Origin of the sequence: Klebsiella sp. ME-303 (genome assembly GCF_007910085.1) — a bacterium.
GTDB lineage: Bacteria > Pseudomonadota > Gammaproteobacteria > Enterobacterales > Enterobacteriaceae > Klebsiella > Klebsiella michiganensis.
The window spans coordinates 87,064-136,289 of the sequence record NZ_VOJB01000078.1 but is presented as its reverse complement, the minus strand read 5'-3'; the positions used below and the strand labels follow the sequence as shown (position 1 = coordinate 136,289).

Sequence of the window (49,226 nt, the reverse complement as noted above, 5' to 3'; positions counted from 1 at the left end):
GCACCTGTCCGGGCTACGTTTCCTCAGCTGTCTGCGATTCGGTAGCGCGGGCTACGCGTCCTCAGCAGCCTGCGATCCGGTAGCCCGGGCAGGCGCATCGCGCCGTCCCCGGGAGCAAGCGCACAGAAAGTGGCAGTACTTCCCCGAAGGCGCTGCTGCGTATCTGACCGGGCTATGCATCGTAAGTCGCCTGCGATCCCGCCACGCCGCCGGGAAGTAACCGGTTACTGGAGCCCGGTTTTCTGCTTCATCACCGTCATCACCCCAACCTTATCGCCCAGATACTGGCTCAGCCCGTTGGCGCGGAGGTTACAGGCGGCGCACTGCCCGCAGCCGTCGCCTTTAATACCGTTATAGCAGGTGAGGGTTTCATGGCGCACCAGGTCGAGCTGGCCCCAGTAATCGGCCAGGGCCCACGTTTCGGCTTTGTTAAGCCACATTAGCGGCGTCTCAAAGCGAATATCTTTCGCCATACCGAGGCTGACGGCATGGTGCAGCGCTTTCACGAACTCGTCGCGGCAGTCCGGGTAGCCCGAAAAGTCGGTCTCGCAAACGCCGGTGATAATGGCTTCCGCCTTCACCTGATACGCGTAAATGGCCGTCAGGGTTAAAAACAGAATGTTGCGCCCGGGTACGAAGGTATTCGGGATGCCGCTGGCGTCCGGTTCATAATCCGGAACCGGAATGCTATCGCGGGTCAGGCTGCTGACCGCCAGTTCGTTAAGCAGGGTGACATCAAGGACTTTATGGGCCACGGCCCCCAGCTTTAGCGCCAGTTCGCGAGCAACGTCAATCTCCGCGCGATGACGTTGGCCATAATCAAAAGTGACGCAATGCACTTCATCATACTGTTGCAGAGCCTGCACCAGGCAGGTCGTCGAATCTTGTCCTCCGCTGAAGACAACTACGGCGCGTTTCATGGTAATTCCTGACAATCGAAGTGAGGCGCATATGGTAGCGCCTGATGAACGTGACCACCAGCCCCGTCACGGCGCAGAGGCCGGTAGCCAGGCGCTGGCGAAATCAAACCAGCCGCGCGCGTTCAGCCGTAGTCCGTTGACCCCCGGCGGCGCGCTGATGCGATAATTATAATTGAACAGCGGCGTCATGATGGCATCGTCCATCAGACTGTTAAAGACGTTGCGCAACGCTTCGCTACGGCTGCGTTCGTCCGGTAAGGCCTGAACGGCATCCAGCGTCGCCTGGAGATGCGCATATTGCGCCCCGGTCAGCAAATTAGGCCACAGCACGTCGCAGCGTAGCCACTGCTCCAGCGCATAGACCGGCGCTTCGCCAATCAGGCGGTCGCCCATCATCAGGTCCGCCTGTGCAAACTGCTGGCAGCCATCCCAGTTTTTCGCATCATGGAAAATAATCGTCAGCTCACAGCCCAGCTCCGCCAGCCGTTGACGAAGCCGATCCGCCATGGCGTGTAGCTCTACGGGGAGGTGATAGAGCAGCGTAAGCCGTTCGGGCAGAGGGGTATCATGATTTTCAGGCCACTGCGGAATAGACCAGCCCGGCAATACTTCGTTGCTGGGCGCGATCAGATCCTCATCCAGCGGCAGGGTTTCTAACAGGGTGGAGCGATGAATCAGCGAGACCAGCCTTTGCGCCTGCGCTTTGTTAAGACGAGGGCTCTGGCGCAGCGTCAGATAGCAAAAGCCGAGGCTAATACTGTTGCTGACCTGACGTAGTCTGGTCAGTTCGTCAGGATCGCCAATGGTTATCTGTACCGGATGACGACAGCTGGTGCCCAGATCCTGCTCGAACAGCTGCGGCGTGATCCAGTATTCCACGGCCTGCAGCAGCGGGTGAGTGAGATGATAGCGCTGATGGTTTTCCAGCCGCACCAGGTCCGGAGTAAATCGCTTCAGGCGAAACGGTCCGCTGCCGATCGCCGGATCGTCAGGATGCGCCAGCACGCTGCAGTAGCTGGCAAGGCGGAACGGCAGCCAATAATCGGCGCGATGCAGGGTGATAGTCAGACACTGGGAGTGGGTGACGCTAATCTCGCTGATACTGGCGAACAGCGTGCGCAGCGCGGGCAGCTGCAGCAGCATCAGGAGCCGCTGCTGCAGCTGTGAGGTTTTAATCGGATCGCCGTTGTGCCAGAACAGGGTAGAACGAATATAAAAGTGCCAGCGCAGGCCGTCAGGCGACACCTCCCAGTGATGGGCTAAATCGCCTATCGGACAGGTACTCTGCGCATCAAATCGGGTCAGACCGGAAAATATCTCCCCGGCCAGGTGCTGCTCCGCGCGTCCCGGCATAAAACCCGGGCGCAGCGGCTCCAGCGGACGGTAGTAAGGAATACGCAGGGTCGGCGTATTGTTCTGCCATTGGCCGCCGAGAAAGGGGGAAAGCAGCGCTTTAAGCTCCACCGGCGCCAGCTGGGCCAGTTCGAGGGCATTTTGCTGCTGCCCTTTATTCAGCGCCTGCTCCATCATCTCATTGCGCAGCGCTTCCGGCGCTTTATAAAACTGGAGTAGCCCGCGCTTTCCGCGACCGGAGCTGGCCTGCCAGCTTAGCCAGCCGGACTCTTGCGCCTGGCGCAGCAGGGTTCGAATGTGGCGTTCGCTGCAAAAGCAGCGTTCGGCCAGCTCGCCGACGGTTACCTGCTGCGGCTCTCCGGCGGAGGGCTGCCAGAGTCGCTGGTACTGATGCAGACGGTTTAATAGCCTCATCGCTGTGTAATCCTGCGTAGATTGGGAAACCCGGAACAATAAAATTTATCTATTCACTATTACTTCCGTATATCTCAGGCAATACTGCAACACAAGCAAAATCCACCACGATTTGGGGAGCAGAAGATGGCAAGACTGGCTGCATTCGATATGGACGGTACGCTACTGATGCCGGACCATCGTCTGGGAGAAAAAACGCTTTCGACGCTCAAACGTCTGCGCGATCGCGACATCACCCTGACTTTCGCCACCGGTCGTCATGCTCTGGAAATGCGCCACGTTATCGGCGAGTTCTCTCTGGATGCGTTTTTAATCACCGGCAACGGGACGCGCATTCACTCTCTGGAAGGTGAGGAGCTGTATCGCCGCGATCTGGCTCCCGATGTGGCGGAAGAGGTGCTGCACAGCGCCTGGGAAACCACGGCAAGTATGCATTTCTTTAACGACGGCGGCTGGTACACCGGGCAGGCGATCCCGGAATTACTGAAAGCGCACGTCTTTAGCGGTTTTCGTTATCAGCTGTACGATCCAAAGCGGATGCCGGCGCATCAGGTCACTAAAATCTGCTTCTGCGGCGATCATGACGATTTGCGGCGGCTAAGGCTTCAACTGAGTGAAGCGCTGGGCGGCCGCGCGGATCTCTGTTTTTCGGCGATGGATTGCCTTGAAGTGTTGCCTGGCGGCTGTAACAAAGGCGCGGCGCTGGCGGTATTAAGCCAGCATCTGGGGCTGACGATGCAGGATTGCATGGCGTTCGGTGACGCCATGAACGACCTGGAAATGCTCGGCAGCGTCGGGCGCGGCGTGATTATGGGCAATGCGATGAATCAGCTGAAAGCGGAACTCCCACATCTACCGGTTATTGGCGACTGCCGTCATCAGGCCGTCTCCCACTTTTTGACTCATTGGCTGGATAATCCCGATCTTCCTTATTCCCCCGAATAAAGAGACCCTGCCAGCAAGCCAGATATCCTGTGATACCTGGCTTCTTTTATTTTGCCTGCAGCATGTCGGCGATTTGTGCCTGCCATGGGGAGATATCGCCAATATTGGCCGCTACCCACTGCGGGTTGTAGTAGGTTTCCAGATAACGTTCACCGCTGTCGCACAGCAGCGTGACGAGAGAGCCGGTGCGCCCCTCTTCGCGCATCCGCACGGCCAGCTGCAGTACGCCCCACATGTTGGTGCCGGTGGAGGCGCCGACCTTACGTCCGAGCAGCGTTTCCAGCCATAGCGCGGTGGCGACGCTGGCGGCATCCGGTACCCGCAGCATCTCATCGACCACGTCGGGAATAAACGACGGTTCGACGCGCGGGCGGCCGATGCCCTCAATTTTACTGCCGACCGGGCTGCGCAGGCTGGCGTCGCGGCTCTGCCAGTAGTCCATAAACACCGAGTTTTGTGGGTCAACCACCAGCAGCTGCGTATCGTAGCCCTGACAACGAATGTAGCGTCCGATGGTGGCAGAGGTGCCCCCGGTGCCCGCGCTCATCACGATATACGACGGCTGCGGATGCGGCTCGTGGTTCATCTGACGAAAGATACTGTCGGCGATATTATTGTTTCCCCGCCAGTCGGTCGCCCGTTCGGCATAGGTAAACTGATCCATATAATGGCCGTTCAGCTCGCGGGCCAGGGTTTCGGAGGCGGCATAGATTTCGCAGGCGCTATCGACGAAGTGGCAGCGGCCGCCGTAGAACTCAATTTGTTCAATTTTACGTTTTGCCGTACAGGAAGGCATCACGGCGATAAACTGCAGGCCCAAGAGACGGGCGAAGTAGGCTTCAGAGACGGCGGTCGAACCGGAAGAGGATTCGATAATCGTTGTCCCTTCTTTAATCCAGCCGTTGCACAGACCATAGAGAAACAGCGAGCGGGCCAGGCGGTGCTTCAGGCTACCGGTTGGATGGGTGCTTTCATCCTTCAGGTAGAGCTGGATCCCCGGGAACCCCGGAAGCGCCAGACGAATAAGGTGCGTGTCGGCGGAACGCTGATAATCGGCATTAATTTCACTAATCGCGTGTTTAACCCAGGCGCTGTTCATCTCAAATTCCTGTTTGTCATTTTGTGCCCAGCTTAGCGGAAATAGAAGGAAAAATTGTTGCCATTTAGCCTTTCAATTACAATGAATGGAGTAAATTTTTCTCCCAAGGTGCCCTATGTTAGATAAAATTGACCGTAAGCTGCTTTCTTTACTGCAAACCGACTGCACCCTCTCTTTGCAGGCGCTGGCCGATGCCGTTAATCTGACCACCACGCCCTGCTGGAAGCGCCTGAAGCGGCTGGAAGATGAAGGTATTCTGCGTGGGCGCGTCGCGCTGCTGGATGCGGAAAAGGTCGGGCTTGGGCTGACGGCGTTTGTGCTGATTAAGACTCAGCACCACAGTAGCGACTGGTATTGCCGCTTCGTCAGCGAAGTCACGCAGATGGCGGAGGTTCTTGGTTTCTGGCGTATGGCGGGGGAGTATGACTATCTGCTGCGGGTCCAGGTGGCGGATATGAAGAACTACGATGATTTTTATAAACGCCTGGTTAACAGCGTGCCGGGGCTCTCGGATGTGACTTCGAGTTTTGCCATGGAACAGATAAAATACACCACTGCCTTGCCGATTGATTAACGGCATCAGCCGCTACGAATTACACACTCAGGATTTAACTGCTTGCGATTATTTGCCCAACTTAGCTGGTATTTCCGCCGGGAGTGGCGTCGTTACCTCGGCGCTATTGCTCTGCTGATCGTCATTGCCATTCTGCAACTGGTGCCGCCAAAGGTGGTGGGTATCGTGGTTGACGGCGTAACAAAACAACATTACACCGCGGAAAAGGTGTGGATGTGGATCGGCCTGCTGGTCGTTATTGCAGTGATGGTCTATCTGCTGCGCTACGTCTGGCGCGTATTGCTTTTCGGCGCCTCTTATCAGCTGGCCGTCGAACTGCGCGAGGATTTCTATCGCCAGCTCAGCCGCCAGCATCCGGCCTTTTACCTGCGCCACCGTACCGGCGATCTGATCGCTCGCGCCACCAACGATGTGGATCGGGTGGTGTTCGCCGCCGGCGAGGGGGTATTAACCCTGGTTGACTCGCTGGTCATGGGCTGCGCGGTGCTGATTGTCATGTCGACGCAAATCAGCTGGCAGTTAACTCTGCTGGCGCTGCTGCCCATGCCGCTGATGGCGCTGGCGATTAAGCGTAACGGCGATGCGTTACACGAACGCTTTCGCGTCGCGCAGGCGGCCTTCTCCAGCCTCAACGACCGCACCCAGGAGAGCCTGACCAGCATCCGCATGATCAAAGCCTTTGGCCTCGAAGACCGACAGTCGGCGCTGTTTGCCGCCGACGCCGCGGATACCGGGGCGAAAAACATGCGCGTGGCGCGTATCGACGCCCGCTTTGACCCGACGATTTATATCGCTATCGGGACCGCTAACCTGCTGGCCATCGGCGGCGGCAGCTGGATGGTGATCCAGGGCAGCCTGACCCTGGGTCAGCTCACCAGCTTTGTGATGTACCTCGGCCTGATGATCTGGCCAATGCTGGCGCTGGCGTGGATGTTTAACATCGTTGAGCGCGGTAGCGCGGCCTATGCGCGCATTCGCACCATGCTGGAGGAAGCGCCGGTGGTGAACGACGGCAGCGAGCCGACGCCGGAAGGCCGCGGTGCGCTTAGCGTCGCCGTGCGCGAGTTTACCTACCCGCAGGCGAACAAGGTCTCGCTGGAAAAGGTCAACTTTACGCTCCAGCCCGGGCAGATGCTGGGGATTTGCGGGCCGACCGGCTCCGGCAAGAGCACCATTCTGGCGCTGATTCAGCGCCACTTTGACGTGACTGAAGGCGATATCCGCTTCCACGACGTTCCCCTGACCCGGCTACAGCTGGATAGCTGGCGCGCACGTCTGGCGGTGGTTAATCAGACACCGTTCCTGTTCTCCGATACCGTCGCCAGCAACATCGCCCTCGGTAAACCGGACGCCACGCAGGAGCAAATCGAGCACGTTGCGCGGCTTGCCAGCGTGCATGAGGATATCCTGCGCCTGCCGCAGGGGTATAACACCGAAGTCGGCGAGCGCGGCGTGATGCTTTCCGGCGGGCAAAAGCAGCGAATTTCCATCGCCCGCGCGCTGCTGCTGGAGGCGGAGATTCTGATCCTTGATGATGCGCTGTCGGCGGTGGACGGCAGAACGGAGCACCAGATTTTGCATAACCTGCGGCAGTGGGGAGAGGGGCGGACGGTGATCATTAGCGCCCATCGCCTGTCGGCGTTGACCGAGGCCAGCGAAATTCTGGTGATGCAGCACGGGCATATTGCCCAGCGCGGTCGCCATGAGGCGCTGGCGGCGCAGCCGGGCTGGTATCGGGATATGTACCGTTATCAGCAGCTGGAAGCGGCGCTGGATGATGTCCCGCAGGAAGATAAGGAGGTCGCCGGTGCGTAGTTTCACTGAACTCTGGCCGACGTTAAAGCGCCTGCTGGCCTACGGCTCCCCGTGGCGTAAACCGCTGATGATAGCGGTTGCCATTATGTGGGTTGCGGCGGTCGCGGAAGTCAGCGGCCCGCTGCTGATCAGCTATTTCATCGACAATATGGTGGCGAAGAACTCGCTGCCGTTGAAGCTGGTCTGCGGCCTCGCCGCGGCCTACATTGGCCTGCAACTCCTTGCCGCTGGCCTGCATTACTGCCAGGCGCTGCTGTTTAATCGCGCGGCGGTCGGCGTGGTGCAGCAGCTGCGCAGCGATGTGATGGACGCCGCGCTGCGTCAGCCGCTCAGCGAGTTTGATACGCAGCCGGTCGGGCAGCTCATCTCGCGGGTTACCAACGATACCGAAGTGATTCGCGATCTCTACGTGACCGTGGTGGCGACCGTGCTGCGTAGCGCCGCTTTGATTGGCGCGATGCTGGTGGCGATGTTCAGCCTTGACTGGCGGATGGCGCTGGTGGCTATCGCTATTTTCCCGGCGGTGCTGATCGTGATGATGATTTATCAGCGCTACAGCACGCCCATCGTCAGGCGGGTTCGCGCCTGGCTGGCGGACATCAACGACGGTTTTAATGAAGTGATTAACGGCATGGGCGTCATCCAGCAGTTCCGCCAGCAGGCGCGGTTCGGCGAGCGGATGCGCGAGGCCAGCTACGCCCACTATCTGGCGCGTATGCAAACCCTGCGTCTTGATGGCTTCCTGCTGCGCCCACTGCTGAGCCTCTTCTCTTCATTAATTCTCTGCGGCCTGCTGATGCTGTTTGGTTTCAGCAGCAGCGGAACGATCGAAGTCGGGGTGCTATACGCCTTTATTAGCTATCTTGGGCGACTGAACGAGCCGCTGATCGAGCTGACCACCCAGCAGTCAATGCTGCAGCAGGCGGTCGTGGCGGGCGAGCGCGTCTTCGAGCTCATGGACAAACCGCGTCAGGCGTGGGGTGAGGATAGCGAGCCGCTGCGCAGCGGGGCGATGAGTATCGATCACGTCTCTTTTGCCTACCGCGACGATAGCCTGGTGTTGCAGGATATTAATCTCGATATCCCGTCCCGCAGCTTTGTGGCTCTGGTTGGTCATACCGGGAGCGGTAAAAGCACCCTGGCCAGCCTGATGATGGGCTACTACCCGTTAACCCAGGGAGAGATTCGCATCGACGGTCGTCCGCTTTCTTCCTTAAGCCACAGCGCGCTGCGGCAGGGGATTGCGATGGTGCAGCAGGATCCGGTGGTGCTGGCTGACACCTTCTATGCCAACGTCACCCTCGGTCGCGACATCAGCGAAGAGCAGGTGTGGGAAGCGCTGGAAGCGGTACAGCTGGCGGCGCTGGCCCGTGAAATGGAAAACGGTATTTATACGCTGCTGGGCGAGCAGGGGAATAATCTCTCCGTTGGCCAGAAACAGCTGCTGGCGCTGGCGCGGGTGCTGGTCGATACGCCGCAGGTGCTGATTCTTGATGAGGCGACGGCCAATATCGATTCCGGTACCGAGCAGGCGATTCAGCAGGCTCTGGCTCGGGTGCGCGAGCACACCACGCTGGTGGTGATTGCGCACCGCTTATCGACCATCGTCGAGGCCGATACGATCCTGGTACTGCACCGCGGTCAGGCCGTTGAGCGCGGAAGCCACCAGCAGCTGCTGGCGGCCAGAGGCCGCTACTGGCAGATGTATCAGCTGCAGCTGGCTGGCGAAGAGCTGGCGGCCAGCGCGCAGGAAGAGTCGCTTATCGCCTGATGCACCATAAACAGGCAGCGGCGCCGCCGCGGCCTGAGGTGGTGCAAAATCGTCACAAGCTGCGCACTGAAATGGTGCAGTTTCAGGCAAAAGAGGCATTTTGCCGCTTCGTTTCCGCCGAATTATTCTCCTTCCTCCTCAAAAAGGGCCGCCTGGCGGTCCTTTTTCATTTCTGGCATAGCCCTTGCTTTATTAGAGACGTGTTAGCTGCGGCCATTACCGAATTCTGACTGGAGGGGACTTATGAAGCTGGTTACCGTGGTAATCAAACCATTCAAACTGGAAGACGTGCGTGAAGCATTATCTTCAATGGGTATTCAGGGCCTGACGGTCACTGAAGTTAAAGGGTTCGGCCGTCAGAAAGGCCACGCGGAGCTCTATCGCGGCGCGGAATATAGCGTCAATTTTCTGCCGAAAGTGAAGATTGACGTCGCGATTGCCGACGATCAGCTGGACGAAGTCGTCGATGTCATCAGTAAAGCGGCTTACACCGGAAAGATTGGCGACGGCAAAATCTTTGTCGCCGAGCTGCAGCGCGTGATTCGCATCCGTACCGGCGAATCAGACGAAGCGGCACTGTAACTTTCAGACCACACAGTGATGGGGAACGAAACAATGAAGATAGCAACAATGAAAACAGGTCTGGGAGCGTTGGCTCTCCTTCCGGGGCTGGCGATGGCCGCACCGGCGGTCGCGGACAAAGCCGACAACGCTTTTATGATGATTTGCACCGCGCTGGTGCTGTTTATGACGATTCCGGGCATCGCGCTGTTCTACGGCGGGCTGATCCGCGGTAAAAACGTTCTCTCCATGCTGACGCAGGTCATCGTGACGTTTGCGCTGGTCTGCGTACTGTGGGTGGTTTATGGCTACACGCTGGCCTTCGGCGCTGGCGGCAGCTTCTTCGGCAACTTCGACTGGGTACTGCTGAAAAATATTGAACTGAAAGCGCTGATGGGGAGCTTCTATCAGTACATCCACGTTGCTTTCCAGGGCTCCTTTGCCTGTATTACCGTTGGCCTGATCGTCGGTGCGCTGGCGGAACGTATTCGTTTCTCGGCGGTACTGATATTCGTTGTGGTATGGATGACGCTCTCTTATGTGCCGATTGCGCACATGGTATGGGGCGGCGGTCTGTTGGCTACGCACGGCGCGCTTGATTTCGCCGGCGGTACGGTTGTTCACATCAACGCCGCGGTCGCGGGGCTGGTGGGCGCCTACATGATGGGCAAACGCGTCGGCTTTGGTAAAGAAGCGTTCAAACCGCATAACCTGCCGATGGTTTTCACCGGCACCGCCATCCTCTACGTTGGCTGGTTCGGCTTTAACGCCGGTTCAGCAAGCGCGGCGAACGAAATTGCCGGTCTGGCGTTCGTTAACACCGTGGTTGCAACGGCGGCGGCTATCCTGGCATGGACCTTCGGCGAGTGGGCAACCCGCGGCAAGCCGTCACTGCTGGGCGCCTGTTCAGGGGCGATTGCCGGTCTGGTCGGCATCACTCCGGCCTGTGGCTACATCGGCGTTGGCGGCTCGCTGATTGTGGGTATCGCTGCGGGCCTTGCGGGTCTGTGGGGCGTCACCGTTCTGAAACGCTGGCTGCGCGTTGATGACCCGTGCGATGTGTTTGGCGTCCACGGCGTCTGCGGTATCGTAGGTTGCATCCTGACCGGTATCTTCGCCGCGACTTCTCTGGGCGGTGTGGGCTACGCGGAAGGCGTCACCATGGGCCATCAGGTTCTGGTACAGCTGGAAAGCATCGGTATCACCATCGTCTGGTCAGGCGTCGTCGCCTTTATCGGTTACAAGGTTGCCGATATGACCGTTGGCCTGCGCGTACCGGAAGATCAAGAGCGTGAAGGGCTGGACGTAAACAGCCACGGCGAAAACGCCTACAACGCCTGATAAAACGAGTTATCTCCTGAAGCTGCAGAGCCTCCCCTCGGGGAGGCTCTGCTTTTTTATGCGTTGCGATTACGCATGACGCCTTCCTGCACCGTGGAAGCCACCAGCGTACCGTCCTGAGTGTAGAACTCGCCGCGGACAAAACCGCGCGCGCTGGAGGCGGAGGTGCTCTCAACGCTGTACAGCAGCCAGTCGTTGATGTTGAACGGGCGGTGGAACCACATTGAGTGATCGATGGTGGCAACCTGCATGCCCGGCTCCAGAAAACCGACGCCGTGAGGCTGCAGGGCAACGGGCAGGAAGTTAAAATCCGAAGCGTAGCCCAGCAGAGACTGATGGGTGCGGAGATCTTCCGGCACTGCGCCGTTGGCGCGGATCCAGACCTGACGCGTTGGTTCTGCAACGTGTCCTTTCAGAGGGTTATGGAATTCGACCGGGCGAATCTCCAGCGGTTTATCGCAGAGAAATTTCTCTTTGACCTGCGGCGGCAGCAGGTGGGCCAGCTTGCGGGCAATATCCGTTTCGGAGGGAAGCGCGTCCGGAGCGGGTGCCGCTGGCATGGTTTTCTGATGTTCATAGCCGGGTTCTGGCGCCTGGAAAGAGGCGGTCATATAGAAAATGGGCTTCCCGTTTTGAATCGCCGCCACCCGGCGGGCGCTGAAGCTATTGCCATCGCGCAGGACTTCAACATCATAGATGATAGGTTTCAGGCTATCGCCGGGACGCAGGAAGTAGCTGTGAAACGAGTGAATCAGGCGTTCTGTGGGCACCGTCTCTTTTGCCGCATACAGCGCCTGACCCACTACCTGGCCGCCAAAGACCTGTCGCAATCCCAGATCTTCGCTCTGTCCGCGGAACAATCCCTCTTCAATTTTTTCCAGATTTAACAATGCCAGCAAATGGGTTAGTGCCTGACTCATAGTTATCCTCAATCAATGATGACTGCCTGGCGCAGCGCGTTATTGAGGCAAAGTATAACCTGGAATCGCAAGTGGTCCGATGGGTTCAATAATCTGAATATGGGCTCTTTTCCAGGAAGAGATCTGAGATCTGTGCCACACTTATTCACGATACTAATGTCCTGTCCCCGATTGTGGCTGGATGTACTCCTGTTAAAGAAGGGATGAAAAGGAGAAAAGAATGAAATTTGCCTATATGTTAAGTGCTTTAGCCGTAGCGGCTACGCTGTCTGCCTGTGCGAACAACCACAACAGCAATGCAGCGAACCAGGCGGCGCCCGATCCTTATGGCATTGCCTCACTAAGCTCCTCGCAGCAGCAGCCTAACGTATCCGGGACCATCAATATTCGACAGCGCGTGGCGTTACCGCCGGACGCGGTATTGACCGTAACCCTGTCGGATGCGTCTCTGGCCGATGCGCCAGCGCACGTGCTGTCGCAAAAAGCGGTAAGGACCGAAGGGAAGCAGGCGCCGTTTAACTTTGTCCTGCCCTATAACCAGGCGCAAATTCAGCCTAATGCCCGCATTCTTCTCAGCGCGGCGATTACCGTTAACGGTCAGCTGATGTTTATTACCGATACCGTGCAGACGGTGATTAACCAGGGCGGTAACCGGGCCGATCTGGTGCTGGTGCCGGTTCAGCAAACGGCGGTGCCGGTGGCGAACAACAGCGCTCCTGCTGCCCAGTAACTCCCCACCATGCCCCTTTACAGGGGCATTTTTTTTGCCTTCAATAAATCCAGCGGTAGTGCTGCAGATCAATATGTCCGCTGCCTGAAACCTGGACGCCTTCCGCCAGTAGCGCCTGGCGTTGGCGCTGCAGATCTGGTCCGGTAAGGGAGATGTCGCCGTGGCGGTTGACGACCCGATGCCAGGGGAGAGTCGATCCTTCCGGCAGGCGCTTTAATACTCCGCCCACCTGGCGAGCCGCTCGCGGTGAACCCGCCAGCTGAGCAATGTCGCCGTAGGTGGCAACGTATCCCTCTGGAATCGAGGCGACTATCTGCCAGACCCGCTGCGGAAAAGTATCGTGAGAATCCATAGTACGTCCTGTTGCCGGAAAAGGCTCAGGATAAGCGTTGTATGATGGGCTGTACAGATAGCGGGTCAGGCCGATTTAACGACGGTAAATTCCAGCGCCAGACCCAGCACCTGCATGCCATGAACATTTTCATTCGCCGTATTGCTCAGCAGTGTTTCAAGAAACTTCAGGCGTTTTGACTGGGCGTTAATCACCAGCTTTGCGCGCATTGCCGGAAGCTTAAGCGTTGATATCGGATACACCACGCGACCGCTGACGTCGATGGGGAGTTTCCGTAATTCAATGTGCTGAAGGACGCCGACAGTAGAGTAGAGCAGCGCGACCGGGGTGACGGCGAGCAGCTGATTATTGCTAATCGTCACAAAATCGAGGATGACCTCCGGACGCAGAAAGTTTAAACCGCGGAAGGAAACGGTCACTTCGGCGATGGCCGGCATCGCCAGGGTAGTGATTAAACGCGGTGATTCACTCATTCATATACCATTGAGACAGTGCGTTGATTAAAAAAGACGGTAGATAAGCCTCATTATGGCCGCTGGCGAGGATTTCCGCTGAGAGTGTGCTCGCAATCTCATCAGGGGATCGGGGCCATTTTACGCTGAGAAGCCGCTGTAGACGCGACTTTGCGCAATAAACCAGCACCCAATCGCCGGCGGCTTGCAATTCAGGGGTTCAGCAGGGATAATGCGCCAGCGCGTTAGGTAACTAGCGCTCTCAATGGGGGCTCTGTTGGTTCTCCCGCAACGCTACTCTGTTTACCAGGTCAGGTCCGGAAGGAAGCAGCCAGAGCAGACGACGTGTGTGCCGGGATGTAGCTGGCAGGGCCCCCACCCATTTCAGGGTGCCCTCTCGCTATTCGCATTCATTCCGTGGTTTCCCCCAGCCTTCATATTTAATATCCACAAATAGATTGTGAGTATTTTTCGTTTCTAAACCCTCTATTTTTTATGCCAAAAAATTCACTACGTCATAAATTTGAAATTTAACTGAAATATTATTGTCATCTTTATGTCATATATAACGTGCAGATTATTCATGGGAAAATGTTGTTTGATATAAGCTAAAAATATATCTCTGGATCAGCATGTTAACTTCGTGTATTAATTATATGATGATTTTATTTCACGGGAAGCGTGACTATGACCACTGTGGTTCTGAACGTAAAAATTGATGGCGAGTTAAAAGAAAAGCTGCGTCAGTATGCGGAAGAAAATAACGAAAATTTAGGAACAGCTACGGAGAAACTGCTGCTGCTGGCCTTTCAGGTAGCGGAATCAGCAGACGAGGCGGGGGTTTCGGAAGAAGATATCGATAGCCAGCATACCGAAGAGGAAGCGTCTCCATTAACCCCTAAAGAAATCAAAGCATTACGTAAAATTCTGAAGAAGAAAAAATGAAACAACAACTCTCTACAGCCAGCAACTATAGCGAAGCCTGCGATATGCTGCGTTCCGGATACGTTAAGCACGTACGCCTGAACTGGAATATCGGTAGCGATGAGTTCTTTCGCATTGCCTCCGACTGGTGTGACACAGGGGCAAAAATAAAAAAAGATGAAGACGGCTTTATTATTTCTCTGAAAGGGTTTCCGATCCCGCGTCAGCATTAATGAAACTATTGCAATTTTGTCATCGGGCTGACACGTCAGAAAGACAAAATTGAAGCGCAATTTTATAAAAACATCTCATATGCGTCATGGATGATGGTTTTTGACGGGCTGGCTCCAGCCCGTCGATATTTTCTTAAATGATTTTCCTCAGGCGGAAGCTCTCTTTCTGCTCAGTCAGGCTATGCCACAACGGCTGCAATGTCGTAAATGCGCTGCGCAGTTCGTCATCCGAAAGGGTAAAGGGCAAACGCAAATAGCGATCAAACGCGCCGGCCAGGCCAAAGCGAGTTCCCGTCCCGATGTGAATCCCCCGGCTTTCAGCGCGAACGGAAAAGAGCGTCGCCAGCATTCCCGGTAATTCCACCCAAAAAGAGAGTCCTCCCTCCGGCGGCGTAAAGCGCCAGTGGGGAAAATATTCCGCCATCAGCGCGCCGCACATATTCCGGCGAGTCGCCAGCATGGCGCGCCGTGACGGTAGCAGCCTGTGCTCATTCTCAAGCAACCAGCAGCAGGCCAGCTGTTCCAGCAGCGGGGAGCCGAGATCGAGAGAGTCGCGGGCCTGAACCAGCGAAGCAATGGTTCGCGAAGAGGCGCGGATCCAACCTATGCGCAGGCCGCCCCAGAAGCTTTTTCCCGCTGAACCGATGGTTATCACCGGGGCATCAGGATTAAATGCCGCTAAAGGCGGCGGCGGCGGGGCGTCATACCATAAATCCACCATCGTTTCGTCTGCCACCAGCGTGGTGCGGGTTTGTGCGGCGATGTCCGCTACCCGCTGGCGCGTTGCGCTATCCATACAGCGGCCGGTGGGATTATGAAAATCCGGCATCAGCCAGGCCAGACGCGGAGCCGTTTGGGCAATCGTTGCCGCCAGACCGTCGCAATCCCATCCCTGCTGCGGTAACGCCACGCTAACCGGACGACATGATGCGCCCTGTATCGCGCTAAGCGCCATGGGGTAAGTTGGCGCATCCACCACCACCCGATCGCCGGGCCCGGTGAATAAACGCAGTACCAGCGCAAAGCCGCTAAGCGCCCCGTTGACGATCATCACTTCATCGCTGCGGGTTGGCAGCCCGCGTTCGCTATAGCGGCGGGCGATGGCTTCGCGCAGAAGCGGGAGCCCTTGTTGATCGTAACCGGTGTTGGATAAATGTTCAGGCATGATCTTTAAGGCCTGGCTGTAGGCCTGATGGATCTCGGGGCCGGCGCTAAGGGCGGCAACGGCCAGATTCACCGATAGCGGGTCCGTTTGTTTGGCCGCCGCCTCTACCGGACGCTCCGGCAAGGCGATCCGCGAACCGCTTCCCTGACGGCTGTAGAGATAGCCTTCTTCCCGAAGCTGACCGAGCGCGCTGGCAACCGTGGTGCGGCTGATATTCAGGGCAGCCGCCAGTTCACGTTCGCCGGGCAGTCGCGTTTCCAGCGCCAGGCGGCCATCGAGAATGAGCAGGCGCAGCGCTTCTGCAAGCTGACGCCAGATAGGCGTGCGAGAAGTGGACTCCTGCCAGTGACCGAGCAGCCGTACCAGCGATTGTGCACCAAAGCGACGAGATAACATAGCAATCCACTTTTTAAAAACTGGCCATTAATTATCAATCCATTTTTACTGATGATAAAGGAAATCGCAATTGCCCTGAGGTGAAAAATGGTACGTCGCTTGTTGCAACTTTACATTGGTCTGGTCCTGTACGGCGTGTCGACCGCGTTATTTGTGCATGCCAATCTGGGGGCCGATCCGTGGGATGTTTTTCATCTGGGGATCGGTAAGCAGTTTAATCTGGATTTTGGTACGGTCATGATCCTGACGGGAGCGGCAGTGCTGCTGCTGTGGATCCCGCTACGGCAAATGCCGGGGCTGGGTACGGTGAGCAACGTGATTGTGCTGGGGCTGGCGGCAAACGCGACCTTAGCCGTGCTGCCGCCGTTGGATTCGCTGGTGGCGCGTAGCCTGCTGCTGGCGGGCGCTATCGTACTGAATGCGCTGGCGACGGGGATGTATATTGGCGCGGGCTTTGGTCCCGGGCCGCGCGATGGGCTGATGACCGGTCTGCATGCTCGTACGGGGTGGTCGCTGCGCGGTATCCGCACCGCGATTGAAGTTTCGGTCCTGCTGATTGGCTGGATGATGGGCGGCAAGTTTGGCGTGGGAACCGTACTCTATGCGTTAACTATCGGCCCGCTAATCCAGCTGTGTCTGCCGTGGTTTCATCAGCCAGCCGCGCGGAAGGCTCTGGCGAAACCCGGTGAGGCTATCTCCTGATTTTACGCTGCCATCAGACCTGGAGACTAAACTTATCAATTCAGATACGGCCGGATTCTCCGGCCGTACTGTTCACTTCGGAGAGCAGACTCATGAAGTACGTTGATGGTTTTGTCGTTGCCGTACCGGCGGAAAATAAGGAGGCATACCGCGAGATGGCAGCAAAGGCCGCGCCATTATTTAAAGAGTTTGGCGCACTCCGCGTGGTCGAGTGCTGGGCGGATGATGTCCCGGATGGCAAGCTGACCGATTTTCGCCTGGTGGTGAAAGCGGAGGAGAGTGAAGAGGTGGTGTTCAGCTGGATTGAGTATCCCTCTAAAGAGGTTCGCGATGCCGCGAATGCCAAAATGATGGCCGACCCGCGGATGAAAGAGTTTGGCGAATCGATGCCCTTTGATGGAAAACGAATGATATACGGCGGCTTTGCCCCGCTTCTGGATGAGTAATTCATCTTTGCCATCCCCATAGCTTTTGGGGATGGCTATAGATGCGCTACAGATGACTCCAGCCATGCAGCAGCATATAAAAACCCACCACCATAATCAGGGTGCCGGAAATCCACGGCGCTTTGCGCGAGAGATCGTTCAGCCCGGGCCAGCGGTTTGCCACGTGCTTCAGGCTGAGGGCGGCAATTGCCCCGGAAGCCACCAGGGTGATCGCCAGCCCAACGCTAAACCCCAGTACCAGGGTTGCCCCCAGCGAGAACTTTTTCAACTGCAGGCAAATGAGCAGTACGGTAATGGATGCCGGGCAGGGAATGAGTCCCCCGGTCAGTCCGAACAAGACGATCTGCCCGGTGGTGACCCGCTGGCCGTTAAAGCGGCGATTGATCGCTTGCGCATGCGCGCGCTGGTGGGCGTCCTGCCAGTCATCGGCGGCAACCCGCGAAGGTTGGTGAGCGTGAGGATGATGTTGATGCGCAAGGTGGCGATCGTGATGATGTTCATGTTCATGTTCATGTTCATGTTCATGTTCATGTTCATGTTCATGTTTATGGTCATGGTCATGGTCATGTTCGTGTCCATGGATATGTGAACGCGATTCGCGCCAGGTACGCGCCAGCATCCAGCAGGCAATCAGTACGATAAGGCCCCCTGAGATCAGCTGAAACCAGGGTTCCGACGTTTGTGCATTCCAGCCGCGGCCGAACCACAGGCCTGCCATGGCCACCAGCCAGACCACCGCCGTATGCGATACCGTCGCCGCCAGCCCCAGCAGCACCGCCTGCTTTAATGTTCCCCGCACCGCCACGATAAATGCCGCCATCATGGTTTTTGAGTGCCCGGGCTCAAGGCCGTGCAGCGCGCCCAGCAGAATCGCGCTGGGAATAAATAGCCAGGCGTTGCCCTGCTGCAAGAGTGAAGCGAAATCGTTCATAACGTGATCCCTAACTAAAAAGTGCTTGTATGCTACTCCCCCCCAGTACATAAATACTACCCCCCAGTAGAAAAATACTCCGGGGGAGTAGGGCATGTTATGCTGTTCTGATTGCATACAAGGGTCGTTAGTGGAAACGATCGATTAATCAAATAGTGGATCGCGAAATGTCACATACCGTTCGTCACAAGAAGATGTTATTGACCCGATTGAAGAAAATTCAGGGGCAAAGCGCCGCGCTGGAAAAAATGCTTAACCGCGAGCATGAATGCGCAGAGGTTCTACAGCAGCTGGCTGCCATTCGCGGTGCGGTAAACGGCATGATGATGCAGGTTATCCAGGGGCATTTAACGGATCATGTCGTGAAGGAGCCGGAAGAAGGTCAGCGTGAGGCTGACCTTGATGTGGTGATGCAGGTGATAAAATCCTATCTGAAATAGGCTCAGTCATCATGTGTTCCGGACGGCGATGAATACGCCTTAAGGTTATTCTCGGCCCACAGAATAAATTTCTCTTTTGGCAGCGCCTTACTATAAAGCCAGCCCTGTGCATACAGCACGCCATGCATGCGCAGCCAGTCGCGTTGGCTTTCGGTTTCGACGCCTTCTGCGACGGTCGCCAGATTGAGCGCTTTCGCCATTTCAATGATGTGCGGCGTCAGCGATTCACACTCCAGCGTATCGACAAATGCTTTATCGATTTTTAGGGTATCAACGTCCAGCTTTTGTAAATAGCTCAGGCTGGAATAGCCGGTGCCGAAGTCATCGATGGAGATACGGTGTCCGGCCTGACGGTAGCCGGCGATGACTGGCAGAGTGGTTTGCGGGTCGACAAAACCGCGCTCGGTGATTTCCAGAATGATCTGCTGAGCGCTGATGCCCCAGCGCTGAAGCTGCTCTTGTAACAGCATCGGCAGCTTTGGCGAACGCAAATCATCAACCGACAGGTTTATCGAGATGTGTATCTCCGGGCGCTGCCGCAGCCAGGTACCGAGATCGGTAAATATTTTCCGTACAATATCTTCGGTTAAGCGGGTAATCAGCCCGGTTTGTTCGGCAAGCGGAATAAAAATATCCGGTGATAAGAAACTGCCATCGGGCTGCCTCCAGCGAGCAAGCGCCTCTGCGCCGACGATCTTTCCACTCTGCAGCGAAATAATGGGCTGGTAATAAACCTGAATGGCATGAGAATTCAGCGCGTCCAGCATCCCATTACGCGGTGAGCGCAGCCTCCGCAGCAGGCGAAGCAGCAGAAATGAGGCCAGAAGGCTGGTGAACAGACCAATCGGCAGCCACAGCATCAGCTGCTGATGTAGCTTTTTCTGCAGCGGCACCGTCGAGGACCAGGTGGCAATGGCCAGCCCCAGCTCCGGGAGACGATGAAGACGATAAACGGTGCTATCGAGGGTTAGGGTCCTGGCATACTGATGCTTAATTTTCTCCCAGACGGCAGCGTTGAGTGGTTTACTGCTAATGATGATTTGATCGCGCTGCGTGCCGAATAAGAGCGTGTGAATCTTTTCATGGCCTAATGGAATGACATCGATAAACGACACGGGATCGATCATCACCACGTGATGCTCGCTGCCCATGGCCGTCATTTTATGTTTCAGACCCAGGTCGTTAACTGAGGTAAGCCAGGTACGGTAGCCATCGGCCGTGATATGGTCGGGAGCAGGAAAGGTAACCGAAACCTGATGCTCTTCGAGGGAAGAGCACTGCGGAATACCCTCATGTAACCACAGCACTTCCTGAACGTAGCGATGGGTATAGGCGATCCGTCGCATCGTGAGCAAATGCTGCGGACTGCAGGTGGTAGCCGCATGCGCATCAGCTTCCTTCAGCGCCTCTCTTGCCTGATCGGCAACCTGCTGAACGCGGGCCAGTACGCGGACGGAAAAGTTGTCCAGTTCGCTATAAAATTGCTCTTTGGCCTGCTGCATTGCCAGCCAGATGCTCAGCGCGACCGGCAGGATAATGGCGAGTATCAATACCCCTGTAACCAGACTCACCTGATGCCGGGTCGTCATGAGTATTTCCTTATTTTATTGAGGGGTTCGATGAGTATACGCGAAAGATAAAAGAGGATTCAGCACGGGGTAGAAAAAGGCCCGAACCGCAAGATAGCAACGAATTCGGGCTAACAGTGGATGAACCGCGACGCCCAAGGCCTGGAGCGTCGCGGAGAAAAACGAGGGCTGGTATGCTGGCAATAAGCGTTGTCAGCACAGATTCATATTCTAAAGCGCAATCATGACAGTCATATGTTGCGCTTAATGGGCGTCCGGGGCAGCGATGTCAGCGCTAATCCGCTGGTCGTTTTCGTCAAAGACCATGCAGTAGCGATCGTCAAACGCGACCCTTATCTTCTGCCATGGACGGAAATGAACGTCGCCGGGCAGCAGAATTTTGACATTATCGTGGCCGTAGCACTGGCCGAACAGATAGGTGTTGTTACCCAGTCTCTCCACGACTTCACATTGAAACTCAACTACGGTACCGATATTCACATCAGTTGAGAGATGTTCAGGGCGAATACCGAGGGTAACGGCAGCGCCGGGCTGCAGCGGCGATGTGGTGATATTAAGCGTCAGATTATGATCTTGCGCCATCTTCACGCTAAGCTGGCCCGGCTGCCATGCGGTGACCGTCGCGGGCAGGAAGTTCATTTTCGGCGAACCGATAAATCCCGCAACGAACTTATTGACCGGGTTGTAATACAGCGACATCGGCGAACCCATCTGCTCAACTTTGCCGTAGTTCATCACCACGATTTTATCGGCCAGCGTCATCGCTTCAACCTGATCGTGGGTGACATAAACCATGGTGGTTTTGAGTTCATGATGCAGTTTAGCAATATGCAGGCGCATCTCAACGCGCAGCTCGGCATCCAGGTTGGAGAGGGGTTCATCAAACATAAACACCCGTGGATTACGCACGATGGCGCGACCGATCGCCACGCGCTGGCGCTGGCCGCCGGAAAGCTGCTTAGGTTTGCGATCCAGCAGATGAGAGAGCTGCAGCGTTTTCGCCACCATTTCAACCTGGCGGCGAATTTCATCTTTTGGCACTTTATTCACCTTCAGGCCATAGCCCATATTTTCCGCTACCGTCATATGCGGGTAGAGCGCATAGGACTGGAATACCATGGCGACGCCGCGATGGGCAGGAACGACATCATTCATCACCTCATCGCCAATAAGCACTTCACCTTCGCTCACCTCTTCGAGACCGGCAATCATTCGCAGTAGCGTCGATTTGCCGCAGCCTGACGGACCGACGAAAACCGCAAACTCGCCATCTTCAATATCAAGATTTACCTGATGCAGCGTCACTGTACTGCCGAACCGTTTGGTGACATTCCTCAGTCGTATATTGGACATCAACATTCCCCGGGTTAGTAGCCGTTTTTGCCGTTGGGATTTGGGCTGTGACGCATTATTTGTATAACGTGTAACAATTCAGCCTGGCGATGCTCAACGACACTAAAATCATGCAGTGACTATAACTTCCAGAGTTTTAGCGCCCTATATCGATGTTTCATTTCTGCAATCACGATCACACAACTGGCAGCTTTCAGTAGTTTTGTCAGCATTCAAAGCGTACCGTATAACAAATCAGGAATAACGGCATATTTGTTTATGAATCACCGTTTATCAGTTAACTGAAAGATTCTCGGAAGTCACATCGCCCAATAAAAACCATTAAATTGTTATACCTTCACATGAGGTTGATAATGAAAAAGAACACTCTTGCTGCACTGATCCTTACTACTCTGGCTGCCGGGCAGCTGGTTAGCCTGCAGGCGCACGCGGCCGGACAGCTCAACGTCTGGGAAGACATCAAAAAATCCGACGGCATTAAGGCCGCGGTAAGCGATTTTGAAAAGCAGTTCAACGTTAAGGTGAACGTGCAGGAAATGCCGTACGCCCAGCAGCTTGAAAAGCTGCGCCTTGATGGCCCGGCGGGCATTGGCCCGGACGTGCTGGTGATCCCTAATGACCAGCTAGGCGGTGCGGTCGTCCAGGGACTGCTGTCTCCCCTGACGCTGGACCCGGCGAAGCAGGAGGCCTTTACGCCGGCATCAATCAACGCGTTCCATATGGATAACGTGCTTTACGGCGTACCGAAAGCGGTGGAAACCCTGGTGCTGATTTACAACAAAGACCTGATCGATAAGCCGCTGGATAGCCTGCAGGACTGGTTCGACTATTCGAAGAAGCAGCGCGAAGAGGGTAAGTACGGCCTGCTGGCGAAGTTTGACCAGATCTATTACAGCTGGGGCGCTATTGGCCCAATGGGCGGCTATATCTTTGGCAAAAACGACAAAGGCGGCTTAAACCCGCAGGATGTCGGCCTGAATAAGCCAGGCGCGGTGGAAGCGGTGACTTTCCTGAAAAAATTCTACACCGACAAGGTATTCCCGGCGGGGATCCTCGGCGATAACGGGCTGAACGCCATCGACTCGCTGTTCACCGAGAAGAAAGCGGCTGCGGTGATTAACGGCCCGTGGGCCTTCCAGCCGTATGAAGCGGCAGGCATTCATTATGGCGTCGCGCCTTTGCCGACGCTGCCGGATGGCAAACCGATGAGCTCCTTCCTCGGCGTGAAGGGCTATGTCGTCTCGACGTGGAGTAAAGATAAAGCGCTGGCGCAGCAGTTTATCGAGTTCATCAACCAGCCGCAGTACGTGAAAGCGCGCTATGTCGCCACCGGGGAAATCCCGCCGCTGAAGGCCATGATTGACGATCCGCTGATTAAGAATGACGAAAAGGCCAGCGCGGTGGCGGTGCAGTCAGCGCGGGCGACGGCGATGCCCGGGATCCCGGAAATGGGTGAGGTATGGGGCCCGGCGAACGCCGCGCTCGAGCTTAGCCTGACCGGTAAACAGGAGCCGAAGGCGGCGCTCGATAACGCTGAAAAGCAGATCAAGATGCAGATCGAAGCCATGCAGGCCAGCAATCAATAATTCGGTGATGTAACAGAACGGGAGGGCCGTCCTCCCGTTTTCAGAAGGAGTCGTGTGTGATTATCAATCCCAGCGAAAATATTGCCGAAGCGCGCGGCGCAGGACGCCATGCGTGGTGCGGCCTGTTGCTGGCTATCGTGCCGGGTTTTGGGCAGTTTTATCACCGCCAGTGGCTGAAGGGGATTGTCTTCCTGGTGCTGCTGAGCAGTTTTATGAGCATTTTCTATGACTTTCTCAGCGAAGGCCTGTGGGGGTTATATACCTTAGGCGAGGAAGTTCCGCGGGATAACTCTATTTTCCTGCTGGCGGAAGGGATAATCAGCGTACTGATTATCGCATTCGGTTTGTTGGTCTATTTCCTCTCGCTGCGCGATGCCTGGGTTAACGGCAAAAAGCGCGATGAAGGCATGGCGCTGAATAGCGTACGCAAGCAGTATCAGATGCTGCTCAGCGAGGGTTTCCCGTATCTGATGATCACGCCCGGCTTCATACTGCTGGTGTTTGTGGTCATCTTCCCGATCCTGTTTGGTTTTGCTATCGCCTTTACTAACTACAACCTTTATCACACGCCGCCGGCGAAGCTGGTGGATTGGGTGGGATTCAAAAACTTCATCAATATCTTCACATTATCCATCTGGCGCTCGACCTTCTTTGACGTACTGCAGTGGACGGTGGTGTGGACGCTGCTGGCGACGACCCTGCAATGTACCGTCGGCGTGCTGCTGGCGATTCTGGTCAACCAGAAAGATCTGCGCTTTAAGCCGATGATCCGCACAATTTTCATTCTGCCGTGGGCGGTGCCGGGCTTCGTGACGATTCTGGTTTTTGCCGGCATGTTCAATGATTCATTCGGGGTGATTAACAACGCCATTTTGTCCTTCTTTGGCATCACGCCGAAGGCCTGGCTGACCGACCCGTTCTGGACTAAAACGGCGCTGATCATGATGCAAACCTGGCTGGGCTTTCCGTTTGTTTTCGCCATGACCACCGGCGTCCTGCAGGCGATCCCGGACGATCTGTATGAAGCGGCCACCATGGACGGCGCCAGCGCGTTTACCCGCCTGCGGACCATTACTCTGCCGCTGGTGCTCTACTCCATTGCGCCGATCATCATCACTCAGTACACCTTCAATTTTAACAACTTCAATATCATCTACCTGTTCAATAACGGCGGACCGGCGGTAGCCGGGTCGAATGCCGGCGGTACGGATATTCTGGTGTCGTGGATCTACAAATTAACGATGTCGTCTTCGCAATACGCCATCGCGGCCACCATCACGATTCTGCTGTCGATTTTTGTCGTCGGCCTGGCGTTGTGGCAGTTCCGCGCCACGAAATCCTTCAAAAACGACGACATGGCGTAAGGGAAGCAACATGGCTAAATCACCGAGTATTAAACGCGAAAAGTGGATTCGCCTGTCTCTCACCTGGCTGGTGGTCCTCTTCGTATCGACGATCATTATATATCCGCTGGTCTGGACGGTAGGGGCGTCTCTGAACGCCGGGAACAGTCTGCTGAGTACGTCGATTATTCCTGAAAACCTGTCGTTCCAGCATTACGCGGATCTGTTTAACGGCAATGTGAATTATCTCACCTGGTACTGGAACTCGATGAAAATCAGCTTCATGACCATGGCGTTGACCTTAATCAGCGTGAGCTTCACGGCCTATGCGTTCTCCCGGTTTCGTTTCAAAGGGCGGCAGAACGGGCTGATGCTGTTTCTGCTGCTGCAGATGATCCCGCAGTTCTCGGCGCTGATTGCGATCTTTGTTCTCTCTCAGCTGCTGGGGTTGATCAACAGCCATCTGGCGCTGGTGCTGATCTACGTTGGCGGCATGATTCCGATGAATACCTGGCTCATGAAGGGGTATCTGGACGCGATCCCCAAAGATCTGGATGAATCCGCGCGGATGGATGGCGCCAGCAGCTTCCGCATCTTTATCGAAATCATTATGCCGCTGTCGAAGCCGATTCTGGCGGTGGTGGCGCTGTTTTCATTTACCGGCCCTCTGGGGGATTTCATCCTCTCCAGCACCATTTTGCGTACCCCGGATAAATACACGCTGCCGATTGGCCTGTATAACCTGGTGGCGCAGAAAATGGGCGCCAGCTACACCACCTACGCGGCGGGCGCGGTGCTGATTGCCGTCCCGGTGGCGATTCTCTATCTGGCGCTACAAAAATACTTTGTTTCCGGCCTCACCTCAGGCAGTACAAAAGGATAACCCCATGAAAAGATTAACACCCGCGTGGCTTGCTGTTTCTCTGGCATGCTGTTTTTCCGCCGGTACGCTGGCGGCAGATGCGCTGCAAACGAAGGCGTTTAGCAATATGCCCGCTGATTTTATTAAAGGCGCGGATATCTCTACGCTGCTGGATGCGGAAAAGCACGGCGCGAAGTTCTTTAACCACAACAATCAGCCGCAGGATCCGATCGCGATTCTGAAGGCCGACGGCGTGAACTATGTTCGCCTGCGCCTGTGGGTGGATCCAAAAGACGCCCAGGGTCAGCGTTACGGCGGCGGCGATAACGATCTGGCGGCGACGCTGGCGCTGGCGAAGCGCGCAAAAGCGCAGGGTATAAAGCTGCTGCTTGATTTTCACTACAGCGATTTCTGGACCGATCCGGGCAAGCAGTTCAAGCCGAAGGCCTGGGAGAAAATGGATTATCCGCAGCTGAAAACCACGATCCACGACTACACCCGCGACACGATTGCCCGCTTTAAGCAGGAGGGTGTGCTGCCGGATATGGTCCAGATCGGCAACGAGATCAACGGCGGTATGCTGTGGCCGGAGGGCAAAAGCTGGGGGCAGGGCGGCGGCGAGTTCGATCGCCTGGCGGGGCTGCTTAACGCCGCCATTGATGGCCTGAAGGAAAACCTCACCGGCGGCGAGCAGATTAAAATTATGCTTCATCTGGCCGAAGGCACGAAAAACGACACCTTCCGCTGGTGGTTTGATGAAATCAGCAAGCGCAACGTGCCTTACGACATCATTGGTCTGTCGATGTACACCTACTGGAATGGTCCGATTAGCGCGCTGAAAGCCAATATGGACGATATCAGCAAGCGCTATAACAAAGACGTGATAGTGGTGGAAGCCGCTTACGCCTATACCCTGGAAAACTGCGACAACGCCGAAAATAGTTTCCAGGCGAAAGAGGATAAGGATGGCGGTTATCCTGCCACCGTACAGGGGCAATATAATTATATTCACGACTTAATGCAGGCCGTTGCGGACGTACCGGACCACCGCGGTAAAGGTATTTTTTATTGGGAGCCGACGTGGATTGCCGTACCGGGAAATACCTGGGCGACGCCTGCCGGAATGAAATATATCCATGATGAATGGAAAGAGGGGAATGCCCGGGAAAATCAGGCGCTGTTTGATTGCCAGGGAAAAGCATTGCCGTCGATGAAGGTATTCAATTAATTATTCAGCTTTACACTTCAGGATGTTTATTATGAAAAAATTTGCGCCTTTGAGTCCGAAGGTCAATGCGCTATTGCATGGCGCCGACTATAACCCCGAGCAGTGGGAGAACTATCCCGATATTATCGATAAAGATATTGCCATGATGCAGCAGGCAAAATGTAATGTCATGTCGGTAGGGATATTTAGCTGGGCGAAACTTGAACCTCAGGAAGGCGTATTTGAGTTTGGCTGGTTGGACAGTATCCTGGATAAACTCTATGCCGCCGGCATTCATGTCTTTCTCGCGACCCCAAGCGGCGCGCGCCCGGCCTGGATGTCGCAGAAATATCCTCAGGTCCTGCGCGTCGGTCGCGATCGGGTGCCTGCGCTGCACGGTGGACGTCATAACCACTGTATGTCGTCGCCGGTCTACCGTGATAAAACCCTGAAAATAAATTCCCTGCTGGCGGAGCGCTACTCGCAGCATCCCGCGGTGCTGGGCTGGCATATCTCCAATGAATACGGAGGAGAGTGCCACTGTAGCCTGTGCCAGGAGCGTTTCCGCGACTGGCTGAAAGCGCGCTATGAAACGCTGGATAACCTCAATCACGCCTGGTGGAGCACCTTCTGGAGCCACACCTACAGCGACTGGTCGCAGATCGAATCTCCGGCCCCGCAGGGGGAAGTCTCCATTCATGGTCTGAACCTGGACTGGCATCGCTTCAATACCGCTCAGGTGACGGACTTCTGCCGCCACGAAATTGCGCCGCTGAAAGCGGCGAATGCTGCGCTGCCGGTAACAACCAACTTTATGGAGTATTTCTACGATTACGACTACTGGCAGCTGGCGCAGGTGCTGGACTTTATCTCATGGGACAGCTACCCCATGTGGCACCGTGATAAAGATGAAACCACGCTGGCCTGCTACACCGCCATGTATCATGACATGATGCGCAGCCTGAAGGGCGGCAAACCGTTTGTATTAATGGAATCCACCCCGAGCGCGACCAACTGGCAGCCGACCAGTAAGCTGAAGAAACCGGGAATGCATATTCTCTCTTCTCTGCAGGCGGTGGCGCACGGCGCGGATTCGGTGCAGTACTTCCAGTGGCGTAAGAGCCGCGGTTCGGTTGAGAAGTTTCATGGCGCGATTATCGATCATGTCGGTCATCTGGATACGCGCGTGGGTCGTGAAGTGACGGCGCTCGGCGAGATGCTAAGCCAGCTGCCGGGCGTCGTGGGCTGCCGGACGGATGCGAAAGTGGCGATTATCTTCGACCAGCAAAACCGCTGGGCGCTGGATGATGCACAGGGGCCGCGAAATCTCGGCATGGAGTATGAAAATACCGTCAACGAACATTATCGTCCGTTCTGGGAGCAGGGGATTGCGGTTGATGTTATCGATGCTGACGTTGACCTGAGTCCTTATCAACTGGTCATTGCGCCAATGCTGTATATGGTTCGTGAGGGATTTGCCGAACGCGCCGAAGCGTTTGTGGCTAACGGTGGCCATTTAGTTACAACATACTGGACGGGTATTGTTAACGAATCCGACCTTTGCCATCTCGGCGGTTTCCCGGGCCCGCTGCGTAAACTGCTGGGCATTTGGGCGGAAGAGATTGACTGCCTGAACGACGGCGAACGCAACCTGGTACAGGGGCTGGCGGGTAATGAAGGGGGCCTGCAGGGACCGTATCAGGTACGCCATCTGTGTGAACTGATTCATGCCGAAATGGCACAGCCGCTGGCGACCTACCGCGATGATTTTTACGCGGGACGACCGGCGGTTACCGTCAATCACGTGGGTAAAGGTAAGGCCTGGCACGTCGCTTCGCGCAACGATCTGGCTTTCCAGCGGGACTTCTTCACCGCCATAAGTAAAGAGCTGTCGCTGCCGCGTGCGGTGGCGGCCGATTTCCCGCCGGGCGTGGTGGCGACCGCACGGACGGACGGTGAAACCACCTACGTATTCCTGCAAAACTACAGCGCGCAGCAGCAGCAGGTGACCTTACCGCAGGGCTATCAGGACAGCCTCACCGGCACGGCACTGAACGCGCCGTTGACCTTAAAAGCGTGGGATTGCCGTATCCTCAGTCGTCACGCGTAATTTTTCTCTATCCACGCCTGCTCGCAAGAGCAGGCGTTTTTTTATCTGCTTATCAGGAGTCTATTATGGTGAGTTTAAAATCCTTTCTGAATTACTTCTCCCAGTCTCGTCCGGCGGTAACGTTAAGCCCGGCGGAACAACAACAGATTGAACGTTTAATTCAGGCTTTTGGCGGCGAGGCGAATATTATCAACGTTGACGCCTGTATCACCCGCTTACGCGTCACGGTGAATAATCTGTCGATTGTTGACTCTCAGGCACTACAGCAGCAGGGAGCGCTTGGCGTTATTATCCTTGGGCAGCAGGTGCATGCTATTTTCGGTAAACAGTCGGATGCTTTGCGTCAATTACTTGACGAACACTTTGCCAGCCGTAAATAAAATAAAACGGGATAACGCAATAATGAGTTATCCCGAAAAGAAAACAAAGCATTCAATGGCAATAATGATTACCGGAGGGTAATTAACGACCTTACAGCTGGAGATAAAACAGTTAAATGACGGCTACCACCAGGCCTCGACCTGTACACCAAAGTTCCACGTATTATTGGCAGTTTGATCTTCGAACGGTTTACCGTTTTCAGAGTCATTCAGATACGAAGCGAAAATGCGCAGTTCCGGGCGAGACATAAAGTCAGGGCCATCGGCCAGGCCCAGCGCGATGGTATATTTCTCACCGGCCTGCTTATAATCAGTATTGTTCTTGTAGCTATCTTTTTGGTAAAAGCCGCCCACTTCGCCAATCAGGCGCACGTATTCGGTGAACTGATACTGCCCACGAGCCACCAGCGACAGCATGCGCGTTTTATCCGTGTAATCGGTGATGTTGTCCGCGGAGCCCCAGGTGAGAACGTGGTTAATGGAGAACTTTTCGGTAATCGGAATTAAACCGGTATTAATCACGCGGTATCCGGTGGCGTCATTGACGTAGTTCCACATGTCGTACCAGCCGCCGCCCTGGGAAACCATGTTCTGCGCCAGCCCTTTGTTGGCGTACTGCAGAACCGTTTTGTTGTAACCACCCAGCATATCCTGGCTGATTTCACCGGTCAGCATGACGCCGTTTTCAGCATCGTATAGACCACCGTAGGAGTCCTGCTTTTTAGTGGTATTCGGCATCGCGTAGTCGATACCAAATTCGGTCCACGAACCGGCCCAAGGCTTCCAGCCTGCGTAGCGCAGGTCTAGGTAGTTAATGTTGACGTTGCTGTCGCCATCGACGCGGTAGTCGACGTCATTGGCATCGCCGCGGATCCAGGCAAATGAAACGGCCCCCGGGCCGAGCGTATAGTTTTCGATCCCGGCACCGGATCCGGAAATGTTCCAGTATTTGGTATCAATGATGTGGAGATCGTGGCGCTGGTAGTAGCGTTTACCGCCCCAAATGACCGCGTTCGGATCGCCGGGGACCAGCCCTTTGATTTGCAGGTTGAGCTGGCGCAGGCCGAATTGGGCATCATCATCGAGCGTGGTTTCGTTATCGTTAGAACCGTCAGAAACCATGCTGACCATGCTATCAAGATAGAAGCTAACGTCATTCTTCTTATAGACCTCTGATCCCAGCTCCAGCTCGCCGTAGGTATCGGACTCATTACCCAGACGGCCAATTTTGTTTTTTTGCCATTCGGCCTGACTACCGTCGCCGGAGACCCCAACCCCGGCGCGCATATAGCCATGAAAATCGATACCCGGAAGCGTGGCGGAAGCAGCAAACACGGATGGTGAAATCAGCGCAGCGGCCAACGCAGCGGAGAGTGTGCGCAGCGTAGTGTTCATGTCTATCCTCTTATTGTTTTGTATTACGTTCACATAACCGATGTCATAAAATGCCTAAACCAGAATTCAGGCAATTGAATGATCGCTATATTGTGATTAACTGCAAATAAATTGGCGGGTTTTGTTACGACTAGTGAGTCTATTCACAATTTGTTGTATTGTGAGCGTAATACTTTTTGTGATGATTGTGGTTCGGGGGACGCGGCGATGAGCGTTTTTTCACATTGCCCCTGTTACAATCCAGGGATAACAACATAAGGAACCGGACTATGAAGTCTAAAAGCGCGACCTTAGAAGACGTTGCTCGCCATGCGGGCGTCTCCTATCAGACCGTGTCCAGGGTACTCAACAAATCTGCTAATGTATCCAAAGCCACACGCAGCAAGGTGGAGAAATCCATCGAGGCGCTGCGCTATGTCCCAAACCGCCTGGCGCAGCAGCTGGTAGGAAAGCAAAGCCGCACCGTGGGCCTGGTCACCATCTCCCTCGCATTGCACGCGCCTTCTCAGGTGGCTGCTGCGGTAAAACGCTATGCGAATGTGGAAGGCTATCAGGTGCTCATCTCTATGATTGATGAGAGCGTCAACCAAAGTATTCAAGATTCCATTAATGAACTTAAGTCTCAGCTGGTAGATAAGGTCATCATCAACGTGCCGCTGGAGACTGAACTGGCTCAAAAAATTGCCGCTGATAACGATGATATCGTCTGTCTGTTTTTAGATGTTGACCCCTACAGCTCCGTGTTTAACGTTTCGTTTAACCCGGCTGACGGCACCCGGGCCAGCGTCAAATATCTCTATGAAATGGGGCATCGGGAGATCGCGCTGCTAGCTGGCCCGGAAAGCTCGGTATCGGCCAAACTGCGTCTGAAAAGCTGGATTGAGACCCTTGAGGGATATGGCCTGCAGCCGGTCACGGTGATTCGCGGTAACTGGGATGCGCAGAGCGGTTATGCCGGCGCGCTGCAAATGCTGCGGGAGACGCCAAACTTTACCGCCGTTCTGGTGGGTAACGATCAGATGGCGCTGGGCGTACTGAGCGCGTTTCACCAGCACCAGGTGCCGATTCCGGGGGAAAAATCGGTTATTGGTTATGATGACACCTATGAGAGTTCGTTCTTTTACCCGGCGCTCACCACCGTTTCGCTGGATCTTGATTTACAAGGAAAAGAGGCCGTCCGGCGCCTTCTCGATAGCGGCGATCACGAGACATCTCATACTTCCTCTATCCTTCCGGCTCGTCTGGTCGTGCGCCACTCTACCGGACCGAAAACGGAGCCGGGCAAAAACCTGCAGTCTATTGCCGAACAGCTCAGAGCGCTGGCGCATCAGCTTAATCCTTAATCCGCAACGGGCGGCCTGCGCCGCCCTTTAGCCCCTTCCATTCTCAGGGTTGATCTTTGTATTCACCCGGCGTACCATGATGTTATGTTATAACGTAATGATTGAGGTCGCTATGAAACCCAATATTCATCCGCATTATCGTACGGTGGTTTTTCACGATACCAGCGCCAACGAATACTTCAAAGTCGGATCAACGATCCGTACCGAGCGCGAAATTGAGCTGGAAGGCGAGACGTATCCCTACGTAACGCTCGATGTCTCCTCCAAATCGCATCCGTATTACACCGGCAAACAGAAGGCCTTCAACAATGAAGGCAGCACCGCGCGTTTCCGCCAGCGCTTCGGCGGTTTTATTGATGCGAAAAGGAGTAAATAATGCAGGTGCTCAACTCATTGCGTAGCGCGAAACAGCGCCACCCGGATTGCCAGATCGTCAAGCGTAAAGGACGGCTGTACGTTATCTGCAAAAGTAATCCTCGCTTTAAGGCCGTCCAGGGGCGCAAGAAGAGACGTTAACGGAAGCTCTCCAGCGTTCGTAACTGCCGGCCGTCGGCGCTAAAGTTGTCGGCGGCCAGCCACTGCTGCATTGCCTTGTCAATATGCGGCCACTCGGAATCGATAATCGAAAACCAGTCGGTATCGCGGTTGTGGCCCTTTATCACCAGCGCCTGACGAAAACGCCCCTCATACTGAAATCCCAGCCGCAGCGCCGCCCGGCGTGAAGGCTCGTTCAAACTGTTGCATTTCCACTCGTAGCGACGATAGCCGAGCGTTGCAAAAATATAATGCATCAGCAGCCATTGGGCCTCGGTGGCCATCGCCGTCCGGCTTAGTAAAGGCGAGAAGTGAACGTGGCCGACTTCAACAACGCCATTTTTAGCATCGATTCTCATCAGCGCCAGTGAGCCAACGGGCTGGTCTGTCCGTTGATCTATCACGGCAAAGTGGATGGGATCGGCCTGCCCGGAAACGTGCTCTATCCACGCGCGGTATTCCTCTACGCTGTTATCCGGCTCACGCAGCAGCCACGTCCAGCTTCGGGTGTCCGGGGCCAGCCGATGGGCGTCAAACAGCGCACCGGCATGCGTGGAGCGCAATGGCTCAAGGCGGCAAAGGCGACCTTGCAGATTCAACCTTTCAGGATGCGGACGGGGCTGCCAGTCGGGCAGGGCTGCGCCAACGGGTTGATCGAATTGATTAAGATGGCTCATGAGGTTTTCCTTTGGCAGGTGAATGCTGCGAGATTAGGCGCTTGTTGGTTCCATAAAAAGAGCCACAGGAGTATGTTTTTAGGGTGCCACGAGGAGCGATGATGAATATTCCGGATGATGCTTTTTTTGCTTTACTGGAGCAGGCCCTGCGCGGCAGGGGAGGTGGAACCCTGCAGCGTACGCTCTATCAGACACTACGCGAGGCGATTTTACAGGGGGCGCTGGCAGGTGATAGCCGTTTACCCGGCTCGCGCGCCATGGCCCAGCGTCTGGGGCTGTCGCGCAACACCGTCAACGGCGCGCTGGAGCAGCTGGCGATAGAGGGGTATTTATTACGTAGCCGCCAGGGGACGTCCGTCGCGCCTTTAGGAACTCAGGGAGAGGGGGACGTTGAGGCGCGCCATATTGTGCTCCCTGAATACTTACAGGGATTACCAGCGGCAATCCATCGTGATTCACCCACGCTGCTCTTTACGCCGGGAATGCCTGCGGTTAACTACTTTCCGCTTTCCATCTGGCGCCGGCTCCTGGATCGCGTACTGCGTGAAGAGGGAAGCGCATTATTGGGCTACGGCGATGCGCAGGGAGAGCTCGTACTGCGAAAAACCATTGCCCGCCACCTTGCGCTCTCGCGGGGGATCCGCTGTGAAGCCAGCCAGATTGTGATTACGGAAGGTGCGCTGGAAGGCGTCGATTTATGCACGCATTTGCTGAGCGTCGCTGGCGATACGGCATGGGTAGAAGACCCCGGCTATCCGGGAGCAAAAAGCATCTTTCTCAAATCCGGACTTCATATTGAGGGCGTGCCGGTTGATCATGAAGGGATGCGTTTTGATAGTCATAATGATAGTGAAGCGCCGCGATTGATCTTTACTTCACCTTCCCATCAATACCCCTGCGGGGCAGTGATGAGCGCCGGGAGGCGACTGGCGCTACTGGAGTATGCCCGCCGGCATGATTCATGGATTATTGAAGATGATTACGACAGCGAGTTTCGCTACAGCGGTGAGCCCATTCCGGCCATGCTGGGGATGGCCAGGCAGGCGCCGGTGGTTTATCTGGGGACATTCAGCAAAACGCTATTTCCGGCGCTGCGCATTGGCTTTATGGTGATGCCTCCCGCGCTGGCGGAGGCCGCACGTGGCGCCATTGGTTCGCTATTACGCGGCGGCCATCGGGCCGAACAGAGGGCGCTGGCGTTGTTCATTGAGGAGGGGCACTACGCACGTCATTTAGCCGCCATGCGCCGTTTATACCGCAAACGTCAGCAGCAGCTGCGGGAGATTCTGGCTCAAGAGCTCAGGCATCCTTATGAACTGTTTGGCGGCGAGGGGGGCCTGCACCTGACCGTTGCTATCGACAACGTGGATGACCTGGCGATTGTGCAGCAGGCCCGGCGGTTTCAGCTGGCACCCGGGGCGTTAAGCCGTTTTTACCTGGATGTAAAAACGGCGCGAAGCGGCTTTGTTCTGGGCTACGGTAATACGTCCGCCTCGCATTTTAGGGCCGCGGTACGCACGCTGAACCGTCTTATTGCGCTGGACCGACGCGGGTAAGAGAAAATACATCGTAAAAGGAGAGTTCGCCTTTGGTGGCGATCATTTTTTGTAGCTGAGCCTTTTGTTCGCCGCCGACGCGTGGCGATTGCAGGATGCGTTCAAGCAGCTGCTCAGGGACAAATCGGGTGTTGTACCACTCACCGTTGTAGCACACGCGGAAATCAAGAACGTCAATATCTTCATAACGATAGCGCGGGTAGACGTCGAAGAAGAAGAAACCGTTTAGCAGAACAAATAACACAATTAACAGCCAGACAGAATCTACCAGCGTTTCGGAACGTAGCATCACAATAAGCGTGGCCAGGAAAGCCGCGTACATGGCGACAAAAAGCCATGGATGGTTGCGAATAAAGCTAATGCTAAAGCGCGGACGGTTGTCGCGCTTCTCTTTCACATTAAGCTCATCAATGGTGCTCTTCAGCAGCAGCTGTATTTCTGTCATCTTATTCCCCAAATTCTGCCATGAGCCCGTATCCAGGCGTGACAAACCGGGCTCAGCCTGAAGGCTATTTTATGTTGCGTAAATCCATGGGGAAAGTAACAGATTGGTTGCAGAAAAGCATAACAGTTACCGTTTTTCGCTCTCCAGCATTTTAATTATCCGTGCCGGGTTTCCGCCGACGACGGCGTTGGCCGGCACATTTTTTACTACGACGGCCCCCGACGCCACCACGGCATTATCGCCGATAGTGACGCCTGGATTAATCACTGCCCGGCCGCCAATCCACACATTGTGGCCAATGGTGACGGGTTTTCCGTACTCTTGACCACTGTTGCGGTCGACAGGGGCAAGGGGATGCGTGGCGGTATAAATATGCACGCCCGGCGCCAGCATGCAGTTATCGCCAATATGAATTGGACAGACGTCAAGCATGACGCAATCAAAGTTAGCGTAGAAATTTTTACCGAGGAAGATATTGTAGCCATAGTCACAGCGAAATGTGGGTTCGATGTACGCGTCACTCGCGTGCCCAAGCAGTTCAGAAAGTAATGCGTTTCTTAATTCACTTTCTTAAGGCGCCGAATGATTGTAGCGGTGCAGCAGCTGTCTGGCCCGCAGACGATCGGCTTTCAACGTGGCGTCACCTGCCAGATACAGTTCGCCGGCAATCATTTTTTGTTTCTCTTCACTCATGGAGGCTTTCCTTATTTCCTTATCGTTAGGCCGCCATAGTATAAAAAAGAAACCGGTTTCATATTCGCGTTAAGCCAACATCTGTGAGCACTGTCACACTTATTATCATCACGAGAGAGGGGCGTTTTCGGCACGAGATGTATGACTTTCATTTGAAGTAAACTAGCGGATAAATTTCCAGACTGAAGGGGGGATCTTGTCATACAGTTTATTCATCGTCAGCTCTGCAAGACGATGATCGGCCGCAGAGTAAAATACCGCCAGTTCATTATCGGAAAGTTCATATTTATTTTTTTCAATTACGCGCTCCAGCGTATCAATTGTCTGACAGCGTCGTAAACGCATCAAATAGTCTATTTTGGTTAATGTTTTATCAGACATAAATTCACCTTTTGATTGTAATAATACTAACAAGAAAGACTGGCCGGGTTTTCCCGACTGGCGTTGACAAAGCAGCGGAATAACCGATTGCCAGATTTACGCCATTTCTGCAGATCTGCGCTGTTAATGCCGTAGTTGCTGAACAAGACGAAAGTGTCATCCAGATATTCGTCAATCTGGGTAATCAGCTTATTATCCTCTGCGTACTTAATTTTATAATTAAGTGCAAACGCGGCAATGTGCTCGATCAATTCATTAAGTTGAAGATTGACAGCCGAGGTTGGATCATTAACCCAGCCGTGGTTGCTCTCTTCCAGGTTTGCAAGACAGTCATGATACAGGGTTTCGCAGAGAAATTTAAGCTGCGCAATATCATGTCTTTTTGGCGAGTATTCGTCCATAACGCATCCCCTTTTGAGTGGTTTAAACGACGATTATCGACACCGTTGTGGGATGAACACGACTAACAGACCTGACACATACATTGTAATCTTGCTGTTTAACTATAATCCACTCTTAAAAAGATTTCATCGTGCTATTACGAAAAATTACAATTATCAGCGTCCTTTTATCTTCAATGACTCGGACTTTATTATATCGTGCCGTTACCCCGATCGGAAAAAACGAATACTGACCTTATATTTCATCAGGTTAGCCGACGCGTTTAGCCGTTATAGAGAGACAACCATACACAAAATCAGTGATTAAGAATATTCTGAGTTAGGGGCGCAGGAAAGAAAATTGTGGAAAAAAAATGGAGATAAGCACCGCGACTCATCATTAAATATTATATCTCAGCTTATAAATTAGACAATAACAATCCGTGCGTTTTAACGAGGAACAAAAGAAAAGGGCCGCAAATGCGGCCCTGAGAGGAGAGATTAATGATGCTCAACCGGATGGCTGTGCTCAATATCCTCATTTTTCTTACTAAAGCGGCGGCGAACCACCACGAAGAACACCGGCACGAAGAAAATCGCCAGCACCGTCGCGGTCACCATCCCACCCATTACGCCAGTACCGACGGCGTTCTGCGCGCCGGAGCCTGCGCCGGAGCTGATAACCAGCGGCATGACCCCAAGGATGAACGCCAGCGAGGTCATCAGAATCGGACGCAGACGCATACGAACGGCTTCCAGCGTGGCTTCGATCAGGCCTTTGCCCTCTTTATCCATCAGGTCCTTGGCGAATTCAACGATAAGTATCGCGTTCTTCGCCGACAGGCCGATGGTGGTCAGCAGACCAACCTGGAAGTAGACGTCGTTGGTTAATCCACGGAAGGTAGCCGCCAGCAGCGCACCCACAACCCCCAGCGGAACAACCAGCATGACCGAGAACGGAATCGACCAGCTTTCATACAGCGCCGCCAGGCACAGGAAGACGACAATCAGCGAGATAGCGTACAGCGCTGGTGCCTGGTTGCCTGACAACCGTTCCTGATAAGACATACCGGTCCAGTCATAGCCAATACCCGCAGGCAGTTTACCCGCCAGCTCTTCCATCAGGTTCATCGCTTCACCGGTACTCTTGCCCGGTGTCGCCTGGCCGAGGATTTCCATTGATGGCAAACCGTTGTAACGCTCCAGACGCGGCGAGCCGTATTCCCAGCGTGAAGTCGAGAAGGCGGAGAAGGGCACCATCTGTCCATCGCTGCCGCGTACGTACCAGTTGCCGATATCTTCCGGCAGCATACGGTATTTCGCTTCAGACATGATATACACTTTCTTCACGCGACCGCGGTCAATGAAGTCGTTGACGTAGCTACCACCCCATGCTGCGCCAAGCGTCGTGTTAATGTCGCTGATAGACACGCCGAGAGCCTGCGCTTTTTCCTGATCGATATCCACTTTGAACTGCGGAGTATCTTCCAGTCCGTTTGGACGCACGCCGGTTAAGACGTCAGGATGCTGCGCGACCATACCAAAGAGCTGGTTACGTGCCTGGGTCAGTTTTTCATGGCCCAGTCCCGCCTGGTCGATCAGCTGGAAGTCAAAGCCCGTTGCGGTACCCAGTTCAACAATTGCCGGCAGGTTAAAGGCGAAGACCATTGCGTCTTTAATCTGCGAGAAATACCCCATTGCGCGACCGGTAATCGCCTCAACTTTGTTCTCTTCGCCCGGACGCTGGCTCCAGTCCTTCAGAGAAACGAACGCGATACCGGTGTTTTGCCCACGACCCGCGAAACCAAAGCCGTTTACGGCGAATACCGATTCAACGTTGTTTTTCTCTTTGGTGAGATAGTAGTCGGTCATCTCATCCAGAACTTTCTGGGTACGCTCCTGAGTTGCGCCAGCAGGCAGCTGCGCCATGCTCAGGAAGACGCCCTGGTCTTCGTCCGGCAGGAACGAACTTGGCAGACGAACGAACAGCCAGGCCATGCCGACAACGATGATCAGGTACAGCACCAGATAACGACCGGTACTGCGCAGGATATTGCCTACGCTATCGGTGTAGTGATGCGTGCTCTTATCGAACATGCGGTTAAACCAACCGAAGAAGCCGGTGGTGGCGCCATGGCTGCCTTTCTGGATGGGTTTCAGCATCGTGGCGCAGAGCGCCGGGGTCAGAATCAGTGCCACCAGTACCGACAGCGCCATCGCGGAAACGATAGTGATCGAGAACTGACGGTAAATCGCACCGGTAGAACCGCCGAAGAAGGCCATCGGGATAAATACCGCGGAAAGCACCATCGCGATACCCACCAGCGCGCCCTGAATCTGGCCCATTGATTTACGCGTGGCTTCCTTCGGCGGTAGCCCTTCTTCGGCCATTACACGCTCGACGTTTTCTACCACCACGATGGCGTCATCCACGAGCAGGCCTATGGCGAGCACCATACCAAACATGGTGAGGGTGTTTATCGAGAAGCCGAACAGCGCGAGGATAGCGAACGTCCCCAGCAGTACAACCGGCACGGCGATAGTCGGAATCAGCGTTGCGCGGAAGTTCTGCAGGAACAGGTACATCACCAGGAACACCAGAATGATGGCTTCAACCAGCGTTTTCACCACTTCGTGAATGGAGATCTGCACGAAGGGGGTGGTGTCATACGGGTAAACAATCTTCAGGCCTGACGGGAAGAAAGGTTCCATTTTCTTCAGTTCGGCACGAATGGCGTTGGCGGTATCCAGCGCGTTCGCGCCGGTCGCGAGCTTAATACCCAGACCGGACGCGGGCTGACCGTTAAACTTCGCAACGACGTCGTAGCTTTCGCCACCCAGCTCAATCTTCGCGACATCGCGCAGACGCACCTGGGAACCATCCTGGTTAACCTTCAGCAGAATGTTGCCGAACTCTTCAGTATTGGTCAGACGGGTCTGCGCCACGATGGAGGCGTTCAGCTGCTGACCTTTCACCGGTGGAGTACCGCCTAACTGTCCGGCTGCGACCTGGGCGTTCTGCGCTTTCAGGGCGCTGATCACGTCAACCGGCGTCAGCTGGAAGTTATTAAGCTTGTTCGGATCCATCCAGATACGCATCGCGTACTGGGAACCGAACAGCTGCACGTCACCGACGCCGCTGGTACGGCTAATCGAATCCTTCATGTTGGCGGCAACATAGTCAGAAATGTCATCCTGATTCATGGTGCCGTTGGTATTGATAACGCCGACAACCATCAGGAAGCTGCTGGATGCCTTTTCAACGCTAATACCCTGCTGCTGAACTTCTTGCGGCAGCAGCGGCGTTGCCAGCGCCAGCTTGTTCTGTACCTGTACCTGGGCGATATCCGGATCGGTACCGGATTCAAAGGTGAGGGTGATGGTTGCTGTACCGGTGGAGTCGCCATTTGAAGACATGTACATCAGGTGATCGATACCGTTCATGTTCTGTTCGATAACCTGGGTCACGGTGTTCTGCACGGTTTCGGCATCGGCACCGGGGTACATGGCTGTAATGGAAATTGCCGGCGGCGCAATCGTCGGATATTGCGCTATCGGCAACTTGAGGATCGATAACCCCCCAGCCAGCATGATGATAATGGCGATCACCCACGCAAATATGGGGCGATCGATAAAGAAATTAGGCATGTCTTAACGGCTCCTGTTTAAGTTAAGACTTGGGTTGTTCTGACTGAGCGTTGCCTGCGGCTTGCTGTTTATCGTCAGAAACGACTTCCTGCGCTTTAACCTGCACGCCAGGTCTGACTTTTTGCAGACCGGTGATGATGACGCGATCGCCCGTTTTCAGCCCTTCGGTGACCAGCCATTTATCACCAATAGCCTGAGTGGCGGTAATCTGGCGAACTTCGACTTTATCACCTTCGCCGACGACCATCGCGCTGGCATCGCCGCGCGGGGTGCGGGTTACGCCCTGCTGAGGAACCAGCAGCGCATCCGGGTTGACGCCTTCTTCCAGACGCGCGCGGACGAACATCCCCGGCAGCAGAGTGTGATCCGGGTTCGGGAAAATGGCGCGCAGCGTGATAGAACCGGTGGTCTGATCAACGGTGACGTCAGAAAACTCCAGCGTACCGTTCTGCGGGTATTTCAGACCGTCGTTCGTCACCAGCTCAACCTTCGCTTTGCCGTTTTCCTGCTGCAGCTTGCCGTTGGCCAGCTCTTGTTTCAGACGCAGGAAATCGTTGCTCGATTGCGTCACGTCAACATAGATAGGATCCAGCTGTTGCACGGTCGCCAGGGCGGTGGTTTGGCCGTTTTGCACCAGAGCACCTTCCGTGACCGCGGATTTACCAATGCGGCCTGAGATTGGCGAGGTGACTTTGGTGTAGGCCAGATTAATGCGCGCGGTTTCAACCGCTGCTTTGGCGGCAACCACGGCGGCGTTGCTCTGTTGCGCGGTCGCGACGGCAGTATCGTAATCCTGTTGACTGATGTACTTAGTGCCTAACAGTTTCTGATAACGTTTAACCGTCAGCTGATCCATATTTGCCGCGGCCTGCGCTTTGGCTAAATCGCCTTTCGCGCTTTCATAAGTGGCCTGATAGGTCGCCGGATCGATTTGATAAAGAGACACCCCTGCCTGGATATCGCTCCCTTCGGTGAAGTTACGTTTAAGAATAATGCCACTGACCTGAGGACGAACTTCCGCAACGCGATAGGCGCTGGTACGGCCTGGCAGTTCGGTAGTAATTTGTAGAGGAGCGGATTTGAGCGTCACAATACCGACTTCCGGCATTTGTTGGGCTCCTTGCTGAGCCGGTTTGTCGTCACATCCTGTTAGCGCTAAGCTGCCTGAGAGCATCAGAACGACCGCCAGAGGCGTTAACCCTCTGTTTTTGTTCATATGTAAACCTCGAGTGTCCAATTTCAAATTGTTCAGTGGCTCAATCGACCACAAACCCACTGCTGTGTTTCTATTATGGTCATGCTATGGTACATACATTCACAAATGTATGTAAACGTAACCTCTGTAAACTCATCGACCTATGGCACGAAAAACCAAACAACAGGCGCTTGAGACCCGGCAACATATTCTGGATGTTGCTCTGCGTCTGTTTTCGCAGCAAGGCGTATCATCCACCTCGCTGGCCGCAATTGCAAAAGAGGCCGGTGTGACGAGGGGCGCTATCTATTGGCATTTCAAAAATAAATCAGATTTATTTAATGAAATATGGGTGCTTTCAGAAGCCAACATCAACGATCTCGAAGTTGAGTATCGGGCAAAATTCCCCAACGATCCACTGTCAGTTGTCAGAGAGATCTTAGTGTATATCCTTGAAGCAACGGTGACAGAAAAACGCAGGCGCTTGATGATGGAAATCATTTTCCATAAATGCGAGTTCGTCGGAGAGATGGTCACGCTGCAAGAAGCGCAGCGAAGTTTATGCCTTGAGAGCTACGATCGTATCGAGCAGACATTAAACGAGTGCATTGCGGCGAAGATGCTGCCCGCCAATTTACTCACCCGGCGGGCGGCGATTTTAATGCGCAGCTATCTTTCTGGCCTGATGGAGAACTGGCTGCTGGCGCCCAACGCTTTCGATCTGCAGCATGAAGCGCGGGCATATGTCGAAACGCTGCTTGAAATGTATCAATTGTGCCCCTCTCTGCGCAGTTCTGAAGGCGCGGAAGCTTAAGTATCCTCGCGGACAAAAGGGGTATTTTTCCTGCTGTCCGCCGCTATTCGCGCGATAACAGAAGTGCTATTCTTCGCGCTGCGACGATCCCCGGTATTCTCCGGCTTTTGCAATCACTCATGTTAACACTATGCTGCATACTATCCGTTGGCGAAACGCCATATCCGCTTTTGTTCTTACCCTGATGTTTTTTATCGGCTGTATTAGCGTTAACACGGCGCTGGCGGCTGACTTACCTGAACGTTCCGAGGTGCAAAGCCAGCTCACGACGCTGAATAAGCAAAAAGAGCTGACCCCGCAGGACAAGCTGGTTCAGCAGGACCTGACCCAGACCCTGGAAACCCTCGATAAAATCGAACGCATTAAGTCGGAAACGACGCAGCTGCGTCAGCAGGTGGCTCAGGCGCCAGCGAAAATGAATCAGGCTATCGATAGCCTCAACGCGCTAAGCGATGTTCCCGATGATGAGGCGACGCGTAAAACGCTGAGCACGTTATCGCTACGTCAGCTGGAATCGCGCGTCTCTCAGACGCTGGACGATTTGCAAAACGCGCAGAACGATCTGGCAACCTATAACAGCCAGTTAGTCTCCCTACAAACCCAGCCGGAACGTGTGCAGAATGCGATGTACTCCGCTTCGCAGCAGCTGCAGCAGATCCGTAACCGCCTGAATGGCACCTCGACGGGCGAGGAGACGCTGCGTCCTACCCAGCAGAGTTTGCTGCTGGCGCAGCAGGCTCTGCTGAATGCGCAGATAGACCAGCAGCGCAAAAGCCTGGAAGGTAACACGGTCCTGCAGGATACCCTGCAAAAGCAGCGTGATTACATCACCGCCTACAGCAACCGTCTTGAACACCAGCTTCAGTTATTGCAGGAAGCGGTGAATAGCAAGCGCCTGACGCTGACGGAAAAGACGGCTCAGGAAGCGGTTTCCCCGGACGAAACGGCGCGTATTCAGGCAAACCCGCTGGTGAAGCAGGAGCTGGAGATTAACCACCAGCTTAGCGAAAGACTGATTTCGGCGACGGAAAATGGTAATCAGCTGGTTCAGCGCAACATCAAAGTGAAGACCTGGCTCGATCGCGCTTTGCAATCCGAGCGTGATATAAAAGAGCAGATTTCCGTGCTGAAAGGCAGCCTGCTGCTGTCGCGTATCCTTTATCAGCAGCAGCAAACGCTGCCCTCTGCGGAGGAGCTGAGCGATATGACGAACCGCATCGCCGACCTGCGCCTCGAACAGTTTGAGGTTAACCAGCAGCGCGATGCGTTGTTCCAGAGCGATGCGTACGTCGCGAAGCTGGAGGAAGGGCACAGCAGCGATGTCAATGCCGAAGTGCATAGCGCGCTTCTCGAAATCGTTGATATGCGCCGGGAGCTGCTCGATCAGTTCAACAAACAGCTGGGTAACCAGCTGATGATGGCCATTAACCTGCAGATCAATCAGCAGCAGTTAATGAGCGTGTCGACCAACCTGAAAGCCATTCTGACGCAGCAGATTTTTTGGGTAAACAGTAACCGTCCGATGGACTGGGAGTGGGTTAAAGCCTTCCCGGAAGCGCTGAAAGGGCAGTTTAAGGCGATGAAAATCACCGTAAACTGGGAAAAAGCCTGGCCTGCGGTATTTATCGCTTTCCTTGCCGGCCTGCCGTTGCTGCTGATTGCCGGTCTGATTCGCTGGCGCCTTAACTGGCTGAAAGCGTATCAGGCGAAGCTGGCTTCACAGGTGGGGCAACTGCGCAATGACACTCAGCTTCACACGCCGAAAGCGATTCTTATCGATCTGATCCGCGCGCTGCCTGTGGTGCTGGTGATTCTGGCCATTGGCCTGATTCTGCTGACCATGCAGCTGAATATCAGCGATTTGCTGTGGGCCTATAGTAAGAAGCTGGCGCTGTTCTGGCTGGTGTTTGGCCTGTGCTGGAAGGTGCTGGAAAAAGACGGCGTGGCGGTGCGCCACTTTAATATGCCGTCGCAGTTGACCAGCCACTGGCGGCGGCAGATTGTCCGCGTCAGCCTTGCGCTGCTGCCGCTCAATTTCTGGTCGGTGATGTCGGAGCTGTCGCCGCTGCACCTGATGGATGACGTGCTCGGGCAATTTGTTATTTTCCTCAACCTGCTGCTGATTGCGGTGCTTGTTCTGCCGATGTGCCGCGAAAGCTGGCGTGATAAAGAGTCCCACAGCCTGCGCCTTATCACCGTCACCGTGCTATCGATTGTGCCCATCGCCCTGATGGTGCTGACGGCAACCGGCTACTTCTACACGACGCTGCGTCTGGCCGGCCGCTGGATTGAAACCGTTTACCTGGTGATGCTGTGGAACCTGCTGTACCAGACCGTTCTGCGCGGCCTGAGCGTGGCCGCCCGGCGTATTGCCTGGCGCCGTGCGCTGGCGCGTCGTCAGCATCTGGTTAAAGAGGGTGCTGAAGGGGCCGAACCCCAGGAAGAACCGACGATTGCCCTGGAGCAGGTTAACCAGCAAACGCTGCGTATTACGATGCTGGTGATGATTGCGCTGTTTGCCGTGCTGTTCTGGGCGATTTGGTCCGATCTGATCACCGTGTTCGCCTATCTCGACAGTATTACGCTGTGGCATTACAACGGTACGGAAGCCGGCGTCAGCGCCGTGAAAAGCGTCACCATGGGCAGCCTGCTGTTCGCGATTGTCGCGTCGATGGTCGCCTGGGCGTTAATCCGCAACCTGCCGGGCCTGCTGGAAGTGCTGGTGCTATCGAGACTCAATATGCGCCAGGGGGCGTCGTATGCAATTACGACCATCCTTAATTACGCCATTATTGTTATTGGCGCGATGACGGTATTTGGCTCGTTGGGCGTTTCGTGGGACAAACTTCAGTGGCTGGCGGCCGCCCTGTCGGTTGGTTTAGGGTTTGGCTTACAGGAAATCTTCGGTAACTTTGTTTCCGGTCTGATTATTCTCTTTGAGCGCCCGGTGCGTATTGGCGATACGGTGACCATTGGTACCTTCTCCGGTACCGTCAGCAAAATCCGCATTCGCGCCACGACGATCACCGATTTTGACCGTAAAGAGGTCATTATCCCGAATAAGGCCTTCGTGACGGAACGCTTGATCAACTGGTCGCTCTCCGACACCGTCACCCGCGTGGTCATCCGCCTTGGCGTGGCCTATGGTTCCGACCTGGATAAGGTTAAAGAAGTGCTGCTCCAGGCCGCGCATGAGCATCCGAAAGTGATGCAAGAGCCCGCGCCCTCGGTCTTCTTTACCACCTTCGGCGCCAGCACGCTCGATCATGAACTGCGCCTGTACGTGCGTGAACTTCGCGATCGCAGCTATGCGGTGGATGAGCTTAACCGCGCTATCGATCGTTTGTGCCGCGAGAACAATATTGACATCGCCTTTAACCAGCTGGAGGTGCATCTGCGCAATGAGAAGGGCGATGAAGTGACAGAGGTGAAGCGGGATAAGGGCGACGATGCCTCCCCGGCGATAAGCTAAGCATAACGGGGCGGTGGGTATCCGCCCCGCAGATGTTAATGGCTGAGCGAGGAGAGTTCTTCCTGGCTCAGACCGGTCAGTTCCATCACCATCTTCGGCTCCAGCCCGCAGGCGAGCATTTTCAGGGCAATGCTGTGCGAGATTTCTCTACGGCCCTCCTGCAAACCTTCCTGCAAACCTTCCTGTCTGCCTTCTTTTCTACCTTTTTTACGGCCTTTCTCTTCCAGCCATTCGGCAATTGTCATCAGTAGCTCCTTGTGCCTGGGCGACTGCTTCGCCAGCTCGCGAATCAGGGGCCCAGGTTTTTCCGAGGTTCCCGCCTGCAGCATATAGCTGATGAGGGTATTGATCTGGTTTTCCGTCAGATATCCTTGCGCCAGCAGCGTAATCAGCATCGGTTGCAGTTCGGCCAGATCGCGCTGGCGAATATGCTTTTGCAACAGTTCCAGCATCGCCATACGCTGGTGGCGGAGGATATGATTATCTGGCATAACGGTCAGGTCCACCAGCGGAAAATCTCCGCCGTACAGCGCGCCGGCAAGCTCAGGAAGGTCAAAAAGCTGGAGCCAGTTGAGCGTATGTGGCCAGGGGCTGACGGTGCCGTGATAAAACAGAATCGGGACCACCAGCGGCAGCGTATTGTGGCCGGCATCCAGGTGGCGCTGCATGGCGGCCAGCGTATAGCGCATCAGGCGAAAAGCCATCAGCTTATCCGGCGAGCTTTGATGTTCAATCAGCGCGTAGATATATCCCGCGCCGTGCTGCGTTTGTAGGGAGTAGAGAATGTCGGAGTAGCTGGATCGCAGGTCTTCCTCGATAAAGCTGCCGGAAGCCAGCTGCAGCGTATTGAGATCGCAGATACTTAAAAACTGCGCGGGAAGATAAAGCTGTAAAAAATCGCGAGCGACCTCTTTCTGGGCCAGCATTTGACGAAAAATAGCATCGTGCGGCGTACGTGAGAATCTTTCCATGAGCATCTATCCGTTGTGGTAAGGGGCAGGCGACAACTCTGCCACCCCCAAAGATCCGCCAACAGACTACTCCTGTGCGTTTTGCGAGGCCTCTTCCGCACTTTTTACTTTGTTTTCATAGTCTCGACGGATAATTTCCAGCGCAGCTAGCACGGTTTGCGCAGGAACTTTATTCTCCTCAAGCAGCATAATTAAATCGACGGCCAGCTTGACCTCGTCAGGGGCATTTTCCAGCGACATACTTCTTCCTCCCGTTAGCGCGTTAAGCGGGCCAGTCTGTTTTCAATTTTTTCCAGCGCGTCGCGACAGCGGGCCAGGCGCCCGGTATAGGCTTCAACTTCCTTTGCCAGCCGCTGTTGGTCATCAAGGCTTATGGCTTGCGCCAGCCGTCTTTGTCGGTCGTTGCGCATGGCCAGCAGGCGCCGTTCATACTCCTGATGCTGTAGACGTCGGCGCTGCCAGCGGCTAAGCGTTGGCGACGCGCTATCCCAGGCGCGTAATGACCAGGTCGCCGTTTCCCGGTTAATCGCGGCGATTTGAGCAACGAGACGTTCCGCCAGCCAGGCGACCTGCGCAAGCTGCTGGCGTTCGGCCGCCTGTTTTAACGCCGTAAAGCCGTCTCTGGCCTCATTGAGATAAGCCTGCATCTGCGTGCTGCGGGTACGGAACAGCTGACGATCGAAGCGCGGGCTGAGGGTCGCGTGATTGGCCATGGGCGCCACCTGAGCGGCCAGCTCCGCAAGCTGGTTTTCCAGTGAATGTAAAAGCCGGGCGGTTTTCAAATAACTCCTCCATCCCCTGATAAGCAACTGTGCTACATTAGCGTTATCTTCGTGATAACGATTCGCATTATGCCACGTATTATTTTGATCATCATTGGCTGGCTGGCGGTAGCGCTGGGAACGCTGGGCGTGTTTTTACCGCTACTGCCGACGACGCCGTTTATCCTGCTTGCCGCCTGGTGCTTTGCGCGCTCGTCGCCGCGCTTTCACCACTGGCTTTTGTATCGCTCATGGTTTGGCGGCTACCTGCGCCACTGGCAGAAATACCGCGCCATGCCGCCGGGCGCGAAGCCGCGGGCGGTCGCGATGATTTTGCTGACCTTTGCCATTTCGCTGTGGCTGGTTAATCTTACCTGGGTGCGCATCTTGCTGCTGATCATTCTGACCTGTCTGCTGATATTTATGTGGCGCATTCCGGTGGTTGATGCAAAGCAACAAAAGCACTGATGCGCAATAATGATGGTTGCAATTGTCGCTGACAGCCAGTAAATTCTGGCGTTTTCGAGCGCGGGTAAGCCTGGTCAAAGGTTAAACAAAAGTTTCTTTGGCCCATTTGGCATGCCCGTGAGTAACACCGTTTTAATCAGGCATACACTTATGACCGCAACAGCACAGCAGCTTGAATATCTGAAGAACAGCATCCAAAGCATCCAGGACTATCCGAAACCTGGCATCCTTTTCCGTGATGTCACCAGCTTGCTGGAAGACCCGAAGGCCTACGCGCTCAGCATTGAGCTGCTGGCCGAGCGTTATAAAGACGCGGGGATTACCAAAGTGGTGGGCACCGAGGCGCGTGGCTTCTTATTTGGCGCACCGGTTGCGCTGGCGCTGGGCGTAGGCTTTGTTCCGGTACGCAAGCCGCGTAAGCTGCCGCGTGAAACTATCGCAGAAAGCTACGAGCTTGAGTACGGCACCGATCAGCTGGAAATCCATGTCGATGCGATCAAAGAAGGCGATAAAGTCCTGGTGGTTGACGATCTGCTGGCAACCGGCGGCACCATTGACGCCACCGTGAAGCTTATTCGTCGCCTGGGCGGTGAAGTGCACGATGCGGCCTTTATTATTAATCTGTTCGATCTGGGCGGCGAGCAGCGCCTGGAAAAACTGGGAATCAACTGCTATAGCCTGGTCCCTTTCCCGGGCCACTAAGCAAATCCCGCCACATAGCCTCGCTGATTGAGCGGGGCTGTGATAGCATGACCCCTCGTGATTTCACCTTCCAGCGTTTNGGCTATCTTCGCCACTGGCAACAGTACCGCGCCATGCCTCGCGGCGCTAAACCGCGCGCCATTGCGATGATCGTGGTGACTTTTGCTATTTCGCTATGGCTGGTTAAGCTTACGTGGGTGCGCATCATGCTGTTGGTCATTCTGGCCTGTCTGCTGATCTTTATGTGGCGCATTCCGGTGGTTGACGCAAAGCAACAAAAGCACTGATGCGCAATAATGCCTGTTGCAATTGTTGCCGACAGCCAGTAAATTCTGGCGTTTTCGAGCGCGGGCAAGCCTGGTCAAAGGTTAAACAAATGTTTCTTTGGCCCCTTTTGCACGCCCGTGGGTAATACCGTTTCAATCAGGCATACACTTATGACCGCAACTGCACAGCAGCTTGAATATCTGAAGAACAGCATCCAGAGTATCGAGGATTATCCAAAACCTGGCATTCTTTTCCGCGATGTCACCAGCTTACTGGAAGACCCGAAGGCCTACGCGCTTAGCATTGAACTGCTGACCGAGCGCTACAAAGACGCGGGTATTACCAAAGTGGTAGGGACTGAGGCGCGTGGCTTCCTGTTCGGCGCCCCGGTCGCGCTGGCGCTGGGCGTGGGCTTTGTTCCGGTACGCAAGCCGCGTAAGTTGCCGCGTGAAACCATCGCCGAGACCTATGAGCTGGAGTATGGCACCGATCAGCTGGAGATCCACGTTGACGCCATTAAACCGGGCGATAAAGTGCTGGTGGTTGACGATCTGCTGGCGACCGGCGGCACTATCGACGCCACGGTCAAACTGATCCGCCGCCTCGGTGG

General features: G+C 55.0%; 50 protein-coding genes, 1 other RNA gene and 2 pseudogenes. 32 read left to right on the top strand and 21 right to left on the bottom strand.

Annotated features, from left to right (window positions below; all coding sequences use genetic code 11):
* On the top strand, positions 1 to 220 hold a 220-nt coding region (locus FQK12_RS27460; protein ID WP_222435540.1), incomplete at its 5' end, for a hypothetical protein.
* Between the two features lie 4 nt (positions 221 to 224).
* On the opposite strand, the gene queC is transcribed toward FQK12_RS27460, so the two are convergent.
* Positions 225 to 920, bottom strand: coding sequence for a 7-cyano-7-deazaguanine synthase QueC (gene queC, locus FQK12_RS15085; RefSeq protein WP_014228183.1), 696 nt, complete (start codon positions 918 to 920; stop codon positions 225 to 227).
* Positions 921 to 986: 66 nt separating this feature from the next.
* On the bottom strand, positions 987 to 2,687 hold the full coding sequence (locus FQK12_RS15080) for an SgrR family transcriptional regulator (protein WP_014228184.1): 1,701 nt from the start codon (positions 2,685 to 2,687) through the stop codon (positions 987 to 989).
* 126 nt (positions 2,688 to 2,813) lie between these two features.
* On the opposite strand from FQK12_RS15080, the gene cof reads away from it, so the two are divergent.
* The gene (gene cof, locus FQK12_RS15075) at positions 2,814 to 3,632 is read left to right on the top strand and encodes an HMP-PP phosphatase (protein WP_014228185.1); all 819 of its coding nucleotides are present in this window, start codon (positions 2,814 to 2,816) and stop codon (positions 3,630 to 3,632) included.
* 46 nt (positions 3,633 to 3,678) lie between these two features.
* Here the strand turns inward: cof and FQK12_RS15070 are convergent, their stop codons facing one another.
* The gene (locus FQK12_RS15070; RefSeq protein ID WP_014228186.1) at positions 3,679 to 4,731 is read right to left on the bottom strand and encodes a PLP-dependent cysteine synthase family protein; all 1,053 of its coding nucleotides are present in this window, start codon (positions 4,729 to 4,731) and stop codon (positions 3,679 to 3,681) included.
* 115 nt (positions 4,732 to 4,846) lie between these two features.
* Between FQK12_RS15070 and FQK12_RS15065 the strand changes: the two genes are divergently transcribed.
* The 6 genes from FQK12_RS15065 to amtB are packed head-to-tail and all read left to right on the top strand — an operon-like array spanning position 4,847 to position 10,793.
* On the top strand, positions 4,847 to 5,305 hold the full coding sequence (locus FQK12_RS15065; protein WP_004135994.1) for an Lrp/AsnC family transcriptional regulator: 459 nt from the start codon (positions 4,847 to 4,849) through the stop codon (positions 5,303 to 5,305).
* A 42-nt stretch (positions 5,306 to 5,347) separates the two neighbouring features.
* Positions 5,348 to 7,120: a SmdA family multidrug ABC transporter permease/ATP-binding protein gene (locus tag FQK12_RS15060; protein ID WP_014228187.1), complete on the top strand. Its 1,773-nt coding sequence runs from the start codon at positions 5,348 to 5,350 to the stop codon at positions 7,118 to 7,120.
* A complete protein-coding gene (locus FQK12_RS15055; RefSeq protein ID WP_014228188.1) occupies positions 7,113 to 8,891 on the top strand; it encodes a SmdB family multidrug efflux ABC transporter permease/ATP-binding protein in 1,779 nt (592 codons plus the stop codon). Before FQK12_RS15060 ends, FQK12_RS15055 begins: the two co-directional genes overlap by 8 nt.
* Entirely contained in the window at positions 8,891 to 9,121 is a 231-nt protein-coding gene (locus tag FQK12_RS15050; RefSeq protein WP_004848281.1) for a hypothetical protein, read from the top strand. Before FQK12_RS15055 ends, FQK12_RS15050 begins: the two co-directional genes overlap by 1 nt.
* A gap of 13 nt (positions 9,122 to 9,134) precedes the next feature.
* Complete coding sequence (glnK, locus tag FQK12_RS15045) at positions 9,135 to 9,473, top strand: P-II family nitrogen regulator (protein WP_004099573.1); 339 nt, start codon at positions 9,135 to 9,137, stop codon at positions 9,471 to 9,473.
* 33 nt (positions 9,474 to 9,506) lie between these two features.
* The gene (amtB, locus tag FQK12_RS15040) at positions 9,507 to 10,793 is read left to right on the top strand and encodes an ammonium transporter AmtB (RefSeq protein WP_004848284.1); all 1,287 of its coding nucleotides are present in this window, start codon (positions 9,507 to 9,509) and stop codon (positions 10,791 to 10,793) included.
* A 56-nt stretch (positions 10,794 to 10,849) separates the two neighbouring features.
* On the opposite strand, the gene tesB is transcribed toward amtB, so the two are convergent.
* Positions 10,850 to 11,713, bottom strand: a complete 864-nt coding sequence (gene tesB / locus FQK12_RS15035) for an acyl-CoA thioesterase II (protein ID WP_014228190.1) — start codon at positions 11,711 to 11,713, stop codon at positions 10,850 to 10,852.
* A 220-nt stretch (positions 11,714 to 11,933) separates the two neighbouring features.
* On the opposite strand from tesB, the gene FQK12_RS15030 reads away from it, so the two are divergent.
* Positions 11,934 to 12,443: a YbaY family lipoprotein gene (locus FQK12_RS15030; RefSeq protein ID WP_004848288.1), complete on the top strand. Its 510-nt coding sequence runs from the start codon at positions 11,934 to 11,936 to the stop codon at positions 12,441 to 12,443.
* Positions 12,444 to 12,483: 40 nt separating this feature from the next.
* On the opposite strand, the gene FQK12_RS15025 is transcribed toward FQK12_RS15030, so the two are convergent.
* Together FQK12_RS15025 and FQK12_RS15020 are read right to left on the bottom strand one after the other, a co-directional pair.
* The gene (locus tag FQK12_RS15025; protein ID WP_004848290.1) at positions 12,484 to 12,795 is read right to left on the bottom strand and encodes an MGMT family protein; all 312 of its coding nucleotides are present in this window, start codon (positions 12,793 to 12,795) and stop codon (positions 12,484 to 12,486) included.
* Between the two features lie 65 nt (positions 12,796 to 12,860).
* On the bottom strand, positions 12,861 to 13,268 hold the full coding sequence (locus tag FQK12_RS15020) for a hypothetical protein (RefSeq protein WP_014228191.1): 408 nt from the start codon (positions 13,266 to 13,268) through the stop codon (positions 12,861 to 12,863).
* Between the two features lie 254 nt (positions 13,269 to 13,522).
* Between FQK12_RS15020 and ffs the strand changes: the two genes are divergently transcribed.
* From ffs to FQK12_RS15005, 3 genes are all read left to right on the top strand, one after another.
* An RNA gene (gene ffs, locus FQK12_RS15015) (signal recognition particle sRNA small type) lies at positions 13,523 to 13,619 on the top strand.
* 315 nt (positions 13,620 to 13,934) lie between these two features.
* The gene (locus tag FQK12_RS15010; RefSeq protein ID WP_004848294.1) at positions 13,935 to 14,192 is read left to right on the top strand and encodes a hypothetical protein; all 258 of its coding nucleotides are present in this window, start codon (positions 13,935 to 13,937) and stop codon (positions 14,190 to 14,192) included.
* Positions 14,189 to 14,404, top strand: a complete 216-nt coding sequence (locus FQK12_RS15005; RefSeq protein ID WP_004129860.1) for a hypothetical protein — start codon at positions 14,189 to 14,191, stop codon at positions 14,402 to 14,404. Before FQK12_RS15010 ends, FQK12_RS15005 begins: the two co-directional genes overlap by 4 nt.
* 133 nt (positions 14,405 to 14,537) lie before the next feature.
* Here FQK12_RS15005 and FQK12_RS15000 read toward each other — a convergent pair whose 3' ends face one another.
* The gene (locus FQK12_RS15000) at positions 14,538 to 15,965 is read right to left on the bottom strand and encodes a PLP-dependent aminotransferase family protein (protein ID WP_014228192.1); all 1,428 of its coding nucleotides are present in this window, start codon (positions 15,963 to 15,965) and stop codon (positions 14,538 to 14,540) included.
* Between the two features lie 87 nt (positions 15,966 to 16,052).
* Here FQK12_RS15000 and FQK12_RS14995 point away from each other — a divergent pair, with 87 nt between their 5' ends.
* Together FQK12_RS14995 and FQK12_RS14990 are read left to right on the top strand one after the other, a co-directional pair.
* Positions 16,053 to 16,667 carry a YczE/YyaS/YitT family protein gene (locus FQK12_RS14995; RefSeq protein WP_014228193.1) on the top strand — a complete coding sequence of 205 codons (615 nt, stop codon included), beginning with the start codon at positions 16,053 to 16,055 and terminating at the stop codon, positions 16,665 to 16,667.
* A gap of 92 nt (positions 16,668 to 16,759) precedes the next feature.
* Complete coding sequence (locus FQK12_RS14990; RefSeq protein WP_014228194.1) at positions 16,760 to 17,113, top strand: DUF1428 domain-containing protein; 354 nt, start codon at positions 16,760 to 16,762, stop codon at positions 17,111 to 17,113.
* Positions 17,114 to 17,159: 46 nt separating this feature from the next.
* On the opposite strand, the gene FQK12_RS14985 is transcribed toward FQK12_RS14990, so the two are convergent.
* Positions 17,160 to 18,044, bottom strand: coding sequence for a nickel/cobalt efflux protein RcnA (locus FQK12_RS14985; protein WP_014228195.1), 885 nt, complete (start codon positions 18,042 to 18,044; stop codon positions 17,160 to 17,162).
* A gap of 167 nt (positions 18,045 to 18,211) precedes the next feature.
* Between FQK12_RS14985 and FQK12_RS14980 the strand changes: the two genes are divergently transcribed.
* Positions 18,212 to 18,484: a metal-sensing transcriptional repressor gene (locus FQK12_RS14980; protein ID WP_004129869.1), complete on the top strand. Its 273-nt coding sequence runs from the start codon at positions 18,212 to 18,214 to the stop codon at positions 18,482 to 18,484.
* 2 nt (positions 18,485 to 18,486) lie between these two features.
* Here FQK12_RS14980 and FQK12_RS14975 read toward each other — a convergent pair whose 3' ends face one another.
* Complete coding sequence (locus FQK12_RS14975) at positions 18,487 to 20,073, bottom strand: EAL domain-containing protein (protein WP_014228196.1); 1,587 nt, start codon at positions 20,071 to 20,073, stop codon at positions 18,487 to 18,489.
* Between the two features lie 243 nt (positions 20,074 to 20,316).
* Positions 20,317 to 21,426 (bottom strand): ABC transporter ATP-binding protein, encoded by a 1,110-nt coding sequence (locus FQK12_RS14970; RefSeq protein ID WP_004848307.1) that lies wholly within the window; start codon positions 21,424 to 21,426, stop codon positions 20,317 to 20,319.
* A 353-nt stretch (positions 21,427 to 21,779) separates the two neighbouring features.
* Here FQK12_RS14970 and FQK12_RS14965 point away from each other — a divergent pair, with 353 nt between their 5' ends.
* The 6 genes from FQK12_RS14965 to FQK12_RS14940 all read left to right on the top strand — a co-directional run bounded on the left by FQK12_RS14965 (position 21,780) and on the right by FQK12_RS14940 (position 28,914).
* Complete coding sequence (locus FQK12_RS14965) at positions 21,780 to 23,012, top strand: maltodextrin ABC transporter substrate-binding protein (protein WP_014228197.1); 1,233 nt, start codon at positions 21,780 to 21,782, stop codon at positions 23,010 to 23,012.
* A 56-nt stretch (positions 23,013 to 23,068) separates the two neighbouring features.
* Positions 23,069 to 24,376: a carbohydrate ABC transporter permease gene (locus tag FQK12_RS14960; protein WP_004848312.1), complete on the top strand. Its 1,308-nt coding sequence runs from the start codon at positions 23,069 to 23,071 to the stop codon at positions 24,374 to 24,376.
* 10 nt (positions 24,377 to 24,386) lie between these two features.
* Entirely contained in the window at positions 24,387 to 25,238 is an 852-nt protein-coding gene (locus FQK12_RS14955; RefSeq protein ID WP_004848313.1) for a sugar ABC transporter permease, read from the top strand.
* A gap of 4 nt (positions 25,239 to 25,242) precedes the next feature.
* Positions 25,243 to 26,445 carry an arabinogalactan endo-beta-1,4-galactanase gene (locus FQK12_RS14950; protein WP_014228198.1) on the top strand — a complete coding sequence of 401 codons (1,203 nt, stop codon included), beginning with the start codon at positions 25,243 to 25,245 and terminating at the stop codon, positions 26,443 to 26,445.
* Positions 26,446 to 26,476: 31 nt separating this feature from the next.
* Entirely contained in the window at positions 26,477 to 28,534 is a 2,058-nt protein-coding gene (locus tag FQK12_RS14945) for a beta-galactosidase (RefSeq protein WP_014228199.1), read from the top strand.
* A 65-nt stretch (positions 28,535 to 28,599) separates the two neighbouring features.
* On the top strand, positions 28,600 to 28,914 hold the full coding sequence (locus tag FQK12_RS14940) for a glucose PTS transporter subunit EIIB (protein WP_014228200.1): 315 nt from the start codon (positions 28,600 to 28,602) through the stop codon (positions 28,912 to 28,914).
* Between the two features lie 123 nt (positions 28,915 to 29,037).
* Here FQK12_RS14940 and FQK12_RS14935 read toward each other — a convergent pair whose 3' ends face one another.
* Positions 29,038 to 30,309, bottom strand: coding sequence for a maltoporin (locus tag FQK12_RS14935; RefSeq protein ID WP_014228201.1), 1,272 nt, complete (start codon positions 30,307 to 30,309; stop codon positions 29,038 to 29,040).
* Positions 30,310 to 30,578: 269 nt separating this feature from the next.
* Between FQK12_RS14935 and FQK12_RS14930 the strand changes: the two genes are divergently transcribed.
* The 3 genes from FQK12_RS14930 to ykgO all read left to right on the top strand — a co-directional run bounded on the left by FQK12_RS14930 (position 30,579) and on the right by ykgO (position 32,168).
* On the top strand, positions 30,579 to 31,652 hold the full coding sequence (locus FQK12_RS14930; RefSeq protein WP_014228202.1) for a LacI family DNA-binding transcriptional regulator: 1,074 nt from the start codon (positions 30,579 to 30,581) through the stop codon (positions 31,650 to 31,652).
* A gap of 112 nt (positions 31,653 to 31,764) precedes the next feature.
* Positions 31,765 to 32,028 (top strand): type B 50S ribosomal protein L31, encoded by a 264-nt coding sequence (locus tag FQK12_RS14925; RefSeq protein WP_004848323.1) that lies wholly within the window; start codon positions 31,765 to 31,767, stop codon positions 32,026 to 32,028.
* The gene (gene ykgO / locus FQK12_RS14920) at positions 32,028 to 32,168 is read left to right on the top strand and encodes a type B 50S ribosomal protein L36 (protein WP_003859006.1); all 141 of its coding nucleotides are present in this window, start codon (positions 32,028 to 32,030) and stop codon (positions 32,166 to 32,168) included. The genes FQK12_RS14925 and ykgO overlap by 1 nt, the downstream gene beginning before the upstream one ends.
* On the opposite strand, the gene FQK12_RS14915 is transcribed toward ykgO, so the two are convergent.
* Positions 32,165 to 32,863, bottom strand: coding sequence for a GNAT family N-acetyltransferase (locus FQK12_RS14915; RefSeq protein ID WP_014228203.1), 699 nt, complete (start codon positions 32,861 to 32,863; stop codon positions 32,165 to 32,167). The two genes, ykgO and FQK12_RS14915, sit on opposite strands and share 4 nt — an antisense overlap.
* Before the next feature lie 101 nt (positions 32,864 to 32,964).
* Between FQK12_RS14915 and FQK12_RS14910 the strand changes: the two genes are divergently transcribed.
* Complete coding sequence (locus tag FQK12_RS14910; protein WP_014228204.1) at positions 32,965 to 34,419, top strand: PLP-dependent aminotransferase family protein; 1,455 nt, start codon at positions 32,965 to 32,967, stop codon at positions 34,417 to 34,419.
* Here FQK12_RS14910 and FQK12_RS14905 read toward each other — a convergent pair.
* On the bottom strand, positions 34,394 to 34,864 hold the full coding sequence (locus FQK12_RS14905) for a YlaC family protein (RefSeq protein ID WP_014228205.1): 471 nt from the start codon (positions 34,862 to 34,864) through the stop codon (positions 34,394 to 34,396). The genes FQK12_RS14910 and FQK12_RS14905 overlap by 26 nt on opposite strands.
* 20 nt (positions 34,865 to 34,884) lie before the next feature.
* Here FQK12_RS14905 and FQK12_RS27690 point away from each other — a divergent pair, with 20 nt between their 5' ends.
* Positions 34,885 to 35,019 (top strand): hypothetical protein, encoded by a 135-nt coding sequence (locus tag FQK12_RS27690; protein ID WP_223226764.1) that lies wholly within the window; start codon positions 34,885 to 34,887, stop codon positions 35,017 to 35,019.
* Here the strand turns inward: FQK12_RS27690 and maa are convergent.
* From maa to acrA, 5 genes and pseudogenes are all read right to left on the bottom strand, one after another.
* Positions 34,991 to 35,557 (bottom strand): annotated as a pseudogene (gene maa / locus FQK12_RS14900) (maltose O-acetyltransferase). The gene FQK12_RS27690 and the pseudogene maa overlap by 29 nt on opposite strands.
* A 162-nt stretch (positions 35,558 to 35,719) precedes the next feature.
* On the bottom strand, positions 35,720 to 35,938 hold the full coding sequence (locus FQK12_RS14895; RefSeq protein WP_004099646.1) for an HHA domain-containing protein: 219 nt from the start codon (positions 35,936 to 35,938) through the stop codon (positions 35,720 to 35,722).
* A 26-nt stretch (positions 35,939 to 35,964) separates the two neighbouring features.
* On the bottom strand, positions 35,965 to 36,339 hold the full coding sequence (gene tomB, locus FQK12_RS14890; protein ID WP_004129911.1) for an Hha toxicity modulator TomB: 375 nt from the start codon (positions 36,337 to 36,339) through the stop codon (positions 35,965 to 35,967).
* A 480-nt stretch (positions 36,340 to 36,819) separates the two neighbouring features.
* Positions 36,820 to 39,966 (bottom strand): multidrug efflux RND transporter permease subunit AcrB, encoded by a 3,147-nt coding sequence (gene acrB / locus FQK12_RS14885; RefSeq protein WP_014228207.1) that lies wholly within the window; start codon positions 39,964 to 39,966, stop codon positions 36,820 to 36,822.
* 22 nt (positions 39,967 to 39,988) lie between these two features.
* On the bottom strand, positions 39,989 to 41,182 hold the full coding sequence (gene acrA / locus FQK12_RS14880) for a multidrug efflux RND transporter periplasmic adaptor subunit AcrA (protein ID WP_004136054.1): 1,194 nt from the start codon (positions 41,180 to 41,182) through the stop codon (positions 39,989 to 39,991).
* 142 nt (positions 41,183 to 41,324) lie between these two features.
* Between acrA and acrR the strand changes: the two genes are divergently transcribed.
* Positions 41,325 to 41,975 carry a multidrug efflux transporter transcriptional repressor AcrR gene (gene acrR / locus FQK12_RS14875; RefSeq protein WP_014228208.1) on the top strand — a complete coding sequence of 217 codons (651 nt, stop codon included), beginning with the start codon at positions 41,325 to 41,327 and terminating at the stop codon, positions 41,973 to 41,975.
* Between the two features lie 130 nt (positions 41,976 to 42,105).
* Positions 42,106 to 45,447, top strand: coding sequence for a mechanosensitive channel MscK (gene mscK / locus FQK12_RS14870; RefSeq protein ID WP_014228209.1), 3,342 nt, complete (start codon positions 42,106 to 42,108; stop codon positions 45,445 to 45,447).
* 35 nt (positions 45,448 to 45,482) lie between these two features.
* Here the strand turns inward: mscK and FQK12_RS14865 are convergent, their stop codons facing one another.
* From FQK12_RS14865 to priC, 3 genes are all read right to left on the bottom strand, one after another.
* Complete coding sequence (locus FQK12_RS14865) at positions 45,483 to 46,418, bottom strand: Rpn family recombination-promoting nuclease/putative transposase (RefSeq protein WP_014228210.1); 936 nt, start codon at positions 46,416 to 46,418, stop codon at positions 45,483 to 45,485.
* A 66-nt stretch (positions 46,419 to 46,484) separates the two neighbouring features.
* Positions 46,485 to 46,658, bottom strand: coding sequence for a pleiotropic regulatory protein RsmS (gene rsmS / locus FQK12_RS14860; protein ID WP_014228211.1), 174 nt, complete (start codon positions 46,656 to 46,658; stop codon positions 46,485 to 46,487).
* A gap of 14 nt (positions 46,659 to 46,672) precedes the next feature.
* The gene (priC, locus tag FQK12_RS14855; RefSeq protein WP_004848351.1) at positions 46,673 to 47,200 is read right to left on the bottom strand and encodes a primosomal replication protein N''; all 528 of its coding nucleotides are present in this window, start codon (positions 47,198 to 47,200) and stop codon (positions 46,673 to 46,675) included.
* Positions 47,201 to 47,269: 69 nt separating this feature from the next.
* On the opposite strand from priC, the gene FQK12_RS14850 reads away from it, so the two are divergent.
* From FQK12_RS14850 to apt (FQK12_RS14835), 4 genes and pseudogenes are all read left to right on the top strand, one after another.
* A complete protein-coding gene (locus FQK12_RS14850) occupies positions 47,270 to 47,647 on the top strand; it encodes a DUF454 family protein (protein WP_004848353.1) in 378 nt (125 codons plus the stop codon).
* A gap of 150 nt (positions 47,648 to 47,797) precedes the next feature.
* Complete coding sequence (gene apt / locus FQK12_RS14845) at positions 47,798 to 48,349, top strand: adenine phosphoribosyltransferase (RefSeq protein WP_004099669.1); 552 nt, start codon at positions 47,798 to 47,800, stop codon at positions 48,347 to 48,349.
* A gap of 80 nt (positions 48,350 to 48,429) precedes the next feature.
* Positions 48,430 to 48,636, top strand: a pseudogene (locus FQK12_RS14840) (YbaN family protein); the annotation flags it as partial.
* A gap of 150 nt (positions 48,637 to 48,786) precedes the next feature.
* Positions 48,787 to 49,226, top strand: a 440-nt coding sequence (gene apt, locus FQK12_RS14835; protein WP_146295737.1) for an adenine phosphoribosyltransferase, incomplete at its 3' end; no start/stop codon positions are given.

What these genes read in the sequence shown, in the direction of transcription:
- cof (WP_014228185.1), top strand. Translation starts at nt 2,814, where the DNA reads ATGGCAAGACTGGCTGCATTCGATATGGACGGTACGCTACTGATGCCG.
- ykgO (WP_003859006.1), top strand. Translation starts at nt 32,028, where the DNA reads ATGCAGGTGCTCAACTCATTGCGTAGCGCGAAACAGCGCCACCCGGAT.
- FQK12_RS15080 (WP_014228184.1), bottom strand. Translation starts at nt 2,687, where the DNA reads ATGAGGCTATTAAACCGTCTGCATCAGTACCAGCGACTCTGGCAGCCC.
- mscK (WP_014228209.1), top strand. Translation starts at nt 42,106, where the DNA reads ATGCTGCATACTATCCGTTGGCGAAACGCCATATCCGCTTTTGTTCTT.
- FQK12_RS14965 (WP_014228197.1), top strand. Translation starts at nt 21,780, where the DNA reads ATGAAAAAGAACACTCTTGCTGCACTGATCCTTACTACTCTGGCTGCC.
- FQK12_RS15000 (WP_014228192.1), bottom strand. Translation starts at nt 15,965, where the DNA reads ATGTTATCTCGTCGCTTTGGTGCACAATCGCTGGTACGGCTGCTCGGT.
- FQK12_RS14980 (WP_004129869.1), top strand. Translation starts at nt 18,212, where the DNA reads ATGTCACATACCGTTCGTCACAAGAAGATGTTATTGACCCGATTGAAG.
- tesB (WP_014228190.1), bottom strand. Translation starts at nt 11,713, where the DNA reads ATGAGTCAGGCACTAACCCATTTGCTGGCATTGTTAAATCTGGAAAAA.
- FQK12_RS14925 (WP_004848323.1), top strand. Translation starts at nt 31,765, where the DNA reads ATGAAACCCAATATTCATCCGCATTATCGTACGGTGGTTTTTCACGAT.
- FQK12_RS15020 (WP_014228191.1), bottom strand. Translation starts at nt 13,268, where the DNA reads ATGAGTGAATCACCGCGTTTAATCACTACCCTGGCGATGCCGGCCATC.
- FQK12_RS14970 (WP_004848307.1), bottom strand. Translation starts at nt 21,426, where the DNA reads ATGTCCAATATACGACTGAGGAATGTCACCAAACGGTTCGGCAGTACA.
- FQK12_RS15025 (WP_004848290.1), bottom strand. Translation starts at nt 12,795, where the DNA reads ATGGATTCTCACGATACTTTTCCGCAGCGGGTCTGGCAGATAGTCGCC.
- FQK12_RS15010 (WP_004848294.1), top strand. Translation starts at nt 13,935, where the DNA reads ATGACCACTGTGGTTCTGAACGTAAAAATTGATGGCGAGTTAAAAGAA.
- FQK12_RS14990 (WP_014228194.1), top strand. Translation starts at nt 16,760, where the DNA reads ATGAAGTACGTTGATGGTTTTGTCGTTGCCGTACCGGCGGAAAATAAG.
- FQK12_RS14985 (WP_014228195.1), bottom strand. Translation starts at nt 18,044, where the DNA reads ATGAACGATTTCGCTTCACTCTTGCAGCAGGGCAACGCCTGGCTATTT.
- FQK12_RS15030 (WP_004848288.1), top strand. Translation starts at nt 11,934, where the DNA reads ATGAAATTTGCCTATATGTTAAGTGCTTTAGCCGTAGCGGCTACGCTG.
- FQK12_RS15065 (WP_004135994.1), top strand. Translation starts at nt 4,847, where the DNA reads ATGTTAGATAAAATTGACCGTAAGCTGCTTTCTTTACTGCAAACCGAC.
- FQK12_RS14955 (WP_004848313.1), top strand. Translation starts at nt 24,387, where the DNA reads ATGGCTAAATCACCGAGTATTAAACGCGAAAAGTGGATTCGCCTGTCT.
- acrA (WP_004136054.1), bottom strand. Translation starts at nt 41,182, where the DNA reads ATGAACAAAAACAGAGGGTTAACGCCTCTGGCGGTCGTTCTGATGCTC.
- FQK12_RS14905 (WP_014228205.1), bottom strand. Translation starts at nt 34,864, where the DNA reads ATGACAGAAATACAGCTGCTGCTGAAGAGCACCATTGATGAGCTTAAT.
- apt (WP_004099669.1), top strand. Translation starts at nt 47,798, where the DNA reads ATGACCGCAACAGCACAGCAGCTTGAATATCTGAAGAACAGCATCCAA.
- FQK12_RS14975 (WP_014228196.1), bottom strand. Translation starts at nt 20,073, where the DNA reads ATGACGACCCGGCATCAGGTGAGTCTGGTTACAGGGGTATTGATACTC.
- FQK12_RS27690 (WP_223226764.1), top strand. Translation starts at nt 34,885, where the DNA reads ATGAGCCCGTATCCAGGCGTGACAAACCGGGCTCAGCCTGAAGGCTAT.
- acrR (WP_014228208.1), top strand. Translation starts at nt 41,325, where the DNA reads ATGGCACGAAAAACCAAACAACAGGCGCTTGAGACCCGGCAACATATT.
- FQK12_RS14945 (WP_014228199.1), top strand. Translation starts at nt 26,477, where the DNA reads ATGAAAAAATTTGCGCCTTTGAGTCCGAAGGTCAATGCGCTATTGCAT.
- FQK12_RS14940 (WP_014228200.1), top strand. Translation starts at nt 28,600, where the DNA reads ATGGTGAGTTTAAAATCCTTTCTGAATTACTTCTCCCAGTCTCGTCCG.
- rsmS (WP_014228211.1), bottom strand. Translation starts at nt 46,658, where the DNA reads ATGTCGCTGGAAAATGCCCCTGACGAGGTCAAGCTGGCCGTCGATTTA.
- FQK12_RS15005 (WP_004129860.1), top strand. Translation starts at nt 14,189, where the DNA reads ATGAAACAACAACTCTCTACAGCCAGCAACTATAGCGAAGCCTGCGAT.
- FQK12_RS14995 (WP_014228193.1), top strand. Translation starts at nt 16,053, where the DNA reads ATGGTACGTCGCTTGTTGCAACTTTACATTGGTCTGGTCCTGTACGGC.
- queC (WP_014228183.1), bottom strand. Translation starts at nt 920, where the DNA reads ATGAAACGCGCCGTAGTTGTCTTCAGCGGAGGACAAGATTCGACGACC.
- FQK12_RS15050 (WP_004848281.1), top strand. Translation starts at nt 8,891, where the DNA reads ATGCACCATAAACAGGCAGCGGCGCCGCCGCGGCCTGAGGTGGTGCAA.
- FQK12_RS14930 (WP_014228202.1), top strand. Translation starts at nt 30,579, where the DNA reads ATGAAGTCTAAAAGCGCGACCTTAGAAGACGTTGCTCGCCATGCGGGC.
- FQK12_RS14865 (WP_014228210.1), bottom strand. Translation starts at nt 46,418, where the DNA reads ATGGAAAGATTCTCACGTACGCCGCACGATGCTATTTTTCGTCAAATG.
- amtB (WP_004848284.1), top strand. Translation starts at nt 9,507, where the DNA reads ATGAAGATAGCAACAATGAAAACAGGTCTGGGAGCGTTGGCTCTCCTT.
- FQK12_RS14950 (WP_014228198.1), top strand. Translation starts at nt 25,243, where the DNA reads ATGAAAAGATTAACACCCGCGTGGCTTGCTGTTTCTCTGGCATGCTGT.
- FQK12_RS14850 (WP_004848353.1), top strand. Translation starts at nt 47,270, where the DNA reads ATGCCACGTATTATTTTGATCATCATTGGCTGGCTGGCGGTAGCGCTG.
- acrB (WP_014228207.1), bottom strand. Translation starts at nt 39,966, where the DNA reads ATGCCTAATTTCTTTATCGATCGCCCCATATTTGCGTGGGTGATCGCC.
- FQK12_RS14895 (WP_004099646.1), bottom strand. Translation starts at nt 35,938, where the DNA reads ATGTCTGATAAAACATTAACCAAAATAGACTATTTGATGCGTTTACGA.
- tomB (WP_004129911.1), bottom strand. Translation starts at nt 36,339, where the DNA reads ATGGACGAATACTCGCCAAAAAGACATGATATTGCGCAGCTTAAATTT.
- FQK12_RS14935 (WP_014228201.1), bottom strand. Translation starts at nt 30,309, where the DNA reads ATGAACACTACGCTGCGCACACTCTCCGCTGCGTTGGCCGCTGCGCTG.
- glnK (WP_004099573.1), top strand. Translation starts at nt 9,135, where the DNA reads ATGAAGCTGGTTACCGTGGTAATCAAACCATTCAAACTGGAAGACGTG.
- FQK12_RS14910 (WP_014228204.1), top strand. Translation starts at nt 32,965, where the DNA reads ATGAATATTCCGGATGATGCTTTTTTTGCTTTACTGGAGCAGGCCCTG.
- FQK12_RS15070 (WP_014228186.1), bottom strand. Translation starts at nt 4,731, where the DNA reads ATGAACAGCGCCTGGGTTAAACACGCGATTAGTGAAATTAATGCCGAT.
- FQK12_RS14915 (WP_014228203.1), bottom strand. Translation starts at nt 32,863, where the DNA reads ATGAGCCATCTTAATCAATTCGATCAACCCGTTGGCGCAGCCCTGCCC.